Origin of the sequence: Shinella agrisoli (assembly GCF_046557955.1) — a bacterium.
Taxonomy (GTDB): Bacteria; Pseudomonadota; Alphaproteobacteria; order Rhizobiales; family Rhizobiaceae; genus Shinella.
The window spans coordinates 56559-112563 of the sequence record NZ_JBJIEP010000005.1 but is presented as its reverse complement, the minus strand read 5'-3'; the positions used below and the strand labels follow the sequence as shown (position 1 = coordinate 112563).

At 66.7% G+C, this 56005-nt stretch carries 53 protein-coding genes (2 of these 53 only partly in view); 19 read left to right on the top strand and 34 right to left on the bottom strand.

The window, feature by feature from the left end:
- On the top strand, positions 1–268 hold the 3' portion of the coding sequence (locus tag ACIIOY_RS06200) for a DUF2934 domain-containing protein (protein ID WP_411033763.1). The gene continues 89 nt to the left of window position 1, outside the view; only the last 268 of its 357 coding nucleotides appear in the window; its start codon lies beyond the left edge, outside the window; the stop codon is at positions 266–268.
- Positions 269–342: 74 nt separating this feature from the next.
- On the opposite strand, the gene ACIIOY_RS06195 is transcribed toward ACIIOY_RS06200, so the two are convergent.
- Both ACIIOY_RS06195 and ACIIOY_RS06190 read right to left on the bottom strand, forming a co-directional pair.
- On the bottom strand, positions 343–831 hold the full coding sequence (locus ACIIOY_RS06195; protein ID WP_411033762.1) for a CAP domain-containing protein: 489 nt from the start codon (positions 829–831) through the stop codon (positions 343–345).
- A 2-nt stretch (positions 832–833) separates the two neighbouring features.
- Entirely contained in the window at positions 834–1100 is a 267-nt protein-coding gene (locus ACIIOY_RS06190) for a DUF6460 domain-containing protein (protein ID WP_411033761.1), read from the bottom strand.
- Positions 1101–1257: 157 nt separating this feature from the next.
- Here ACIIOY_RS06190 and ACIIOY_RS06185 point away from each other — a divergent pair, with 157 nt between their 5' ends.
- Both ACIIOY_RS06185 and ACIIOY_RS06180 read left to right on the top strand, forming a co-directional pair.
- Positions 1258–2199 (top strand): class I SAM-dependent methyltransferase, encoded by a 942-nt coding sequence (locus ACIIOY_RS06185; protein ID WP_411033760.1) that lies wholly within the window; start codon positions 1258–1260, stop codon positions 2197–2199.
- A 53-nt stretch (positions 2200–2252) separates the two neighbouring features.
- Entirely contained in the window at positions 2253–2888 is a 636-nt protein-coding gene (locus tag ACIIOY_RS06180; protein ID WP_411033759.1) for a YitT family protein, read from the top strand.
- Positions 2889–2893: 5 nt separating this feature from the next.
- Here ACIIOY_RS06180 and ACIIOY_RS06175 read toward each other — a convergent pair whose 3' ends face one another.
- Positions 2894–3358, bottom strand: a complete 465-nt coding sequence (locus tag ACIIOY_RS06175) for a carboxymuconolactone decarboxylase family protein (protein ID WP_411033758.1) — start codon at positions 3356–3358, stop codon at positions 2894–2896.
- Positions 3359–3382: 24 nt separating this feature from the next.
- The gene (locus ACIIOY_RS06170) at positions 3383–3916 is read right to left on the bottom strand and encodes an RrF2 family transcriptional regulator (protein WP_411033757.1); all 534 of its coding nucleotides are present in this window, start codon (positions 3914–3916) and stop codon (positions 3383–3385) included.
- A 94-nt stretch (positions 3917–4010) separates the two neighbouring features.
- Here ACIIOY_RS06170 and ACIIOY_RS06165 point away from each other — a divergent pair, with 94 nt between their 5' ends.
- Together ACIIOY_RS06165 and pdeM are read left to right on the top strand one after the other, a co-directional pair.
- Entirely contained in the window at positions 4011–6533 is a 2523-nt protein-coding gene (locus tag ACIIOY_RS06165; RefSeq protein WP_411033756.1) for a ligase-associated DNA damage response DEXH box helicase, read from the top strand.
- A gap of 16 nt (positions 6534–6549) precedes the next feature.
- Positions 6550–7275 (top strand): ligase-associated DNA damage response endonuclease PdeM, encoded by a 726-nt coding sequence (gene pdeM, locus ACIIOY_RS06160; RefSeq protein WP_411033755.1) that lies wholly within the window; start codon positions 6550–6552, stop codon positions 7273–7275.
- 42 nt (positions 7276–7317) lie between these two features.
- Here the strand turns inward: pdeM and ACIIOY_RS06155 are convergent, their stop codons facing one another.
- Positions 7318–8535, bottom strand: a complete 1218-nt coding sequence (locus ACIIOY_RS06155) for a PQQ-dependent sugar dehydrogenase (protein ID WP_411033754.1) — start codon at positions 8533–8535, stop codon at positions 7318–7320.
- A 125-nt stretch (positions 8536–8660) separates the two neighbouring features.
- A complete protein-coding gene (locus tag ACIIOY_RS06150) occupies positions 8661–9221 on the bottom strand; it encodes a dihydrofolate reductase family protein (RefSeq protein WP_411033753.1) in 561 nt (186 codons plus the stop codon).
- A gap of 113 nt (positions 9222–9334) precedes the next feature.
- Here ACIIOY_RS06150 and ACIIOY_RS06145 point away from each other — a divergent pair, with 113 nt between their 5' ends.
- Together ACIIOY_RS06145 and ACIIOY_RS06140 are read left to right on the top strand one after the other, a co-directional pair.
- Positions 9335–9844, top strand: a complete 510-nt coding sequence (locus ACIIOY_RS06145; protein ID WP_411033752.1) for a winged helix-turn-helix transcriptional regulator — start codon at positions 9335–9337, stop codon at positions 9842–9844.
- Positions 9845–9902: 58 nt separating this feature from the next.
- Positions 9903–10343 (top strand): universal stress protein, encoded by a 441-nt coding sequence (locus ACIIOY_RS06140; RefSeq protein WP_411033751.1) that lies wholly within the window; start codon positions 9903–9905, stop codon positions 10341–10343.
- 3 nt (positions 10344–10346) lie between these two features.
- Here the strand turns inward: ACIIOY_RS06140 and ACIIOY_RS06135 are convergent, their stop codons facing one another.
- From ACIIOY_RS06135 to ACIIOY_RS06125, 3 genes are all read right to left on the bottom strand, one after another.
- Positions 10347–11141 (bottom strand): TIGR02186 family protein, encoded by a 795-nt coding sequence (locus ACIIOY_RS06135; protein ID WP_411033750.1) that lies wholly within the window; start codon positions 11139–11141, stop codon positions 10347–10349.
- Positions 11138–12064, bottom strand: coding sequence for a sulfite exporter TauE/SafE family protein (locus ACIIOY_RS06130; RefSeq protein ID WP_411033749.1), 927 nt, complete (start codon positions 12062–12064; stop codon positions 11138–11140). Before ACIIOY_RS06130 ends, ACIIOY_RS06135 begins: the two co-directional genes overlap by 4 nt.
- Before the next feature lie 488 nt (positions 12065–12552).
- A complete protein-coding gene (locus tag ACIIOY_RS06125) occupies positions 12553–16392 on the bottom strand; it encodes a peptidoglycan-binding protein (protein WP_411033748.1) in 3840 nt (1279 codons plus the stop codon).
- A gap of 584 nt (positions 16393–16976) precedes the next feature.
- Between ACIIOY_RS06125 and ACIIOY_RS06120 the strand changes: the two genes are divergently transcribed.
- The 8 genes from ACIIOY_RS06120 (at position 16977) to ACIIOY_RS06085 (ending at position 24493) form a co-directional block, all read left to right on the top strand.
- The gene (locus ACIIOY_RS06120; protein ID WP_411033747.1) at positions 16977–18773 is read left to right on the top strand and encodes an acyl-CoA dehydrogenase C-terminal domain-containing protein; all 1797 of its coding nucleotides are present in this window, start codon (positions 16977–16979) and stop codon (positions 18771–18773) included.
- Between the two features lie 169 nt (positions 18774–18942).
- The gene (locus tag ACIIOY_RS06115) at positions 18943–20151 is read left to right on the top strand and encodes an acetyl-CoA C-acetyltransferase (RefSeq protein WP_411033746.1); all 1209 of its coding nucleotides are present in this window, start codon (positions 18943–18945) and stop codon (positions 20149–20151) included.
- 187 nt (positions 20152–20338) lie between these two features.
- Complete coding sequence (locus ACIIOY_RS06110; RefSeq protein WP_411033983.1) at positions 20339–22549, top strand: FAD-dependent oxidoreductase; 2211 nt, start codon at positions 20339–20341, stop codon at positions 22547–22549.
- Between the two features lie 381 nt (positions 22550–22930).
- Positions 22931–23140, top strand: a complete 210-nt coding sequence (locus ACIIOY_RS06105; protein WP_411033745.1) for a cold-shock protein — start codon at positions 22931–22933, stop codon at positions 23138–23140.
- A gap of 178 nt (positions 23141–23318) precedes the next feature.
- Positions 23319–23609, top strand: a complete 291-nt coding sequence (locus tag ACIIOY_RS06100) for a cold-shock protein (RefSeq protein ID WP_411033744.1) — start codon at positions 23319–23321, stop codon at positions 23607–23609.
- A 49-nt stretch (positions 23610–23658) separates the two neighbouring features.
- Complete coding sequence (gene rpsU / locus ACIIOY_RS06095; RefSeq protein ID WP_411033743.1) at positions 23659–23895, top strand: 30S ribosomal protein S21; 237 nt, start codon at positions 23659–23661, stop codon at positions 23893–23895.
- A 69-nt stretch (positions 23896–23964) separates the two neighbouring features.
- The gene (locus tag ACIIOY_RS06090) at positions 23965–24192 is read left to right on the top strand and encodes a hypothetical protein (RefSeq protein WP_411033742.1); all 228 of its coding nucleotides are present in this window, start codon (positions 23965–23967) and stop codon (positions 24190–24192) included.
- A 124-nt stretch (positions 24193–24316) separates the two neighbouring features.
- The gene (locus tag ACIIOY_RS06085; RefSeq protein ID WP_411033741.1) at positions 24317–24493 is read left to right on the top strand and encodes a hypothetical protein; all 177 of its coding nucleotides are present in this window, start codon (positions 24317–24319) and stop codon (positions 24491–24493) included.
- A gap of 96 nt (positions 24494–24589) precedes the next feature.
- Here the strand turns inward: ACIIOY_RS06085 and ACIIOY_RS06080 are convergent, their stop codons facing one another.
- From ACIIOY_RS06080 to ACIIOY_RS06065, 4 genes are all read right to left on the bottom strand, one after another.
- Positions 24590–25645, bottom strand: coding sequence for a sensor histidine kinase (locus ACIIOY_RS06080; protein ID WP_411033740.1), 1056 nt, complete (start codon positions 25643–25645; stop codon positions 24590–24592).
- Entirely contained in the window at positions 25646–26092 is a 447-nt protein-coding gene (locus ACIIOY_RS06075; RefSeq protein WP_411033739.1) for a response regulator, read from the bottom strand. It abuts the gene before it with no gap.
- Positions 26089–27585, bottom strand: a complete 1497-nt coding sequence (locus ACIIOY_RS06070; RefSeq protein ID WP_411033738.1) for a sensor histidine kinase — start codon at positions 27583–27585, stop codon at positions 26089–26091. Before ACIIOY_RS06070 ends, ACIIOY_RS06075 begins: the two co-directional genes overlap by 4 nt.
- Before the next feature lie 114 nt (positions 27586–27699).
- Complete coding sequence (locus ACIIOY_RS06065; protein WP_411033737.1) at positions 27700–28581, bottom strand: DMT family transporter; 882 nt, start codon at positions 28579–28581, stop codon at positions 27700–27702.
- A 188-nt stretch (positions 28582–28769) separates the two neighbouring features.
- Between ACIIOY_RS06065 and ACIIOY_RS06060 the strand changes: the two genes are divergently transcribed.
- Positions 28770–29675, top strand: a complete 906-nt coding sequence (locus ACIIOY_RS06060) for a DMT family transporter (RefSeq protein WP_411033736.1) — start codon at positions 28770–28772, stop codon at positions 29673–29675.
- A gap of 93 nt (positions 29676–29768) precedes the next feature.
- Positions 29769–30431 carry a S24 family peptidase gene (locus ACIIOY_RS06055; RefSeq protein WP_411033735.1) on the top strand — a complete coding sequence of 221 codons (663 nt, stop codon included), beginning with the start codon at positions 29769–29771 and terminating at the stop codon, positions 30429–30431.
- A gap of 17 nt (positions 30432–30448) precedes the next feature.
- Here the strand turns inward: ACIIOY_RS06055 and ACIIOY_RS06050 are convergent, their stop codons facing one another.
- Entirely contained in the window at positions 30449–31333 is an 885-nt protein-coding gene (locus ACIIOY_RS06050; protein WP_411033734.1) for a transporter substrate-binding domain-containing protein, read from the bottom strand.
- A 57-nt stretch (positions 31334–31390) separates the two neighbouring features.
- Between ACIIOY_RS06050 and ACIIOY_RS06045 the strand changes: the two genes are divergently transcribed.
- Complete coding sequence (locus tag ACIIOY_RS06045) at positions 31391–33334, top strand: glycosyltransferase family 2 protein (RefSeq protein WP_411033733.1); 1944 nt, start codon at positions 31391–31393, stop codon at positions 33332–33334.
- Positions 33335–33366: 32 nt separating this feature from the next.
- Here ACIIOY_RS06045 and ACIIOY_RS06040 read toward each other — a convergent pair whose 3' ends face one another.
- From ACIIOY_RS06040 to ACIIOY_RS06015, 6 genes are all read right to left on the bottom strand, one after another.
- A complete protein-coding gene (locus ACIIOY_RS06040) occupies positions 33367–35388 on the bottom strand; it encodes a beta-galactosidase (RefSeq protein WP_411033732.1) in 2022 nt (673 codons plus the stop codon).
- Positions 35389–35459: 71 nt separating this feature from the next.
- Positions 35460–38483 carry an aminotransferase class III-fold pyridoxal phosphate-dependent enzyme gene (locus tag ACIIOY_RS06035; RefSeq protein ID WP_411033731.1) on the bottom strand — a complete coding sequence of 1008 codons (3024 nt, stop codon included), beginning with the start codon at positions 38481–38483 and terminating at the stop codon, positions 35460–35462.
- Between the two features lie 10 nt (positions 38484–38493).
- Positions 38494–39171, bottom strand: a complete 678-nt coding sequence (locus ACIIOY_RS06030; RefSeq protein ID WP_411033730.1) for an SDR family oxidoreductase — start codon at positions 39169–39171, stop codon at positions 38494–38496.
- Positions 39152–40807, bottom strand: a complete 1656-nt coding sequence (locus tag ACIIOY_RS06025) for an amino acid ABC transporter permease (RefSeq protein ID WP_411033729.1) — start codon at positions 40805–40807, stop codon at positions 39152–39154. Before ACIIOY_RS06025 ends, ACIIOY_RS06030 begins: the two co-directional genes overlap by 20 nt.
- Positions 40808–40872: 65 nt before the next feature.
- Positions 40873–41619, bottom strand: a complete 747-nt coding sequence (locus tag ACIIOY_RS06020) for a transporter substrate-binding domain-containing protein (RefSeq protein ID WP_411033728.1) — start codon at positions 41617–41619, stop codon at positions 40873–40875.
- Positions 41620–41889: 270 nt separating this feature from the next.
- Positions 41890–42225, bottom strand: coding sequence for an ArsR/SmtB family transcription factor (locus ACIIOY_RS06015; RefSeq protein WP_411033727.1), 336 nt, complete (start codon positions 42223–42225; stop codon positions 41890–41892).
- A 78-nt stretch (positions 42226–42303) separates the two neighbouring features.
- Here ACIIOY_RS06015 and ACIIOY_RS06010 point away from each other — a divergent pair, with 78 nt between their 5' ends.
- Complete coding sequence (locus ACIIOY_RS06010) at positions 42304–42654, top strand: putative quinol monooxygenase (protein WP_411033726.1); 351 nt, start codon at positions 42304–42306, stop codon at positions 42652–42654.
- A gap of 23 nt (positions 42655–42677) precedes the next feature.
- On the opposite strand, the gene ACIIOY_RS06005 is transcribed toward ACIIOY_RS06010, so the two are convergent.
- From ACIIOY_RS06005 to ACIIOY_RS05940, 14 genes are all read right to left on the bottom strand, one after another.
- A complete protein-coding gene (locus tag ACIIOY_RS06005; protein WP_411033725.1) occupies positions 42678–44045 on the bottom strand; it encodes an LLM class flavin-dependent oxidoreductase in 1368 nt (455 codons plus the stop codon).
- A 9-nt stretch (positions 44046–44054) separates the two neighbouring features.
- Positions 44055–45275, bottom strand: a complete 1221-nt coding sequence (locus ACIIOY_RS06000) for an SfnB family sulfur acquisition oxidoreductase (protein ID WP_411033724.1) — start codon at positions 45273–45275, stop codon at positions 44055–44057.
- A 13-nt stretch (positions 45276–45288) separates the two neighbouring features.
- Entirely contained in the window at positions 45289–46518 is a 1230-nt protein-coding gene (locus tag ACIIOY_RS05995) for an SfnB family sulfur acquisition oxidoreductase (RefSeq protein ID WP_411033723.1), read from the bottom strand.
- Positions 46519–46537: 19 nt separating this feature from the next.
- On the bottom strand, positions 46538–47191 hold the full coding sequence (locus ACIIOY_RS05990) for a methionine ABC transporter permease (RefSeq protein ID WP_411033722.1): 654 nt from the start codon (positions 47189–47191) through the stop codon (positions 46538–46540).
- Positions 47172–48305 carry a methionine ABC transporter ATP-binding protein gene (locus tag ACIIOY_RS05985; protein ID WP_411033721.1) on the bottom strand — a complete coding sequence of 378 codons (1134 nt, stop codon included), beginning with the start codon at positions 48303–48305 and terminating at the stop codon, positions 47172–47174. Before ACIIOY_RS05985 ends, ACIIOY_RS05990 begins: the two co-directional genes overlap by 20 nt.
- The gene (locus ACIIOY_RS05980; RefSeq protein WP_411033720.1) at positions 48293–49096 is read right to left on the bottom strand and encodes a MetQ/NlpA family ABC transporter substrate-binding protein; all 804 of its coding nucleotides are present in this window, start codon (positions 49094–49096) and stop codon (positions 48293–48295) included. Before ACIIOY_RS05980 ends, ACIIOY_RS05985 begins: the two co-directional genes overlap by 13 nt.
- A 40-nt stretch (positions 49097–49136) precedes the next feature.
- Positions 49137–49655: a MetQ/NlpA family ABC transporter substrate-binding protein gene (locus ACIIOY_RS05975; RefSeq protein WP_411033982.1), complete on the bottom strand. Its 519-nt coding sequence runs from the start codon at positions 49653–49655 to the stop codon at positions 49137–49139.
- Between the two features lie 20 nt (positions 49656–49675).
- Positions 49676–49975: a MetQ/NlpA family ABC transporter substrate-binding protein gene (locus ACIIOY_RS05970; protein WP_411033719.1), complete on the bottom strand. Its 300-nt coding sequence runs from the start codon at positions 49973–49975 to the stop codon at positions 49676–49678.
- A gap of 209 nt (positions 49976–50184) precedes the next feature.
- A complete protein-coding gene (locus ACIIOY_RS05965) occupies positions 50185–51252 on the bottom strand; it encodes an ABC transporter ATP-binding protein (protein ID WP_411033718.1) in 1068 nt (355 codons plus the stop codon).
- Positions 51253–51263: 11 nt separating this feature from the next.
- The gene (locus ACIIOY_RS05960; protein WP_411033717.1) at positions 51264–52094 is read right to left on the bottom strand and encodes a carbohydrate ABC transporter permease; all 831 of its coding nucleotides are present in this window, start codon (positions 52092–52094) and stop codon (positions 51264–51266) included.
- Between the two features lie 4 nt (positions 52095–52098).
- Positions 52099–53022, bottom strand: a complete 924-nt coding sequence (locus tag ACIIOY_RS05955) for a carbohydrate ABC transporter permease (RefSeq protein ID WP_411033716.1) — start codon at positions 53020–53022, stop codon at positions 52099–52101.
- Between the two features lie 84 nt (positions 53023–53106).
- Complete coding sequence (locus ACIIOY_RS05950; protein WP_411033715.1) at positions 53107–54366, bottom strand: ABC transporter substrate-binding protein; 1260 nt, start codon at positions 54364–54366, stop codon at positions 53107–53109.
- Positions 54367–54406: 40 nt separating this feature from the next.
- The gene (locus ACIIOY_RS05945; protein ID WP_411033714.1) at positions 54407–55579 is read right to left on the bottom strand and encodes a PLP-dependent transferase; all 1173 of its coding nucleotides are present in this window, start codon (positions 55577–55579) and stop codon (positions 54407–54409) included.
- Positions 55576–56005: the 3' portion of a FadR/GntR family transcriptional regulator gene (locus ACIIOY_RS05940; RefSeq protein ID WP_411033713.1), read on the bottom strand. Its footprint extends 293 nt past the window's final position; the window shows 430 of its 723 coding nt (coding positions 294–723); the start codon falls outside the window, past its right edge; the stop codon is at positions 55576–55578. Before ACIIOY_RS05940 ends, ACIIOY_RS05945 begins: the two co-directional genes overlap by 4 nt.

Here is a 56005-nt window from a genome sequence, read left to right as displayed (position 1 = left end):
GCTGCGTGCCAGGGCGGACGTTCGCGAGGAAGAAGGAGAAGCCGCGCGTGCAGGGAGCGGGCTCATCGTGCGCCCTGACCTGCACCCCAGGGAGAAGATGGAGCGGGCCAGCAAGGCCGACATCGCTCTCAACGCGCTTCCGCCCGGCACCGTGCCGGAGAATCCGACAGCGGAAAATCCCGACCGCATCGCCCGGCTGAGGCCGGTCCCCGCGAAGAAGCCGCTCGATGCACGGGACATCGACGCCGAGCTCGACCAGTCCCTCTGACGGTCGGGTTTTCCGGGTCGGGGTCTGGCTCCGGCCCGAAGCATGCGATCGGGGTAAGGCTGGCCGGATACCACTCAGCCCGAAAGCACCATCGCCCAATAGGGCCGGTTGCCCGACGCCGGATTGGAAACGACCGCCACGCCGAGCCCGCGATAGCCCGCCCCCAGCATATTCTCCAGATGTTTCGGCGAGCGATACCAGGCCTCGAACGCTTCTGCCGCGTTGCCCTGTCCCGCGGCGATGTTCTCCGCCGCCGGAAGCGCCACTTCCATGCTCTTCATGCGCTTCAGGAAATTCGCCCCGAAGCCGATATTGTGTTCCATCCTGCCGGCCGCCGCCATGCGGCCCGCCTGATCCATCGCCGCGCGCTGCGCCGCCTTGTCGGCGGAAAGCGGCGGCAGGCCGCGCTCGGCCCTCAGCTTGTTGACGAGGGCGAGCGAGGCGGACGTCTGGTCGCTGCCGGTGCCGGCCGAGGGAGAAAGCACGCCCGTCGCGGAACAGCCGGCGGCCAGCGCGGTAACGGCCGCCGCCGAGGCGGACAGAAAGACTCGTCGGGACTGCATGGTCAGCGGCGATAGCTCAGGAGGCGAATGAGGATGAAGGCCGGCACGACGATGACGGCGCCGAGCAGCAGGTAGTCGCCGAGGCGTCCCAGCGTCTTGAAGCCGGTGTTCCACAGGTCGAGGATGAAATCGCGCACGGCAAAGAGAATGTCGTCCGGATAGAGCCCGAAGATCGACATCAGGAAGCCGACGGCCACCGACAGGATCAGGAGCTTGATGATCACCCGGATCGGCGTGTCGCCGAGGAACCCGTTCACGCCATTCGACATCAGCTGATTCTCCAAAAATTCGCGTTCATTCCAGATAAGCCGTCACCGATCCGCTCGCAAGAACCGCCGCCGGCCGGAGCAGCGGCCCGAGAATTCGCTTGCCTTTTGCCGCGACCCTGCCATGTAGCTCCGCCAGTTTTCCCGTTTCCGAGCGCCCATGACGAGCCCGCATTTTTCCTCCGGCGATCTCATCGCCGACCGCCGCGCCGACTATGCCCGCATGTTCGCGGAATCGGGCGAGTTCGCGGAGGCTGCCGAACTCATGGAACAGGCGCTCGAACAGGTGCCCGGCTGGGCCGCCGGCTGGTTCAGGCTCGCCGAATATGCGGAAAAATCGGGCCGGAAGGAGGCGGCGGCGGCCGCGCTCGAAAAGGTGATCGCCCTCGACCCGAGCGACATCTTCGGCGCCAGCCTGAAACTTGCCGTGCTCGGTGCCGCTGAAGCGCCCGCCGCGCCGCCCACGCCCTATGTCGAACGGCTCTTCGACGACTATGCCGACCGCTTCGACACGGCGCTCGTCGGGAAGCTGGCATACACCGTTCCCCGGACGCTCGCCCGGCTCGTGCGCAGGCATGCGGGCGAGGATGTACATTTCGGCCTCGTCTCGGACATCGGCTGCGGCACCGGCCTCTTCGGCGTCGAGATCCGGTCCCATGCCGACCGCCTCGAAGGCTTCGACCTTTCCGCCGGCATGCTGGCCAAGGCCGGGGAAAAGGCGGTCTACGACCATCTCGCCCAGGCGGACCTCTCCCTTCCGGCGAACGAAAGCGGCCTCTTTGCCGATGCACCCGAGGCGCGCGCCGATCTCGTCAGCGCTGCGGACGTCCTGATGTATCTCGGCGACCTTGCCGAGGTCTTCCCGAGCACGGCGCGCCTGACGAAACCCGGCGGCCTCTTCGCCTTTTCCGTCGAGGACGGCGGCGACGGCGATGCGCCGCTCCTGCGCCCCTCGCTGCGCTACGCCCATCCGCAAGCCTTCATCCGCCGCAGGATGCAGGAAAGCGGCTTTGCCCTCCTTGCCGTGGAAAAGAGCGTCATCCGGCAGGATGCCGGCCAGCCGGTGCATGGCCTGCTGTTCCTCGCCGAGCGGCAGGGATAGCTTGCGCCGGCGGCAGGGCCTATACGACAACCAAGGACCATCGGAGATCAGGCATGGACGGCGACAAGCGGCGTTTCGGCTTCTGGAACCCCACACCCACCCGCCATACGCCGCTGGAAGACGCGCAGGGTCTCTTCACGAGCAGCATGATCGCCGCGCTCGGCCTTGCCCTGATGGGCAGCGCCGGGCTGGTGGCAAGCGGCACCGCCGGCGTCGCCTTCGTGCTGCACTATCTCACGGGCATCAGCTTCGGCCTCTATTACACCGCCGTGAACATCCCGTTCTATGTCCTGGCGCTGAAACGCCTCGGCTGGGGCTTCACGATCAAGACCATCCTCGCCGTCTCGCTCACCTCGCTCATCACCGAGCTCCAGCCGCATTTCGTCCGCATCGAGAGCATCGATCCGCTCTGGACGGCGGTGCTCGCCGGCATCCTGCTCGGCTTCGGCCTGCTCGGCCTCTACCGCCACCGCGCGAGCCTCGGCGGCGTCGGGGTGCTCGCGGTCTACCTGCAGGAGCGGTTCGGCATCCGCGCCGGCCTCGTGCAGCTCGCCTTCGACCTCGTGGTGCTGGTCGCCGCCTTCTCCGTCGCCGCGCCCTTCATCGTGCTGTGCTCGGTGGTCGGGGCGGTGGTGCTGAACCTCTTCCTCACCATCAACCACCGCGCCGACCGCTATATCGCGATGTGACCGCGTCAGGCAGCCCTCGCCGGCGCGTCGAGCGGATGCTGCATGCGGAAGCCGACCGCGATGCGGTTGAGGATGTTGATCGAGCCGATGGCGATGGTGAGTTTGGCGATCTCGCTTTCGTTGAAATACGCCTTCAGCGGCTCGTAGGCGCTGTCCGGCGCGCCGGTATCGGCAAGGCGCGTCACCGCCTCCGTCCACTCCAGCACGGCCCGCTCGCGCGCCGTATAGACCGGGGATTCACGCCAGACGGACAACAGGTTGATCCACTGCTCGGAAAGGCCGTCGCGGCGCGCTTCCTTCGAATGCATGTCGACGCAGTAGGCGCAGCCGTTGATCTGCGAGGCGCGCAGCTCGATGAGATGGACGAGGTGCCGGTCGAGGCCCGACTCCCTGGCGATGTAGGTTTCGAGCCCCATCACCGCCTTGTAGGCGTCGGGGGCCACTTCGCGGCCCTTCAGTCGTTCGTGCATGATCGTTCTCCTTAAAATGGGGCGTCACGCGCCCTGCCTGCGTTCATGGATGGCGAGGAAGGCGCAGCCGCGCGCCGCGATCGATCCGTCGTCGCCCGCCGCCACGTCCTTGAGGATGTCGGCGATGGTCACGCGCTGAAGTTCCGCGCGGTAGGCTTTCTCGGCGCGCAGCATGGCCGCGTTGATCTCGCAGGGGCGCGTCGGCTTCACCGGCAGCGGGTTCGGCCCGCGCTGGCGGATCTCGAGACATCGGAAGGCCGGCTGCGGACCCTCGACGGCGAGCACGATGTCGAGCAGCGTGATCTTCGCCGCCGTCCGCGCCAGCCGGTAGCCGCCCTTCGGCCCCGGCAGCGTGGCGAGGATGCCGGCCCCGGACAGCGCCTGGAGATGCTTCAACAGGTAGCTCGTCTTCACGCCATGGTACTCGGCAAGCTCACCGGCCGAGAGCACGCCCTCCTCGGAAAGCTGCGCCAGCATCGCCACGCTGTGGATCGCCTGTTCGACACCTTCGCTGAGCTTAACCGTTCTTCTCCCTAATCGTGGATATTTTTTATCCATGATTCTCCCGCCGGTCAACGCCTTCCTCCAGAACTTTTCCTTCGCCGCAAAAGCTGCGCACTTTTGCGCGACATGCTTTAGCTTGTCCCGCAGCATGACCGATTCCACCGACGCCGCCCGCACGCTCCTTCCCGCACCCTTCGCCGCCTGGTTCGCCGGGAAGGGCTGGCAGCCGCGCGCGCACCAGATGGAACTGCTGGCGCGCGCGACGGCCGGCGAAAGCCTGCTCCTGATCGCGCCGACCGGCGCCGGCAAGACGCTCGCCGGCTTCCTGCCGGCGCTCACCGACCTCACCCGCCGCGGCAAGATTCCGCCCGGCTCCGCCTTCACCGGCATCCACACGCTCTACATTTCGCCCCTGAAGGCGCTCGCCGTCGACATCGAGCGCAACCTGACGAAGCCCGTCTCGGAGATGGGCCTGCCCATCACCATCGAGACGCGCACCGGCGACACGCCGCAGGCCAAGCGCCAGCGCCAGCGCCTCAACCCGCCGGACATCCTGCTGACGACGCCCGAGCAGGTCGCCCTCCTCATCGCCAACGGCGAGGCGCCGCGCTTCTTCAAGGACCTGAAATACGTGATCTTCGACGAGCTGCATTCGCTCGTCACCTCCAAGCGCGGCCACCTGCTCTCGCTCGGCCTCGCCCGCCTGCGCCGCCTTGCGCCCGGCCTCAGGACCATCGGCCTTTCCGCCACCGTCGCCGAGCCGATGGACCTGCGCCGCTGGCTGGTCGCGCAGTCCGCCGGCGAGGAAAACCATGCCGGCCTCGTCACCGCGCCGGGCGGGGCGAAACCGATCATCACGATCCTGAAGAGCGAGGAGCGCGTGCCCTGGTCGGGCCATTCGGCGAAATACGCCATGCCCGAGGTCTACGAGGCGATCAAGGCGCACCGGACCTCGCTCCTCTTCGTCAACACCCGCAGCCAGGCGGAAATCCTCTTCCAGGAGCTCTGGAACATCAACGAGGACACGCTGCCGATCGCGCTGCACCACGGCTCGCTCGACGTCGGCCAGCGCCGCAGGGTGGAACAGGCCATGGCGGAGAACCGCCTGCGCGCCGTCGTCGCCACCTCGACGCTCGACCTCGGCATCGACTGGGGCGACGTCGACCTCGTCATCCATGTCGGCGCGCCGAAGGGCGCCTCGCGCCTCGCCCAGCGGATCGGCCGCGCCAACCACCGCATGGACGAGCCGAGCCGCGCCATCCTGGTGCCCGCCAACCGCTTCGAGGTCATGGAGTGCCAGGCCGCGCTCGATGCCAACTATCTCGGCGCGCAGGATACGCCGCCCGTCGGCGAGGGCGCGCTCGACGTGCTCGCCCAGCACGTGCTCGGCATAGCCTGCGCCGCGCCCTTCGACGAGAACGACCTCTATGGCGAGATCACCTCCGCCTCGCCCTATACCGGGCTCGGCCGGGAGAAGTTCGCCCGCATCGTCCAGTTCGTCGCGACCGGCGGCTATGCGCTGAAGACCTACGAGCGCTACGCCCGCATCCGCAAGACGGCGGACGGCCTCTGGCGCGTCTCCAATCCGGGCGTCGCCCAGCAATACCGCCTCAACCTCGGCACGATCGTCGAGATGCCGATGCTCAATGTGCGCATGGTCAGGCGCGGCGCGAAGGGCGCGGTCGGGCGCGGCGGCGCCTCGCTCGGCAAGGTGGAGGAATATTTCCTCGAGATGCTCTCGCCCGGCGATACCTTCCTCTTCTCCGGCAAGGTGCTGCGCTTCGAGGGCATCCGCGAGAACGAATGCCTCGTCTCCCAGGCCTTCTCGCTCGATCCGAAGGTGCCTGCCTATGCCGGCGGCAAGTTCCCGCTCTCCACCTATCTCGCCGACCAGGTGCGCGCGATGCTGGACGATCCCGCCCGCTGGCGGGAGCTTCCCGACCAGGTGCGCGACTGGCTCGCCCTCCAGCGCGACGTCTCGGCCCTGCCGAAGCGCGACGAGTTACTGATCGAGACCTTCCCGCGCGGCAGCCGGCACTACATGGTCGCCTATCCCTTCGAGGGGCGGCTCGCGCACCAGACGCTCGGCATGCTCTTGACGCGCCGGCTGGAGCGCGCCGGGCGCCGGCCGCTCGGCTTCGTCGCCACCGACTATTCGCTCGCCGTCTGGGCGCTGGACGACCTCGGCCACGCCTTTACCGTCGAACGGCCGTCGCTTTCCAACCTCTTCGACGAGGACATGCTGGGCGACGACCTCGAAGCCTGGCTCGACGAAAGCTTCATGCTGAAGCGCACCTTCCGCAATTGCGCCGTGATTGCCGGTCTCATCGAGCAGCGCCATCCGGGCAAGGAGAAGACCGGGCGGCAGGTCACCGTCTCCGCCGACCTCATCTACGACGTGCTCAGGAGCCACGAGCCCGACCACATCCTCCTGGAAGCCACGCGCAACGATGCGGCGGCGGGACTTTTGGATATTCAGCGATTGGGCGATATGCTCACGCGAATCAGGGGCCACGTCACCCATCGCCGGCTCGACCGCATCTCGCCGCTCGCCGTGCCGATCATGCTGGAGATCGGCAAGGAAACGGTGGCCGGCGAGGCGCAGGATTCCCTGCTCGCGGAAGCGGCGGAGGACCTGATCGCCGAGGCGATGGGCGAGGCCCCTCTCTAGAGAGTAAAGAAGGCGCATGCAGAGACTGGCATTGGCATCGATGGAGATCGAGGATTTCGGCGCCGTCTCGGCCCGCATCGTCGTTGCCGGCGTCGAGGCCGTGTGCGATCCGCTCGGCGCGCTCTACCTGCCGGAAGAGCGCCTCCTCGTCGTCTCGGACCTGCACCTGGAAAAGGGCGCCGCCTTCGCCCGCCGCGGTATGCTGCTGCCGCCCTATGATACGCTCGCCACGCTGAAGGTGCTGGAGGCCGTCATCACGCGGCATGACCCGGCCATCGTCGTCAGCCTCGGCGACAATTTCCACGACCGCGTCGGCTCCGCACACCTGCCCGACATGTTCCGAGCGAAGATCGCCGAGCTTGCGCGCGGGCGCGACTGGATCTGGATCAACGGCAACCACGATCCGGACGGCACCGTCGAGCTTCCCGGCCAGTCGGCCGACGAACTGCATTATGCCGGCCTCGCCTTCCGCCACGAGCCCTCGCTCCTCTCGCCGGCCGGCGAGATCGCCGGGCACCTGCACCCGGCCGCCACCGTCATCCGCCGCGAGAAGGCGGTGCGACGCCCCTGCTTCGCCACCGACGGGAAGCGCCTCCTGATGCCCGCCTTCGGCCTCATGACCGGCGGCCTCGACCTGCGCCACAGGGCGATGGCCGGCCTCTTCGAGCGCCAAAACCTCGTTGCCCACATGCTCGGCCGCGACCGCATCTATTCGGTGCGGTTTGCCAATCTCAGAGGCTGAGGCATCCCCCCGTCCGCCCGTCCGGATGAGGGGCGCGTCGTTTCAGCCCTTCACCAGCCGCAGGATGGTCGAACCGCCGCTGCGGTGTTCCGTCGCGACGAAGACCGTGCCGTCCGGCGCCACCTTGACGTCACGGATGCGGGCGTCGAGCGGCACGCGCTCCTCGTGGGAAACCCTGTCGCCGTCCATGTGCAGCACGACGAGGCCCTGGCTGACGAGCCCGCCGATCAGGAAAGCGCCCTTCCATTCCGGGATGGCGTCTGCGTCATAGTAGGCCATGCCCGAGGGACCGATCACCGGATCCCAGTAGTAGACCGGCTGCTCGGTGCCTTCGAGCGCGGTGATGCCCTCGCCGATCGGGTCGCCGCTGTATTCGATGCCGTAGCTTACCTTCGGCCAGCCGTAGTTCTTGCCCGCCTCCGGCCGGTTCAGCTCGTCGCCGCCCTTCGGCCCGTGCTCGACGGTCCAGAGCCGGCCCTCGCCGTCCAGCGTGGCCGATTGCAGGTTGCGGTGGCCGTAGCTCCAGATTTCCGGCAGCGCGCCCTCTTCATTCACGAAGGGATTGTCGGCAAGCGCCTTGCCCTCCGCGTCGATGCGGAAGATCTTGCCGAAACCGCTGCCGAGGTCCTGTGCGCCCACGCGCGTCTCGCGGTCCGAGCGCTCGCCGACCGTCACGTAAAGCTCGCCCTGCGGCCCGAAGACGAGGCGCGAGCCGAAATGCTTGTCCCCGTCATAGGTCGGCATCTGCCGGAAGATGACGTTCACGTCCTGAAGCGCGAGCTTGCCCTCCTCCTCGGTCAGGCGTGCGGTGGCGACCGAGGTGCCGTTGCCGCCCTCGCGCGGTTCGGAGAAGGAGAAGTAGATGCGGTTCGAGCTTTCGAAATCCGGGGCCAGCGCCACGTCGAGCAGGCCGCCCTGCCCGGCGGACGCCACCTCCGGCACGCCCTCGATCGGCGGGCTCGCCTCGCCGTTCTCCTGCAGGACGACGTGCATGGCGCCTTCCTTCGTCGTCACGAGGATGCGGCCGTCGGGCAGGAATTCCATTGCCCAGAGCTGTGGCAGGCCTTCCGCCACCACGTCGGCGCTGATCTCGGGCATCGTTTCCGGAAGCGGTGCGCGGGTCTGGTTCTCGAAGGCGGGCGTCTGGTCGGGCGCATTGGCCGCGGCGGTCTCCGCCGTTCCTGCGGTCTGGGCGCAGGCGGGAGCTGCAAGAAACGTGACGGCAAGCATGGTTCCGGCAAGAAGAAAGTTCGTGCGCATGGTGTTCCCTTGGGTTCGATCGCAAGCGGGACGGCAGGTCGCGCGTCCGCAACCCGCCTTAAACACCGAAGGGGTCAGCGCCGTGATTTGTTTCAACACGTCTCTTCAAGAAATGTTTATCGCCCTCAGGCAGCGGCCTGCCGGGGCGCATAGCGCGCGAGGATCGACCCGTTGGAAAGCGGTTTTGCCTCGATGAGGTCGAAGTCGCGCCGCGCGCCCTCCTTGAAGAAGGGCGTTCCCTTGCCGAGCTGTACCGGCACGATCGCCAGCATCACCTCGTCGACGAGCCCGGCTTTCAGGAGGGAATCCGTCAGGTCGGCGCTGCCGAAGACGTAGATGGCCTTGTCGAGTGCCTGCTTGCGCCTCGCGATCTCGCCGAGGATGTCGGCCGTCACCTCGGTGTTGTTCCAGTCGGAATCGGTGACCGTGCGCGAGGCGACGAGCTTCGGCAGGGCGTTCATGAAGGTCTTCACCTCGCCTTCGTCCTCCGTCGTCGTCCAATAGGCCTTCATGCCCTCGTAGGTCACGCGGCCGAAGACGAGGAGGCCGGCGGAGGAGCCGAAGTCCGCGCTCAGCTTTTCCAGCTCCGGCCCCCAGGCCCGGTTGTGGAAGTCGAGGTCCCATTTCTTCTCGCCCTCGAAGAAGCCGTCGAGCGTCACGAGGTTCCAGACGATTACCTTTGCCATCTTCCCGTCCTCCGTTGCGGCCGTGCCGCGCCAAATCTAACTAGTTGCGATTTGCAACTGGTTGATGGATAGCAAAACCGATTGTATTGTGCAATCAGTTTTTGGAGACCCCGATGAAAGACACCCGCCGCTCCGGCTGCCCGATCAACCTGACGCTCGAAATCCTCGGCGACCGCTGGAGCCTGATCGTCCTGCGCGACATGATGTTCGGCAACCGCCGCCACTTCCGCGAGCTCCTGACGAAATCGGAGGAAGGCATCGCCTCGAACATCCTCGCCGACCGGCTGCGCCGCCTCGTCGGCGAGGGGCTGATCACGAAGGAGGACGATCCGAGCCACAAGCAGAAGGCGCTCTACAGCCTCACCGAGATGGGCATCGCGCTGGTGCCGGTCTTCGCCATGATGGGCGCCTGGGGCCGGCGCTTCCTGCCGGTTACGGAGGAATTGTCCATCCGCGCGGAACTGCTGGAGGACGGCGGACCGCAGATGTGGGAGGCCTTCATGGCCGAGCTTCGCGCCATCCATCTCGGCAGCCCGCCGCCCGCCCGTTCGGTTTTCGGCGAATTGCAGGCCGCCTACGAGGCCACCGTCGCCCGCCGCGCCGGATCCCCCGCGGCAGGTTGATTTCCATCAAGGCCGGATCCGCTTCGCATCGTAAACTGACCCCGAAAGGAGAAGGCGGATGTACAAGCATATTCTCGTTCCGACGGACGGCTCGGAACGTTCCTCGGCTGCGGTCGAACAGGCGCTCCAGCTTGCCAGGGCCCTCGGCGCGAAAGTTTCGGTGATGACGGTGGCCGAGCCGCTGCACATCATGCCGATCACGCCCGACAAGGCGATCGGCGTGCGCGCCGAATACGAGGAGCAGGTGCGCCAGGAAGGCCTGCGCATCCTCGGCGCGGCGCAAGAGCGGGCGGCAACGGCCGGCGTCGCGATCGAGACCGTGCAGGTGACGGCGGGGGATGCCTGGCAGGCGATCATAGATGCGGCGCGGGAGCGCGGCTGCGACCTCATCGCCATGGCCTCGCACGGGCGGCGCGGCGTCAGCGCCTTCCTGATGGGCAGCGTCACCACCAAGGTGCTCAGCCACTCGAAGGTGCCGGTCCTGGTCTACCGGTCCTGACGCTCAATCCCGGCGGAAGACGATGCTCGCCAGCCAGCCCGTCAGCACCGCGAGCAGCACCGAAAGGGCGCCGTAAGCGAGCGAATTGTTGTAGGCGGCGTTCGAGATCATCTGCTCGATGCCGGTCTTCATCACCCGCAGCGGCAGCGCCTTCTCGGCGATGAAGACGCCGTCGCGGAAGAGGTGCGCGCGCACGACATGCGTGCCGTTCGGCACGTTCGCCGGCAGCTTGACCGTCGCCTTGAAGAGGCTGGCGCTGATGAACTGCACGCCGCCCGGATCGCGCTGGTAGAAGCCGCCGCTTTCCTTGAGCCGCCGGAAGGCCTCGCGGAACTCGGTGAGGTTGCTGCCGTCGCCGACATAGCCGATCGGCGAGAGGCGGATGTGCTGGATGCCGACGCCGACGCCGTTGAGCACGGGCGGCTCGGCGATCGTCTCGACGTCGCGCGTGCTCGACAGCGAATAGGATTCCGGCACCAGTTCGAAGGTCATCGAGCGGCGGTTGACCCAGATGCCGAAGACGCGCTCCTTGACGCGCACCGTGTTGTTGTCCTTCGGCCCCTCCAGCGCCACCACGATATCGTACTTGCGCTGGGCGAGCAGCGACGGGTCGTAGCCCTCGATGGCGCCGAAGATCGTCAGGTCCGCGCCACGGAAATCCGAGGAGATGGCGATCTCGTCGGTGGAGATGCCGATCTCCAGCTTTTCGGGAAACTCCGCGGGCCTGTCCTCGAGCACCTGCGCTGCGGCGGGATGGGCAAGGCCGAGGACGAGCAGGAGGGCACGGATCGCTCTCATCGATAGACCCCCTCGCTGACGATGGAATAGACGTCGGCGGGCGTGACGACGAGGTCCACCGCAAGGCGGGCGCCGACGGCAAGCACCAGCAGCGCCAGAAGGGCGCGCAGCTGCTCGCCGCGCAGCTTCTGGCCGACCCGGACGCCGTATTGCGCGCCGATCACCCCGGCCACCATCAGGATGAAGGCGAGCACGATATCGACCGAGTAGTTGGTCGTCGCCTGCACGATCGTCGTATAGGCCGTGACGAAGATGATCTGGAACAGGGACGTCCCGACGACGACGTTCGTCGGGATGCGCAGGAGATAGATCATCGCCGGCACCATGATGAAGCCGCCGCCGACGCCCATGACGGAGGTGAGGATGCCGATGCCGAAGCCGAGGACGATCACCGGAATGACGCTGAGGTAGATCTTCGACTTCTTGAAGCGCATCTTCAGCGGCAGACGGTGCACCCAGCTGTGCTGCCCCGGCCGGCGCAGCGAGACGGGCTGGTTGTTCGCCGCCCGGCGCAGCGCCCGGATGCTTTCAAGCAGCATCAAGGTGCCGACCGTGCCGAGCAGCGCCACGTAGAGCAGCGAGATGACGAGGTCGAGCTGGCCGACGCTGCGCAGGATCGAGAACAGCCATATGCCGACGGTGGCGCCCGCAAGACCGCCCAGGAGCAGCACCGTGCCGAGCTTCACGTCCAGCGTGCCGCGCCGGAAGTGCGAGAGCGCGCCGGACATCGAGGAGGCGACGACCTGGTTGGCGCCCGTCGCGACCGCGACGACCGGCGGGATGTTGTAGAAGATGAGGAGCGGCGTGATAAGGAAGCCGCCGCCGACCCCGAACATGCCGGAAAGGAAACCGACGGCCGCGCCCATGCCGAGAATGATGAAGATGTTCACCGAGAGCTCTGCAATGGGCAGATAGACAGTCACAACGATACCCCGATCGGCAATTCCCCGCACAGGCGGGCGCCCCATACATGTTCTCCGCAAAAACCGCTTCACGCTTTTCGCGGAATTGCTCCCGGCAGCCGCTCTCACCCCTTCACCCGCCGCGGCTTCCTCTTCCGGCAGGCTGCGGATGCAAGGAAGCGCCCCGCCGCGGGAAGGGAGCCCCCCTCCATCGGCCGGTCGCACCTTGCCTCACGCAAGGATCGGTCATGTCGGCGCCCTTTCAGGTGCGCCGTCGCCGCCTCGGAATGATGACGTTTGTCAAACGCATATCATCCTGGGACGGCATGTGATTTTGCATAATTCCTCAAATCGGGGCCGATTTAAGGATAAATCATGCGGCAGAACCAAAATGCTGCAGCGCCCGTCGCGCACCGGAGGCGGCGCGCAGCGCCATGGAGGGCGTCATGCCCGCGGGCTGTGGTGAAGTCAACCGGCGGAGCCATTTGCGCCCTCCGGCAGCCTGCCGGTCAGCCCGGCTGCTTGTTGCGTTTCAGAAGCTCGGTCACCAGCGCATCGTCGATCTCGCCGGTCTCCTTCTGGCCGACCGACTTCTGGAAGGCCTTTATGGCGGCGACGGTCTTCTTGCCCATCTCGCCGTCCGGCGTGCCGGCATTGAAGCCGTTGTTGTTGAGGATCGCCTGGATGTTGCGGATGGCCTTCTTCATGTCGACGCTGGCCGTCTTCGTCGGCTTGCCGACCCATTCGTCGGGCAGGTCGGCCGAATTCGCCTTCTCGTCGAGCGGCTGCGGCTTCCACAGCTCGACCTTGGCCTTGGCGCTGGAAAGCTGCTCGGGACGCATGGCGTTCGCCACCTCGTCGCGCTTTTCCGCCGCGTCCCGGTCGCCGTCGCGGGCGGCGATGGCGAACCACTTGTAGGACTCCTCGATGTCCTGCTTCACGCCGTTGCCGCGCGCATAGAGGATGGCGAGGTTGAACTGGCTGTCGCGCACGCCGAGCTCGGAGGCCTTCTGGAACCACGTCGCCGCGGCGTCGAAGTCCGGCGCCGCATCGCCGATGCCGGTCGCCAGCAGCACGGCGAGATTGTGCATGGCGCTCGCATTGCCCTTGTTTGCCGCCACTTCATAGAGCCGGCGGGCGCGGTCGAGGTCGCGCTCGACACCCTGGCCCTTCTCGTAGAGGTTGGCGAGGCGGTATTCGGCGGGCGCGAAGCCGCGGGCGGCCGCAAGCTCGTACCAGCGGGCGGCCTCCTTGAGGTCGGTCGCCACGCCGCGGCCTTCCGTGTAGCGCGCGCCGATCTCGAACAGCGCCAGCGGATCGCCCTCGCCGGCGGCCTTGGACAGCGAGGCCGGCGTGATCGCTTCCGGAACCACGATGGCCGCCGTCTGCACCGGATCGGCCGCCACCGCCTCGGCGGAAGCCTTGGCGTCCTTGCCGGCCAGCGGCTCGGCGTCCGGCGTCGTCACCGGCTCGAAGCCGGCGGTCGCGTTGTCATCGGTCGTGGCCGGGGCCGCGACCACATCCGCATCCTCCGCGGAAGTCCGGGTCGGCGCCGTCTCGACGGCCGCATTCCCGTCTGTGCCGGCAAGGTCGCGCTCACTGCCGCTTTCGGCCGGCGCCGGATCGGTCACCGCCTTTTCGTCGGCGACCGGAGCCGCGGCGCTGCTTGCCGTCACGGCTTCGCCTGCTCCGGCCGTCGCCTCGGAGGGCCTGGCGTCCTCGCCCATCGCCGCGGTCTGCTCGACGAGCACCGGCGCGTCGTCGCCGCGGATCAGCGTGTTGACCAGCGGATAGGACATGATGGCGAGCAGCACGGCGCCGACGGCGAGCAGGATCGGCCGGCGGTGGCGGGAAAGCGCGGAGGCGGGCTTTTCGCCCTTTGCCGGCTTTTCGGATTTCTTCGCCGGAGCGACGCGGGAGATCGTGTCGGCCTCTTCTGCGGCGAGCTTTGCGGCCCGGCGGGCGGCGGCGATGAAGTCCGCCTTCTCGCCGTCGCTGCCCGTCGCGGCACGGTTGCCTGACGCCTGCCCGGCGCGCACGCGCTCAAGGATACGGCGAACGTCCGGCACACCGGAACCCGGTTCCAGGAGCTGGTTGGCCTCTTCCGGCGCGAGCTCGTCGGTCGGGTCGATCGACGGCGTCGGATCGATCTGGCGGCGCTCCGCCCGCGGGGCGGCTTCCTTCCGTCCGGGCACGAAGCGGCGCTTGAGGCCGGCCAGCAGGCCGCCCTTCGGCTGGGCTTCCGTCACCTCGCCGGCAAGCGCCACGGACTGCTCCGCGATGTCCTCCGCCGGCTCGGGGCGCTCGGGAACGGGAATGTGTTCCACCTCGATCTCGGCGAAACGGCTTTCCTCCTGCGGCTCGGCGGCGGCGGGCTTGCGCAGGTCCAGGGCGCCGAAGCCGTCGTCGTCAAAAGGGTAGTCGTTGCCGATGATGCCGGCGGCCGGCTCGGCGCTGCGGCCGAGGTCCATGGCCGGCATCTCGGCGCGCGGCATCGCCGCTTCGCGGCGGCCGAAGGTTTCGCGCGGGGCGTCGAGCTGCTCGAGACGGCCGGCGATCTGCACCAGCGTGTCATGCAGGGCGTCGAAGGTGCGCGCCGTGCGCTCCTCGCTCGAACGGGTCAGCTCCTCCAGCGCGCGCAGGTCGCCGGCAAGGCCGGCGATCGCCTCCATGTCGGCACCCGTGGCGGCCGGGCCGGCATGGCGATAGGCCTCCATGACGGCTTCCGCCGCCTGGCGGGCGGCTTCGACGATGTATTCGTCGTTCGTCGCCATGTAGTCCTCGATCGTCGCAAGGCGGTTCTCGAGCTCGGAGGGAACGGCGGCGGCCGACGCGGAGGGCGCACTGATCAGCGTGGAGAGATGCGCGATCTGCGCCTCGAGACCGCGCAATGCCTCTTGGTCGCCGTCGGGCGCCGTGCGCGTGGCGTCGAGCCGGTCGGCGATCGCCGTCAGTCGGCCTTCGATATGCGAGAAGCGGTCTTCCTGGAACGGGCTGCCGACCGGCGCGTCGAGCCCGTCGATGCGGCGGGCCAGCGCATCGAGCCGTTCGGCGAGCTGGTCATTGACGCTGCCCTGGTCGAGCGCGTCGATCTTGCGGGAGATGTCGGAGAGGTAATAGGCAAGCTCGTCGCTGCCCGCCGCGGCGGGTGCAGCCTGCTGGCTCTGCTCCAGCATGAGCGAAAGCTGCTCGATGCGCTCTTCGAGGCGCAGCGCAGCGCGCTCGTTGGAGAGTTCCTCGATGCGGTTCGCCAGCGCTTCGATGCGCGTGGCAAGGCCGTGGTCGGGGGCCGGTGCCGGGCGGCGGGCGATGAGGTCGAGCTGGCCTGCAAGGTCGGCGATGCGGCTTTCGAGCCGCTGCATCATCGCATGGTCGGCCGAAGACGACTGCTGCACGCGGCCGGCCGCGGCGATCGCACGGCTGATCTCGTCGAGGCGCGCATCCAGCCCCTCGAACTGCGAGGTGACGGCGGAGACGAAGCGGCCGCTGTCCGGCTCACCCTGGCGGCCGAGCGTGTCGACCGCCTGGGCGATCGCCTCGATCTTGCCTTCCAGCGCACGGATCGCGGGCGTCGCGCTCATCGTGTTGATCTGGTTCTTCAGCTCGTCGAGCCGGTAGGCGAGCGCCACAAGCTCGTCGTCGCGGGTCTGGTCGAAGGCGGAGAGCTTCTGCTCGACGCCGTTCCAGCGGTCCTCCATGCGCCGCACCGAATCCTCGCGCGCAAGGCCGTCGAGCACGGAGCGCAGCTCGTCGAATTCGACGCGCAGGCCTTCCGCATGGCCCGACTGGCGGCCGAGCTGGCTGATGCCGGCGGAGAGCCGGTGCAGTTCCTCACGCAGGTCGTCCACGTTACCGCGGCCTTCGGCCATCTGGCGGATGCCGCGGATTTCCGAGCGCAGCGAGTGCATCTCGCGCTCGAGACCGTCGGCAATGTCCTTCTTCAGGTCCTGGCGCAGCGAAACGAGCGCCTTGGCGATGTCCTCGACGGAGCCTTCCGCGCGGACAGGTGCCGCGCCATAGGCGGCATGCGCGTGCTGAGCGGCGGCATGGTGATCGCCGGAGAGCGGGCGGCGCTCCAGGCGCTGGGCGACGCGCTCGCGGCCGCCCTCTATGGCGCGCTGGCGCTGCATGATCTCGGAGACCGGGTCGTCGCGCAGCGGAATGTGCCGCGAGGGCTCGTAACGGACCTGCTCGCCGCGCGGCGCAAACCGCTCCTCGCCGCGCCCGCGCGCCTCCCGCCCGTTCGCCATCAGGCCCTCGATACGGGCCTCCAGACCCTCGATGGTGCGATTCAGCGCGTCGAGCGAAGACCGTTCGCCATGACGTTGCGGGTTTCGCGATCCGTTCATCTTTCGCCTCGCTTTGGCGGCCCTCCGGCCTGCCGGGAGATACCTTGACGGCGCTGCCCTCCGGCTGCGCCCTTCTTCCGTTCCGGCGGGAGCGTCTTTCCGCCGTCAATCACCGCATGCGCTGGGAAAACCGTATCGTCCCCGCTCGTCCCCGGCCGTCCATGCCGGGTGCCGCAGAGGGAAGCCGAAATGATTCCCGATCCCACGCCCTCAAGCGCCACAATTCACGAAACGTGGTAAACAAGGGGTTAACCGGCCCCGAAATTTTTTAACGATTTGCTCATAGACCGGAGCGGAGGGCGGAGACGAGCGGTCGCGGGACGGTCCTCGGCCTTCCAGAAGAGGGCCCAAACGCGGCATGCCCAGATCCGGGTGCCGCGGCAGCCGATATCGTTTGCTTCACCGGCGGGAAGGTGCTCACCTGCATGGAAACCCGCGCCGAAGCTCGCAGCCTTCTCTGCTTTTCCCGAAACGAAAAATTCGCCGCGTCTTGCGTTTTGACGTTTACGCAAACGTCAAAGTTTTATAGTATCCTCGCCCAAGAAGCGGACTCCTGTCCGTGGCATAGGTGAGGAACGCGAGAAATGCCGATCTACAAGGCCCCCGTGAATGACACGCTTTTCATCCTGAACGACGTTCTGGCGCTCGAGCGGTACAACAACCTGCCGGGCTTTGCCGATGCGACGGGAGACATGGTGGAGGCGATTGCCGGCGAGGCCGCGAAGGTCGCCGAGGAAGTGCTCTTCCCCCTCAACCTTTCGGGCGACCAGGAAGGCTGCACCCGCCACGACGACGCGACGGTGACGACGCCGAAGGGCTTCAAGGAGGCCTACGACCTCTACCGCCAGGGCGGCTGGATCGGCCTTGCGGTTCCGGAGGAATTCGGCGGCCAGGGCCTTCCCTATGTGCTGCACACGGCCGTCGGCGAGTACATGTCGTCGGCCAACATGTCGCTGATGATGTATCCGGGCCTCACCCAGGGCGCGATCGCCGCGATCCTCGTGCACGGTTCCGACACGCAGAAGGCCGCCTATCTCCCCAAGATGGTGGAGGGCACCTGGACCGGCACGATGAACCTGACGGAGCCCCATTGCGGCACCGACCTCGGGCTCCTGCGCACCAAGGCGGTGCCGCAGGCCGACGGCTCCTATAAAATCTCCGGCCAGAAGATCTTCATCTCCGCCGGCGAGCACGACATGTCGGAGAACATCGTGCACCTGGTGCTCGCCCGCATCGAGGGCGCGCCGGAAGGCACCAAGGGCATCTCGCTCTTCATCGTGCCGAAATACCTGCTCAAGGACGACGGCACGCCGGGCGAGCGGAACGGCGTCTCCTGCGGCGCGATCGAGCACAAGATGGGCATCCACGGCAACGCGACCTGCGTCATGAACTACGACGAGGCGACCGGCTACCTGATCGGCACGGAGAACAAGGGCCTCAACGCCATGTTCGTCATGATGAACGAGGCCCGTCTCGGCGTCGGCCTGCAGGGCCTCTCCATCGCAGAGATCGCCTACCAGAATGCCGCCGCCTATGCCCGCGAGCGCCTGCAGGGCCGTTCGCTCTCCGGCCCCAAGAACCCGGACGGCAAGGCCGACCCGCTGATCGTCCATCCCGACATCCGCCGCACCCTGATGACCATCAAGGCCTGGACCGAGGGCGGGCGCGCCTTCACGCTCTGGACGGCGCTGAAATCCGACATCGCCCACCGCGCCGCCGACGAGAAGGAGCGCCAGGCCGCCGACGACATCCTCGGCCTGATGACGCCGATCCTCAAGGGCGTGCTCACCGACAAGGGCTTCGACCACGCCGTCATGGCCCAGCAGGTCTTCGGCGGCCACGGCTATATCGAAGAGCACGGCATGAGCCAGTATGTGCGCGACGCGCGCATCGCCATGATCTACGAAGGGGCGAACGGCATCCAAGCGCTCGACCTCGTCGGCCGCAAGCTCGGCATGAACGGCGGGCGCGCCGTCATGGCCCTCTTCAAGGAGATCGGCGATTTCTGCGAGGAGAACCGGAACGACGAGAAGCTCGCCTTCTTCACCAAGCACCTGAAGAAGGGCCTCAACGACCTCCAGGCCGCCACCATGTGGTTCATGCAGAACGCCATGGCCAAGCCCGACAATGCCGGCGCCGGCTCGACCGACTACATGCACCTCTTCGGCCTCGTCGTGATCGGCTATATGTGGGCCAAGATCGCCAAGGCCGCCGAGGAAGGCCTTGCGAATGGCGCAGGCACGCGCGAAGACTTCCTCAAGAACAAGCTGGTGACGGCACGGTTCTTCATGGAGCGGCTGATGCCCGAAACGGCGCTGCGCAAGGCCCGCATCGAGGCCGGCGCCGACACGATGATGGAACTGGCGGCCGAGGCGTTCTGACGCCCTGCCCCTCACCTGAGCCCCTCCACGCAAGCGGGGCGGGGAGTACAGTCGCAGGCCACACGGTCTCTTCCCGTTCACGGGAGGGCGCCGGCAGGCGGATGAGGGGCATCCGCCGCAGGCAACTGCAGGAATTCTAAGGCGCCACCGCGCCACCAGGGAGAAGAGAATGACCGACGTCTTCATCTACGATCATGTGCGCACCCCGCGCGGGCGCGGCAAGAAGGACGGCTCGCTGCACGAAGTGCCGTCCGTGCGCCTCGCAGCCAAGGTTCTCGAAGCCGTGCGCGACCGCAACGGCCTCGACACGGAGAAGGTCGACGACATCGTCATGGGCTGCGTCGATCCCGTCATGGATGCGGGCTCGGTGATCCCCAAGGCCGCCGCCTTCGAGGCCGGCTACTCGACGAAGGCACCGGGCGTGCAGCTTTCCCGCTTCTGCGCCTCCGGCCTCGACGCCGTCAACCTCGCCGCGGCGAAGATCGCCCAAGGGGCGGACGACATCGTGATCGCCGGCGGGGTCGAGTCGATGTCGCGCGTCGGCCTCGGCATGTCTGGCGGCGCCTGGTTCATGGACCCGTCGGTGAATTTCCCCGCCTATTTCATGCCGCAGGGCGTCTCGGCCGACCTCATCGCCACGAAATACGGCTTTTCCCGCGACGACGTCGACGCCTATGCCGTCGAGAGCCAGAAGCGCGCCGCCCATGCCTGGCAGAACGGCTACTTCAAGAACTCCGTCGTGCCGGTGAAGGACATCAACGGCCTCGTCATCCTCGACCGCGACGAGCACATGCGCCCCGGCACGGACATGCAGGCGCTGGCCCAGCTCCAGCCCTCCTTCCAGATGCCCGGCGAGATGGGCGGCTTCGAGGCCGTCGCCATTCAGGCGCACCCGGAAATCGAGGGCATCAATTACGTGCACCATGCCGGCAATTCCTCCGGCATCGTCGACGGCGCCGCCGCCGTGCTGCTCGGCTCGAAGGAAGGCGGCGCGATCCTCGGAAAGAAGGCGCGCGGGCGCATCAAGGCCTTCGCCAACATCGGCTCCGATCCGGCGCTGATGCTCACCGGCCCCGTCGACGTCACGGAAAAGCTGCTCGCCCGCGCCGGCATGCAGCTCTCCGACATCGACCTGTTCGAGCTCAACGAGGCTTTCGCCGCCGTCGTGCTGCGCTACATGCAGGCTTTCGACATCCCGCACGACAAGATCAACGTCAACGGCGGCGCGATCGCCATGGGCCATCCGCTCGGCGCGACCGGCGCGATGATCCTCGGCACCGTGCTGGACGAGCTGGAGCGCCGCGATTTGAACACCGCCCTCGTCACGCTCTGCATCGGCGCGGGCATGGGCACGGCGACGATCGTCGAACGGGTCTGAAGGGGACCGCGCGTGAAAGCCCCTCACCCCGCCTCCGCTGCGCTCGGCGCAGCCTCTCCCCGCAAGCGGGGCGAGGGGGAACGGCAAGGCCGCGGCATGTCCCTTCTCCCCGTTCACGGGGAGAAGGTGCCGGCAGGCGGATGAGGGGCGCCGCCCCGCCAGATAGATTTCAGGGAAGAGGAATCCCATCATGAGCTACAAGAATTTTTCCATCGAGACCGACGCCGACGGCATTGCGCTCGTCACCTGGGACATGCCCGACAAGTCGATGAACGTCTTCACCGTCGAGGTGATGGACGAGCTCGACAAAATCATCGACCAGGTCGTCGCCGACAGCGCCGTCAAGGGCGTCGTCATCACGTCCGGCAAGTCCTCCTTCTCCGGCGGCGCGGACCTTTCCATGATCAAGGCGAGCTTCGACCTTCTCAAGGAGGCCGAGGCGAAGGATCCGGCCACCGCCGTGCAAAAACTGTTCGAAGCGACCGGCCGCATGACCTGGCTGTTCCGCAAGCTCGAGACCTGCGGCAAGCCCTGGGTCTCGGCCATCAACGGCACCTGCATGGGCGGCGCCTTCGAGATGTCGCTCGCCTGCCACGGCCGCGTCGCCTCCAACGCCAAGTCCGTCAAGATTGCGCTTCCCGAGGTCAAGGTCGGCATCTTCCCCGGCGCCGGCGGCACCCAGCGCGTGCCGCGCCTTGCGAACGCCCAGGACGCGCTCCAGATGATGACCACCGGCTCCTCGCTGACGGCCGCGCGCGCCAAGGCGATGAATCTCGTCCACCAGGTGGTCGAGCCGGACCAGTTGATCCCGGCCGCCAAGCAGATGATCAAGGACGGCCTCAAGCCCGTGCAGCCCTGGGACGAGAAGGGCTTCAAGGTCCCCGGCGGCGGCATCTGGACACCCGCCTCCGCCCAGCTCTGGCCCGCCGCCCCGGCGATCCTGCGCCGCGAGACCGCCGGCAACTATCCGGGCGCGCTCGCCATCCTCAAATGCGTCTATGAAGGCCTGCAGGTGCCCTTCGAGACGGGCCTCAGGATCGAGCAGCGCTACTTCACCCATATCCTCCAGACGACCGAAGCCTTCTCGATGATCCGGTCGCTGTTCATCTCCATGCAGGAGCTCGGCAAGGGCGCGCGCCGCCCGGCCGGCGTGCCGAAATCGGAGCTGAAGAAGGTCGCCGTCGTCGGCGCCGGCTTCATGGGTGCTTCCATCGCCTATGTCACCGCCGCCGCCGGCATCCCGGTCGTGCTGATCGACCGCGACCAGGAGGCCGCCGACAAGGGCAAGGGCGTTTCCGAAGGCCTCGTCACCGGCGCGATCGGCAAGGGCCGCATGTCGAAGGAGGACGGCGAGAAGCTGCTCTCCCTCATCACGCCGACGCCGGATTACGCGAGCCTCGCCGACGCCGACCTCGTCATCGAGGCCGTCTTCGAGGACCGCACCGTCAAGAAGGAGGTCACCGAGAAGATCGAGGCCGTGCTGCGCGAGGACGCCATCTTCGCCTCCAACACCTCGACGCTGCCGATCACCGGCCTTGCCAAGAACTCCAAGCGCCCGGACCAGTTCATCGGCATCCACTTCTTCTCCCCGGTCGAGAAGATGATGCTGGTGGAGGTGATCCTCGGCAAGGAGACGGGCGACAGGGCGCTTGCCACCGCGCTCGATTACGTCGCCGCGATCAAGAAGACGCCGATCGTCGTCAACGACACGCGCGGCTTCTACGTCAACCGCTGCGTCTTCCGCTACATGGCCGAGGCCTATGACATGCTGATCGAGGGCGTGCCGGCGGCGATGATCGAGAATGCCGCCAAGATGGCCGGCATGCCGGTCGGGCCCCTATCGCTCAACGACGAGGTGGCCGTCGATCTCTCCTACAAGATCTTCAAGGCCTCCATCGCCGACCTCGGGCCGCAGTCGGTCGATCCGCGCCACATGGAGCTGGTGACCAAGCTGGTGGAGGGCGAAGGCCGCCTCGGCCGCAAGGCCGGCAAGGGCTTCTACGACTACCCGCCGAAGCCCGCCAAGAAGAAGCTGTGGCCGGGCCTGAAGGACCTCTACCCGCAGCAAAAGCCCGAGGACGTCGACGTCAAGGTGCTGAAGGAGCGCCTGCTCGTCACCATCGCGCTGGAAGCGGCCCGCACCATGGAAGAAGGCATCGTCACCGATCCGCGCGAGGCCGATGTCGGCTCCATCCTCGGCTTCGGCTTCGCGCCCTATACCGGCGGCACGCTCTCCTACATCGACGGCATGGGCGTGAAGACTTTCGTCGCCCTCTGCGAGAAGCTCGCCGCCAAATACGGCAGCCACTTCCAGCCGACGCCGCTGCTCAAGGACATGGCCGCCAAGGGCGAGACCTTCTACGGCCGTTTCGGCCCCGAGACCAAGAAGGCGGCCTGAGCCGCCTTCTTCCCCCGCCATGACGCGGGAACTGCCGCCCGGGCACGGATCGCTGAGGCCCTTGTCCCGGGCGGTTGGCTCTTCGTCGATGGCGGCGATCCGCTGCGGTCCATTCCCGCAAAGATAAATCCTCCAAAAAGGAAAATTCGGTTGGGAACGAAATCAGCGGATTTCCGTATTTTCCGGCATTCTCGCCAGCCGCTTCCAGAAAAATCTCTGCCAACCATTGCGTTTTTCAAAATAAACTTTATATAGAGCCTATCGAAAATTGCTTGCGACCTTTGTCTTCGAGCCTTCAGGCTCTGTCAGATTTCCTTTCAAGATCGATCAATAACGGACAAAATATCGTCCGATTACACTAACGATGGAAAGGTTATCGTTATGAATTCAGGTACCGTAAAGTGGTTCAACAGCACCAAGGGTTTCGGCTTCATCCAGCCTGACGACGGCGCGACCGACGTGTTCGTGCATATCTCGGCTGTCGAGCGTGCGGGCCTCGGCTCGCTCGCTGAAGGCCAGAAGATCAGCTACGAGATCGTCCGCGACCGCAAGTCCGGCAAGAGCTCGGCCGACAACCTTCGCGCCGCTTGAAGCAGATTGTCGTTCCTCCCCGCTGACCACGGATGTACTGGCAGCGGAGAGTTCGAATGACGGGAAGAGGTCGGGGTAACGCCCGGCCTTTTTGTTTCGATTGGGTCCATCCAGAAGAGTGCGGAGCGGCGCACGCATCGCGCAAGAAGCGTTGCGGACGCCCATGAAGGAGAAAGCCATGAGCCGGAAAACCTATGGCGTCGGCGACCATGTCGTCCTGAAGGCCGGCCTGTCCCGCACGGCGACGGGCGCGCGGGTGTGCCGGATCGCCGGCATCCTGCCCGCCGATCACGGCGAGGTCCAGTACCGCGTGCGGCTTGAAGGGGAGACCTTCGAGCGGCGCATCGTCCACAGCGACATCGACGCGGATGAAAGCGCTGCCCCCTTGCCACGCGAAACCGCGGTGGCGGCCACATCCGGCAAGGCAGGCCCCTGGCTGAAACCGTCGAGCATCCGCATCGGCAAGTAGCGAAATACCCCCCTGAATGCGGCACCGGCCGCGAACGAAAGGACATACCTTGCAGGTTCTCGTCAGAGACAACAATGTCGACCAGGCGCTTCGCGTCCTCAAGAAGAAGATGCAGCGCGAAGGCCTTTTCCGCGAGATGAAGGCCCGCAGCGCCTACGAGAAGCCGTCGGAAAAGCGGACCCGCGAAAAAGCCGAGGCCGTCCGCCGCCAGCGCAAGCTCGCCCGCAAGAAGATGCAGCGCGAGGGCCTGCTTCCCGCCCCCAAGAAAGCGCTCCGGACCCGCTGAGGCACTTCCGGCTTTGCATCTGCAAAGGCTTGGAATACCGTTGCGCACCGCGCCAGGAAAGGAGAGGTCATGACCGCGACCAAGGAACAATTCTTCAAGCCCGCCAAGCTTTCCGCCCGTGACAAGGCGGCGGCGACGGACGAGACCGCGCGCGGAATCATCGCGCTGGAAGCGACCGCGCGGGAGAAGAAGACCGCGCGCCTGCGCGAGATGCGCTTGCAGCAGCAGGCGGAAGACCCCGCCCCGCCAGCCCAGAAAAAGAGCCGCAAGCGCGCCCCGACCCCGAAGAAGGCATAGGCCCTTCGCCGCAAGGCCGCTTTCAACGCGCCTGTTCCGTCGGGAACAGCGTCGGGAAGGGGGATGTGCGACCTTCTGATCACCGGATGAGAGAGGCTCATCCCCAGCCGATCAGGAGAGACCCATGCGCAAGATCATCGTTTCCGCCGCCATCGCAGCCATCGCCGCCGTTTCCTTCGCCGCCCCCTCGCAGGCCGGCTACTACAGCTACGGCTACAAGCCGCACTGCTTCGTCAAGAAGGTGAAGTCCTACGACTACTACGGCAACGTGATCATCAAGAAGATCAAGGTCTGCAAGTAACGCAGCCGCCAATCTCCCGAAGCCCCGGATGTCCCCGCATCCGGGGTTTTTGCCGTGATGATGGGTTTCGGCCCGTCCCGGGATGCAAAGGCCTCGCTATACCGGCCGCGAGGCTTCCGTCGTGCGCACCAGCAGTTCGGCGCGCGTGCCGACGGCGCGGGCGACATAGTCGAGCCTGGCGCCGAGGCTGCCGGCCATGGCGCCGATGATCTTCGAGCCGAGGCCGGTGCCACGCACGGGGCCTTCGCCGCGCCAGCCGATACCGTCGTCCTCGACGAAGAGCAGGGCATTTTCCGCATCCAGCCGGGTGAAGCCGACGCGCACCTCGCCGCCAGCCTCCCCATAGGCATACTTGAAGGCGTTGGTGACGAGTTCCGTGACGATGACGCCGAGCGAGACGGCCCGGTCGGTCGGCACGTGCAGCGGCTCGAGCGTGCGGTTGAGGCGCACGTTGCGGCCCTGGCCCTGCATCGAGGCATCGAGCTCGGAGAGCAGCGTCGAGAGATAGGCGCCCATGTCGACATGGCGCACGTCCTCGGACGTATAGAGGCGCCGGTGGATGCCGGCGATGGCGGTGATGCGCGCCTGCGTTTCGGAGAGCGCCTCCCTGACCGCCTCGTCGGTCGCGCTCGACATCTGCAGGCGGATGAGCGCGGCGGCGAGCGCCAGCGAATTGCCGACGCGGTGGTTCACCTCGGCGAGCAGCACCTCGGCCCGCTCCTTGGCGGCGCGGATCTCCTGCTCGGCCCTGAGCTTGGCGCGCTTCAGCGCGGCGTTCTCCAGCGCCTGGCCGAGCGCATTGGCAAGCAGCGGCATGAAATCGTCGCCGACCGACTTGATGACATAGTCCGCCGCCCCCGCCTTCAGCGCCTCGACGGCGACCTGGGCGTCGTTCGAGCCCGTCACGTAGACCACCGGGACGGCGCCCGGCGCATCGATGAGCTCCTTCAGGAAGGCGAGCCCCGTGCCGGATTGCAGGAAGTGGTCGAGCACGACGGCATCGATGCCGCCCCCGGCAAGCAGCGCGCGGCCGCGCTCCACGTCTTCCGCATGCAGCACCTCGTAGCCGAGACGGCCGAGCGCGCGCTGGGTGAGCCGCGCGAGGATCGGATCGTCGTCGATGTAGAGGATGCGGACGGGGCCTTCCTTCATTTACGGGGTCTCGGGAATCTGGATCACGGAGAAGAACAGGCCGAGCTGGCGGATCGCATGGGCGAAACTCTCGTATTCGACCGGCTTGGTGATGTAGACGTTGGCGCCGAGATCGTAGCAGCGCTGGATTTCCCGCTCGTCGTCCGTTGTCGTCAGGATGACGACCGGCAGGCGCTTGGTGTGGGAATTGGACTTGATCCTCTGCAGGATGTCGATGCCCGACATGTCCGGCAGGTTGAGGTCGAGCAGGATCAGGAGGAACTTTCCGGCGCTGGCGAGGCCGGACCGGTCCTTGCCGAGCACGAAGTCGAGCGCGTCCGTGCCGTTGGTGAAGGGCACGATCTCGTTGTGTACGCCGGCGCGGCGGATGTTCTTCTCGATGAGGCGCGCATGGCCCTCGTCGTCCTCGACCATGACGATGGTGACTTCCTTACCCAGTCCGTTCATGCCTGCATACTCCTGACTACTTTGCTGAGGTCGGGCGGCAGACGAAGCACGAAGGTCGTCCCCTGCCCGAGTTCCGATCGGACGACGATATCACCGCCGAGATTGCGCATCAGTGAACGCACATGCGCAAGGCCGATGCCTTCGCCGGGTTTGTCCTGCGTGCCCGAACGGCGGAAGAGCTCGAAGATGCGTTCGTGGTCTTCCGCCGCGATGCCGCGGCCGTTGTCGGCAAATTCGACGACGACGCCGTTCCGGCCGGCATTGCGGGCGCTGACGGAGATGCGCAGCGGCCGCTCGGGCGAGCGGTACTTGATCGCATTGTCGAACAGGTTGCCGAAGACCTGCTCCAGCGACAGCCGGTCGGATATGACGGTCGGCAGGGCGTCGTCGATGGCGATCTCACCGTCGGATTCGCTGACCTGGTGGGTGACCGCCGCGGCGCCGGCCTCGGCCAGCGCCTTGAGGTTCACGCGCTCGATCTTCAGCTCCCGCCGCCCGTCGCGCGAGATTTTCAGGATGGCGTTGATGAGCCCGTCCATCTTCTTGGTGGAGGAGCGGATGAAGCCGATCGCCTCCGGCAGGTCCTCGGCCGCCGCGCGGCGGGCTTCGAGGACATCGTCCTCGCTCGGCACCTTGCCGTCGGCGAGCACATAGGCCTGGATGGCGGAGAGCGAGGCTTGCAGCTCGCTGGTGAAGCCCATGATATTGACGAGCGGCGCGCGCAGGTCGTGCGTGACGATATAGGCGAAGCGCTGGACCTCCTGGTTGGCACGGATCAGTTCTTCCGTCCGCTCGTCCACCCGCTGTTCCAGCGTGGTGTTCAGGGTCTCCACCTCGCGGCGCGCAGTAATGATGTCGCGAGTATATTTGGCAACGACGGCGGCCGCGCCGGCAAGCACGCCGACGATGGCGATCGCTCCGATCACCGTCGTCCATTGCAGCGCGCCGGCGGACCAGAGCGTATCGGCGATGCCCTCCTGCAGCTGCCGGTCCGTATCGTCCATGATGGCGCCGAGCTCGGCGCGAAGCTGCTCCATGATCACGCGGCCGCGGTCGGTCTTGACCTGCGCGATGGCATCCGCCTGGCGTCCCTCCTCCACGGCCTCGACGGTCTCGGCAAGCTCGGCGAGCTTCTCCTTGACCAGCCGGTCGACCACCTCGGCCCGGGCGGCATACCGGGGCACGGCCGTCGCCTTCTCGATGAACGCCCTTCGCTGCTCGGCCACGGCCCGCAAGGCATCGTCATAGGGTGCCCGGAAGGCGGCATCGCCGGTGATGACGAAGCCGCGCTGGCCCGTTTCCGCGTCCTTCAGGGTGGACAAGAGGTCGGAGGACGCACGACGCGCCTCGCGCACCTCCACGAAGCCGGAGAAATAGGTCTCTACCTTGCCGGCAAGCCAGAGCGAGGTGCCGACGATGCCGAGCAACGCGATCATGCCTGCGATCAGCAGGATGAGGGTCGAGCGCACGAATGCGGCATTCGATATCGGCATTCCATTCCCCGGTTAGAGCCGTCCACAGGACGGCGACAATATCGTTATGGTATCCGCTTGCAACCGATCAGAACGGCCTAAAAGGGAATTCTTTTGGTTGTTTCGCCACTTAACTCACAGCCGGATGCGCAAGCGCCCCGCGAAGCGTTCGTTGGCGATGATGATCATGCCTGCGGAAAAGATCAGCGCTGCACCGACGAACACGTTCGAACCGGGAATATCGCTCCAGATGAGGTAGCCGAGCGCGAAGGCCCAGACAAGCGAGGTATATTCGAAAGGCGCGAGCACGGAAACCGGCGCACGGCGCATGCCTTCGAACATCGCGAACTGGCCGATGCCGGCGAGCACGCCCGTGCCCGACATCAGGAGAAGGTCGACGACCGACACCGGCTGCCAGACGAAGGGCATGACGAGCGCCGTGAGCAGGAGAAAGAAGCCGCTCGAAATGGTCATCTGCACCTGCGTGCGTTCGTGCAGGGCCGTCTTGCGCAGCAGCACCGTCGCGATCGCCCAGAAAACGGCGGCCTGCAGGGCGAGACAGACGGGCAGCGACAGCGTGAGTCCCTTCGCCGCGATCCCGCAGGCGACGACCACGCCGATGAAGCCGACGGCGACGGCAAGCCAGCGGTAGCCCGGCACCTTCTCGCCGAGGATCGGCACGGAGAGGACCGTCATGACGATGGGAGAGGCATAATAGAGCGTTGTCAGTTCGGCGAGGCCGAGGTCGCGCGCCGCCGTGTAGTAGGAAAGCCAGGCGGCGAGAAGCAGGAGGTTGCGCAGGAAGAGCGGCTTCAGCACCGGCGAATGGCGGGCGGCCCGCATGATCGGACGTCCGCCGAAGGCGAGACAAAGCGCGAAGATCGTCACGCTGCGCACGAACAGGATCTGCCAGACCGGCAGGGCCACGACGAGCCATTTGACCGACGCATCCTGCAAGGAGAACAGGAAATAGGCGAAGGACGTCAGCAGAATGCCGGAAGAGACGGTCTTTTGCACGGAAGGAACCTCGAAACGCGGGCAGGGCCGCGCCTTTCCTTGATAGCGCGCCGCAGGTCCCGGCGAAAGTGGCTGAAAATCACGGGGGCAGGAAACTTTTCCTGCCCGCCGTGCTGCCAACCGCGAAATGTCCGCCCGCGTACAAGTTTGGGCGTGCAAGCAGGCCGGGACGGGTATATGCGCGGGCCATGGACTCCAAACGACTCGGCTACGTCTTCACCCTGCTTGCGATCCTGATCTTCAGCCTGCAGGACGCCATCTCGAAACATCTCGGCAGCGCCTATCCGCCTGTCTTCATCGCCATGCTGCGCTTCTGGGCCTTCGGCGCCTTCGCGATGGTGCTGGGCGCGCGCAGTCCGGGCGGGCTGAGGGCAGCGGCGGCGACGAAGCGGCCGATCCTGCAGGTCCTGCGCGGCACCCTCCTCGCCTTCCAGATCGTCGTCACCATCACCGCCTTCACCACGGTGGGCCTTGCCCACTCCCAGGCGATCCTCGCCTCGGGACCGATCTTCGTGGCGCTGCTGTCCATGCCGCTGCTCGGCGAGCGGGTCGGCTGGCGGCGCTGGACGGCGATCGGCGTCGGCCTCTGCGGCGTGCTGATCATCCTCAATCCCGTTGGCGGCTCGTTCGACGCGAGCGTCCTGCTGCCGCTCGCCGCCGCGCTGATGTTTGCGGTCTACGTCATCGTGACGCGCCTCGTCAGCCGCGACGATGCGGCCTCGACCAGCTTCTTCTACATCGGCGTCGCCGGGGCGGCCGCGATCTCGCTCGTCGGCCCGTTCTTCTGGACCAATCTTTTGCCCGTCGACTGGCTCTGGATGGGCCTGCTCTGCATCACCGGCATGTCGAGCCACTATTTCCTGATCCGCGCCTACGACCTGCTCGATGCGGCGGCCGTGCAGCCGCTCACCTATCTCCAGGTCGTGCTGGCGGCGATCATCGGCATCACCGTCTTCGGCGAGACGCTGAACCTCAACACGGTCGCAGGCTCCGCGATCGTCGTCGGCGCCGGCATCTTCACCATCTGGCGCGAAAGCGTCGTGACCCGCCGGCGGGCGCGGGAAAATAGCGGCAGGAACGATACAGGAATATAATCCTTTTTCCTTTACTCGGGAAACGTCCTTCGGTATGCTTCCGGTCAATCGGACCGGCATCGGCCGGCCGCCGCCTTGGCAGGGTTTCGCAGCATGTTTTCCCACGACCGGATCTGGGCGGCGATCGACGCCCTCGCCGAGCGCCACCGCCTCTCCCCGTCCGGCCTTGCCCGCCGCGCCGGCCTCGACCCGACATCCTTCAACAAGTCGAAGCGGCAGGGGCCGGACGGTCGCCAGCGCTGGCCCTCGACGGAATCGATCGCCAAGGTGCTCGACGCGACGGGCGCGTCCATCGACGAGTTCTTCATGCTGTCCGACCCCGCGCGCGACGCCGCCCTGCCGCAGGGCGCCTTTCCGCCGCAGGCGGGCACCATTCCCCTGCTCGGCTTCGCCCAGGCCGGCGCCGGCGGCTTTTTCGACGACGGCGGCTTTCCGGCCGGCCAGGGCTGGGACGTCGTCGAATTTCCTGCCTCGCCGGACCGCAAGGCCGGCGTCTATGCGCTGGAGGTGCAGGGCGACAGCATGCTGCCGCTCTACCGCGACGGCGACGTGCTGATCGTCGAACCGGGCGCGCAGGTGCGCCGCGGCGACCGGGTCGTCGTCAAGACCCGCGAGGGCGAGGTCATGGCCAAGGTGCTGCACCGCCAGAGCCCCCGTACGATCGAGCTCGTCTCGATCAATCCGGAACATCCCAACCGCAATTTCGACATGGCCGAAATCGACTGGATCGCCCGCATCATCTGGGCAAGCCAGTAAGTAAGAGATTACTTATATCAGCCGCCATAGAGGTTGACCGGGAAATAGCGCAGGTAGATTTCCTGCAGCCGGCCGTTGCGCGAGAGCGCCAGAAGCGCGTGGTCCACCGCTTCGGCCAGTGCCTCGTCCTGCTTGCGCACCATGATCGTCAGCCCCTCGCCGAGGAACCGTTCCGAAACGTAGGGACCGTCGAAAAGGCGGCAGCAGCCGGCCGATTCCGAGCCGCTCGTCCAGAAGGCGAGCTGCATGCCGTCGCCGAAGACCGCATCCACCTTGCCGTCCTTCAGGCTGGCGAGCAGCGCTGCCCGGTCCGGGAAGGCCTGCGCCTGCAGCCGCGGGAAGAAGGCCTTCAGCATCGCCTCGTGCGCGCTGGCCGCCACGACACCCACCCGCCTGCCCTCGAGCGCCGCCGCCGTCTCGCCGGCTGGCGGCGCCTTCCTGGCCACCGCGAAGCGGGCCGGAAGACGCATGAAGGGGCGCGAGAAGGCGAAGCGCTTCCGCAGATCCGCGGTAACGGCAATGCCCGCGGCGACCGCCTCGCCATTGCCGTCGACCAGCGCCTTTTCCAGCTCCGGGAAGGTCACCGCCTGGATCTGGCACTTTTCCGTCAACGCAAGCTCCCGGCAGATCTCGCGCACGAGGTCGACATGGAAGCCGGCGAGTTTGCCGGTCTGATCGATGAAATTGAACGGCGGAAAATCCACTGTCGTCAGGAAACGAAGGCGGACGATGCCGGAAAGGTCCGGCCGGGCGATGCGCTCGCGGGTGTCGAAGAGAATGGGCAGGTCGACCGCTCTACGATCCTGGGCCGGCGCGGCAAGCGGATTCGTTCCCGCCACAAGCAGGCAGAGTGCAAAAGAAAGCCCGCGCAATTTTAAGGATGCAATTCTATTTTGCCGCATTATTATCAACTTGGAGTTTCAATGGGGCGCAGCCGTTGACACGGCGACGAAGACCGAATGCGATTGGCAGAATATCCCGACGACGTCGCTTTCGCCACTGCAATCGGCATCGTGCCGGCGCAGCTGGCCGTGCCTGCGGAAGAATGCCGGATCCCGGCGCGGTTGATGCGGGAAGCGCGGCTCTGCCGCCGGCTTGGCCTTTCCAAGCCTCTCATTTCCGCGATGCTGGTACGCGCCAACCAGCATGGCACGTCATTGGAGACGGAACTGCTCGCAAGCGGCGCGGTCGCGCCGGACATCTACTACGAGGCGCTTGCGGAACTTCTCGGCATTCCCTTCATGCGCACGCTCGACCCGGCGGAAGTCGAGGATCTTCCCGGGGTCGATACCCAGCTCGTCGCACCGACCGCCATCCGGCTCCGCCCGCACGGCCGGGCGCCGCTGACGGCGATCGTGCCGAGCGCGGACCGCCTCGAGGAGATCGGCGAACGCCTGCGCCTTGCTCCGCCGCTGCGCTCGATAATGGTTGCAACCACGCCCGCCGCCATGCGGGAGGCGCTCTGGCGGGCCGGCCATGAGCGGCGGCTGCGCGAGACGGTCGACCAGCTTTTCAACGCCGCGCCCGAAGCGAGCGCCCGCATCACCCTGTGGGGACGGCAGGGCTTCTATCTCGGCACGATCCTGACATCCATCTTCATGCTGCTCATGATGGCACCGTTGCTCATCCTGCGCACCCTGCACATCGCGCTTGGCCTGTTCTTTCTGGCCACGGTGGTCGTCCGCCTCTATGCCCTGGCGGCCAAGTGGCGGGAGAAGCGGCGCCCGCGGCCGGTGCCGCCAATCGGCCGGCGCCCGGTCTATTCCGTCTTCGTCGCGCTCTACCGCGAGGCCGCGGTCGTGCCGCAGCTCGTTGCAACGCTGGACCGTCTCGAATGGCCGGTGGCCTGCCTCGACATCAAGCTGATCTGCGAGGCGGACGACAAGGAGACCCTCGATGCCCTCGCCGCAGCCCCGCTCGGCCCGCAATACGAAGTGATCAAGGTTCCACCCGGCCGGCCGCGCACGAAGCCGAAGGCGCTGACCTACGCGCTGGGCGCCGCGCGCGGCGACTATCTCGTGATCTACGATGCGGAGGATCGCATCGATCCGCTGCAACTGGAAGAAGCGTGGCGGACGTTCGAGGCCGGACCGCCCGATGTCGCCTGCCTCCAGGCGCCGTTGATCATCACCAATGCGCGGGAAAGCTGGATCAGCGCCCTCTTCGCGGTCGAGTATGCCGGCCTCTTTCGCGGCTTGCTGCCGTTCCTGGCCGGCATCCGCATGCCGATGCCGCTCGGCGGCACGTCCAATCATTTCCGCACGCGGGTGCTGCAGGAGACGGGCGGCTGGGACCCCTACAACGTCACCGAAGATGCCGATCTCGGCCTCAGGCTCTACCGGCGCGGCTATCGCTGCGGCGTCATCAGCCGGCCGACCTATGAGGAGGCCCCGACGGAAATCCGCGCCTGGCTCGGCCAACGCACCCGCTGGTTCAAGGGCTGGCTGCAGACCTGGCTCGTGCTGATGCGCCAACCTATCCAACTCGTCAGGAGCATCGGGCTCGGACCGAGCCTCCTTCTCCAGGTGCTGGTGGGCGGCCTCATCCTTTCCTCCCTGGCGCACCCGCTCCTGTTCGCCTATGTCGGCATCGTCACCTGGCGCCTCGCCGTGCAGCAGGCCTCCTTCGGCGCGCTCGATATGAGCCTGTTGGTCCTCGACTTCGTCAACATCGTCGGGAGCTACCTTGCCTTCATCGCGCTCGGGCGCGTCGGCATGACGCTGCGGGAACGGCTTGCGGTAGGGTTGCGCTGGATGCTGACGCCCGCCTATTGGCTGCTTATCTCGCTGGCTGCCTGGCGCGCGGTGCGCGAGCTGCACAGCAACCCGTTCTTCTGGAACAAGACGGCCCATCGCCCGGCGCAGCCGAAGGTGCAGCACCAAACCGTGACGGATGCCGGGTAGACTTCCCGGCGCCCGTCATCCGATCCCATGGGTCAGGCGCCGTCTTCCGTCCAGATCGCCACGTCCGCCGGGGCAAGCTCCCTGCCGCCGACAAGGAAGGTGGCAGCGGCGGCGGCCGGCACGGCGGCATGGCCGGCGCCGTAGTTGAAGGCGAAATGCAGCCGCCCGCGGCGGGCAAGCCTGAGGTCACCGAGGTCGGGCAGGCTTGCGACGCCGGCCCAGCCGAGCGTGTCGCCCATCAGCTTCAAGAGGAACTCGCCGCGCGGCAACGTGCCGGCATACCGTGTCCGGTCGTTGCCGATGATCGCCGGGGAGCCGGGACGATGTTCGCCCTCGAAAGCCGCGAGCACCGTCTCGTTCGTGCGGATCAGTTCGCGCCAGCCGGTCACGGCGTGGCGCGTATTGCCGTAAAGCACCGGCTCGCTGTGGAAGTCGGGCAGGGATTCGACGCGCGTGACGCGGAAATCGAGGAGTTCGGCGAGCGGACCGGGCGGCAGGTCGGCGGGAATGTGCATGTCGCGCGTCTTGCTGCCGCTGCGCGGACCGAACAGCGCCTTGGCGCCGGAGGCCTTCAGCCGCGCGACGAAGTCGGCATCCGGGATGACGAGATCGGGCGCCAGCACCAGCCGGTAGCCCGAAAGATCCGAATGCTGGCCGATGAAATCCACGTCCACGCCGAGGCGGGCGACGGCGGAATACCAGTCCAGCGCGATGGCGGAAGCGACATAGCCCCGGCCCTGCGGCAAGGCGCGGGTGGCGAAGCGGGATTCGTAGTCGAGCAGGATCGCGACGGACGCCTTTTGCCTGACCTCGCCCTCGGGAAGGCACGCCATTTCCTCGACCACCTGCGCGACCTCCAGATAGCCCTGGTCCACGTCGCTGTTCGGCAGCAGGAGGCCCGCGTGGAACTGCTCCTGCGCGAAGGGCGCCTGGCGCCAGCGGAAATAGGAGACCATGTCGACGCCATGGGCGTAGGCGAGCCAGGTCCACAGGCGCACCATGCCGTCGGCGGGCGACTGGTTGTGGGCGGCCCAGTTGACCGGACCGGGCTGCTGCTCCATCACCCAGACACGGCCGCGGCCGACGGCACGGTAGAGATCGTGGTTGAAGGCAGGCTGGTCCGGATCGCCGACGCGGAGATACCGCGCCTTCTCCTCCGCACTGAGGCGTCCGTTGACGAGGCCACCCATGGGATAGACATCCCAGGAAGCGATGTCGATGTCCTCGCCGACCTTGTAGTGGTCGAAGTCGGTGTTCTGGGACATGAAGTTGTGCGTGACCGGGCGGCCGGGCGAATGGCGGCGGATGAGGTCGACCTGCGCCTTGTTGAAGCTCTTCACCTGGTCGGAGGAAAAGCGGAAATAATCGACGAGATGGGTCGGAGTCGGCTCCTCGACAAGGTTGTTCGGCAGGTCCACCTCGTCGAAGCTGTTGTAATGCATGCTCCAGAACGTGGTTCCCCAGGCGCGGTTCATCGCGTCGATCGTGCCGTAGCGGGCCGCGAGCCATTCGCGGAAGGCAAGCCTCGCCTCGTCCGAGTAGCTGTGGATCGTGTCGTGGTCGCCGTATTCGTTGTCGGTTTGCCAGGCGTGCACGAAGGGGTTTTCGCCATAGCGGCGCACCATGGCCTCGGTGATGCGGGCGGCTTCCATACGGTAGCGGCGGCTGGAAAAGCAGTAGTGCCGGCGCGCGCCGAACTTGCGCACGACACCGCGCTGATCGACGGGCAGGATATCCGGATAGCGGTCGACCAGCCATTTCGGCGGCGCCGCGGTCGGCGTGCCGAGGATGACCTTGAGGCCGGCGCAGCCGAGCACCTCGATCGCCTCGTCCAGCCATTCCCAGCGGAAGACACCGGACTGCGGCTCGATATGCGACCAGGCGAACTCGCCGATGCGCACCCAGGCAAGGCCGAGCTCGACCATGCGGCGAGCGTCCTCGTCCCATTTCGCGCGCGGCCACTGCTCCGGATAGTAGCAGACGCCAAGCTCCAGCATGCCTTTCTCCTGCCGGCCGGCGTCGAAGCGGTTCTGTTTGGCGAGCGGCTTATGCACGGTGTTCTGTCCTTGTCATTCCAGCGCGACGTAAACGTTTCTATCGCGCGTCAAATTTTGTCCGGCCGCCCTCAGCGGGCGAGCGCGGCGAGCGTTTCGTCGAGGGCGGCGAGGAAGCGGTCGCAATCCTCCGCGCTGAAGGGCGCCGGGGGCTTCACCTTCAGGACGTTATGGTGGGGGCCCTCGCTGGAAAGCAGGATGCGGTGCCTCTGCTTCATCTCGGCGATGACAAGGTCCAGTTCCTCCGCAGCAGGCTCCAGGGTCTTGCGGTCGCGCACCAGCTCGATGCCGTTGAAGAGGCCGTGGCCGCGCACGTCGCCGATGATCGGATGGCGCTCCGCAAGCACGCGGGCGCCCGCCATCAGCCGGTCTCCGACCACCTTGCAATGATGCATCAGCCGTTCGTCGCGGATGACGTCGAGCACGGCGAGGCCGATCTCGGCGGAGACGGGATTGCCGCCGAAGGTGTTGAAATATTCCATGCCGTTGGCGAAGGCGGCGGCGATGGCCTTCGTGGTGACGACGGCGGCCATGGGATGACCGTTGCCGATGGGCTTGCCCATCGTCACGATGTCCGGCACCACGCCCTGCGTCTCATGCGCCCACATATGGCTGCCGACGCGGCCGAAGCCGACCTGCACCTCGTCCGCAAGGCAAAGGCCGCCCGCCGCCCGCACGTGGGAGTAGGCTTCCTTCAGGTAGTTTTCCGGCAGGGTGAGCTGGCCGCCGGTGCCGAGGATACCTTCGCTGAAGAACAGCGCCGGACGGCGACCTTCCGCCGCCAACGCCTCGACCTCAAGGCGCACGTCCTCGGCATATTTCCTGCCGGCATCGGCGTCGCCGTAGCGGAAGCGGCCGCGGTAGAGGTCCGGCATTTCGGCGACGCGCACATGGGGCGGGCAGCCCTCGCCGCCCTTGCCGGCGAACTTGTAGGGACTGACGTCGATCAGGCTCGAAAGGTGCCCGTGATAGGCATGGTCGACCGTGATGATGTCGCGGTTGCCGGTATAGGCGCGCGCCAGCCGGATCGCGAGGTCGTTCGCCTCGCTGCCCGAGTTGACGAAGAAGCAGACGTTGAGCGGATCGGGAAAGAGCGCGGCAAGCCGGCGGGCATATTCCACCAGCGAATCGTGCAGGTAGCGCGAATTGGTGTTGAGCTTTCCCATCTGCGCCTGCGCGGCCCGGACGACGCGCGGGTGGCAATGGCCGACGTGGCAGACATTGTTGACCATGTCGAGCCAGCGCGTGCCCTCCTCGTCGATGAGATAGGCGCCCTCGCCGCCGACGATCTTCAGAGGCGCGGCCGAATAGGCGATGGAGAGCGAGCGGCCGATGCGGCGATGGCGTTCGCGCACCAGGAAATCCTTGTCGCGCGCCACGATGACAGAGGCGGGCACGGAAAAGCCGAAGACCACGCTCGGGTCCGGGCTCACCGCCCGCCAGACCTGCCACCGGTCGCGCACGCCGACGCCGTGCATGCGCCCCTCGAGGCCGAGATGGTCGGTGACGACCTGGAAATGCAGGTGGGGCGACCAGTTGCCGTTCTCCGACGCCGCACCGAAGGCGGCGAAGGCCTCGCCCTTGGCGACCGGCTGGCCGGCAGAGAGCTTCTGGACGCTCCGGCGGGAGAGATGCCCATAGAGCGTCCAGAAGACATCGCCCTCGCCGGTGCGATGTTCGAGAAGGACCGTCGGGCCGAAGCCGTAGTCGACCGCGTCGTCGTGGATGAAGGCGACCTTGCCGGCAAAGGGCGCGTGCACCGGCTCGCCGGCCGGAGCGAAGAGGTCGATGCCGAGGTGCACGGTACGGCGCGCGCCGGGCATCTCGAAGGCCTCGCCCTTGTAGACGGCGCGATCCTCGCCGTAGAGGCCGATGGCGAAATCCGCGCCGGCTTCCTTTACGCGCGCCCCGATCAGCCGTTCGGCGCCGTCCGCGTCCAGCGATGCCCAGGCGGCCGCGTCGGGACCCGATGCGGTGAGATCGAGGGCCAGCACCTTCGGCCTTGCGACCGCCGGGCGGATGACGGGGGCGAAATCGTGGGCATTGCGCTCCAGCCAGCGCTCGACGCGCGCCGCGTGCGCCACCGGCGCGAAGCCGCAGGCATCGCGGATGCGGGCGACGGCGAGCGCCCGGTTCTCCGCTTGCAGGCGCCGGAGCTCGCGCCAGACGTCCGCCTGGCTCACCAGAAGATAGGCGTTTTCCGGGTTGTCGCGGATCTGCCGGGCTGCCATGCACATGCTGACCGCATAGCGCGTGCAGACGAGGTCGAAGACCAGTGCCGCCTCCGTCTCGCTGACGGGATTGACGGCATGATAGGCGGCGGCGAGGCGGCCGATGGTCTCGACCGGATCGGGCGTGCCGATCAGCGCATAGGCGCCGGCGACCGCGATCTCGACAACGCGGAAGGTCTCCACCATGTCGCCGAAGTCGAGCAGGCCGCTGACGCGCCCGGCGGCATCGAGCAGCACGTTGTAGTCGTTGGCATCGTTGTGGATGATCTGGCGCGGGCAGGCTTCGAGGCGCGGCAAGACCTCGGCGACGAAACGCTGCAGGATGGCCTCCACGACCACGCGCTTTTCGGCATCGTCGATGAAGCGGAGATTGTCGAGGTGCATGCCGGCCCGACCAATGTCCCAGGGATAGAGGCGGCGCGCGCCGGGATGGTCAAAGCCTTCGAGGCTGCGGTCGAGTTCGCCGAGCAGCCTGCCGAGCGTGGCGACGCTCTCTTCTCCGCGCACCGGCGCGCGCGACCAGGTGCCGCCCGGCAGCCAGGTGAGGAGGCGCGCGCTGCGCGGGCCGCGAATATCGGCGGCGACGGTTCGCGCGCCCGTCCGGGCCGGCACGGCGCGGGAGACGGGAAGATGCGGCGCCGTTTTCGCAAGATGATCCAGCACGGCGACCTGCATGGCAAGGTCGTCCGCATCGCCCGGAACTTGCAGCTTGAGCAGGTAGCGCGCCCCGTCCTTCGCCTCGACGCAATAGTTGAGGTCGTGTTCGCCGGGCAGCGGGGTGATCGTGCCGGCAATGCCGTAGCTGTCCCGCAGCAGCGTTGCGATTGCCGCCGCCTCGCCGGGCCGTTCCGTCGTTTCGGTCATCGCCGTTTCCTCACCATGCTACCGTTCGGCCGTCGTAAGCCCGGAAGCTTCCGGTCTCGGCCATTGTCGTTCCGTCGATCAGGGCCTTCAGGCCGGCCGCGCTCTCCCGCACGTCGACCGCAGCTTCCGCCCCGCCCATGTCCGTTCGTACCCAGCCGGGATGCAGCGATATGACGGCGATGCCGTCCGCACGCAAATCCCGAGCGAGTGTTAGCGTCGCCATGTTGAGCGCCGCCTTGGAGCAGCGATAGGCGTAGTCGCCGTCCGCGTCGTCCATCGTGCCCTCCGCCAGCGAGCCGGCGCGGCTGCCGATATTGACGAGGACCTTGCGGCTCCCCGCAAGGAGATTGGACCGGAGTGCACGGGCAACGAGCAGCGGGGCCAGCGCGTTGATGCGCATGACCTCCAAGAAATTCTCCGTTTCGAGCGAGGCGAGGCCGCCGGTGTCGCCGCGGATCGCGGCATTGTTGATGACGATGTCGACCGGTTCGCCCTCCAGCCTTTCGCCGAGCGCGGCGATCGAAGCCGCGTCCGCGACGTCGAGCGGCTCGGCGCCGGCTGCCGCCTGCCGCATGCAGGCGATGACGCGGAAGCCGTCTGCCGCATAGAGGGCGGCGAGCGCCTTGCCGAGCCCGCGCGAGGCGCCGGTCACGAGGACGGTTCCCCTGTCAACGGTGTTTGACGTCATATTTCTTCTCGATCAGGCTGATGAGGCTTGCGGCAGCCAGCGTCAAAAGGATGTAGAGGATCGCCGCCGAGTTATAGGGCGCGAAGGGCAGGAAGCTTGCCGACTGGAACTCTCGCATGCGCTGCGTGATGTCGCGGATCGACAGGATGGAGAGCAGCGAGGTGTCCTTCAGGATCGCGATCAGCTCGTTGCCGAGCGGCGGGATGACGATGCGGAAGGCCTGAGGCAGCATGACGAGCCGCGCGGTCTGCCAGCGATTGAGCCCGAGGCTTGCCGCCGCCTCGATCTGGCCGGCGGGAATGGCGTTGATGCCCGAACGGAAGATCTCGGCGAGATAGGCCGAATAGGCGAGCGCCATGGCGGCGATGCCGCGCACGAGGTTCGGCGGGTCGAAGACGCCGGCCGTCGCATCCTTCAGCGCGCCGGAGAGCGGCAGGCCGACATAGAGCACGATGACGAGCATCGGGATGCCGCGGATCGTATCGACGACGAATTCCGAGCCGATCGACAGCGGATGGCGGCGATGCAGGAACCCGCCGAAGGTCAGGAGGCCGACGAGGATGGCGATGACGGCGAAGGCGATGCCGGCCGCGCGGTCGCGGTCGTTCAGCGCCTCGACCTGCCAGAGGTGCGGCCAGTCCGCGGGAACGGACGCGGCCGACAGTAGCGCACCGCTGACATCCTCCTTCCGGCCGACGGCTTCGATCGCCTGGTCCGGGGTGACGAAGGTGCGCACCGGCGTCTCGTTCTGCGGCCCTCCCTCGTACTGGCCGAAGCGTACGGCGCCGATCAGGCCGGACGGCGTGTTGGTGACGATGCCGATCTTGCCCTCCAGCGTGCCGGCCAGCACGTAGCCGTCGCGCGGCTGCATGAGGAACCAGCAGGAGAGCCCGGCGAAGACGGCGGTCATGCCCGCGAAGAGGAGGAGGCTCTGGCGCGTGTAGCGCAGCTTCAGGAGGCCGGCCCAGACAAGGCCGAGGATGGCCGCGAGGATATAGGCGGCGATGGCGGCGCGGATGGTCGTGGCGAGACCCGAGACGAAGGCGAGATGCGCGAAGAGAAAGACGAAGGCGAGGCCCGCGCCGTTGACCAGGCCAAGCAGCCAGGCGCCTGCCCGGCGGGCGGGGCTTTCGGCCGGAACGGGCGCGCGGCTGCCGGCAAAGGCGAGGGCAAGGCCGGCAAGCAGCAGCACCGCATAGACCGGCCACAGCCAGGCTTCAACCCCGCGCACCATGAGGTCGGCAGCCTCGGTCAACTGGCGAGGCGTGACACCCTTGACGACGAGGTGCGACTTGAACGGATCGACGCCGTTCGCGACCACGGAAGCGATGAAGGGATGGACGAAATCGCCGGCGAGGATGGCCGCCGTCGCGACGAGGCCGACGAAGCCGGCCGCGATCGTCAGGCGCGGCCGTGCCACCTTCGCACGCGACAGGACGAGAACGGCAAAACCGGCGGAAAAGGCAATCGCCAGCAGCAGGAAGCCCGGCACGAGCGCGCCCGAACCCGGCTCTATGCCGAGGATGGCACGCAGCGAACGCTGGTAATCGCCCGAAGAGGCGAACAGATAGACGATGAAGGGCAGCGCGGCGAGGATCACCAGGTTGCTAGGCCTCACGCTTCTGACGAACGACATTCCGGCCTCCGGGGCACATTCGACGAGAGCCGGAGGCGCTCGGGCAGCACTTCCGGCAAGACTTCTTACTTGAGGCCCCAGTACTTGGCGATGAGCTGGTCGAGCGTGCCGTCGTCCCGGATCGCCTTGAGGCCTTCGTTGAAGGCCGCGACATTCTCGTCGCCCTTGCGGAAGACGAGGCCGAGCGGATCGGATTCGAGGTCCTTGATGGAGGCGACGAGCTCGCCGGCAAACTCGCGCTCATAGGCGGCGGCGTTCGCGCCGTTGATCACGACGCCGTCGACGTCCCTGTTCCTGAGCGCGATGATGGCGGCGCTGAAGCTGTCATAGGCGACGACGCTTTCCTTGCCGACGACGCCTTCGGCGACCTGCGCGTCCGTCGTGTTGGCCTGGGCGGAGAGCTTCCTGCCTTCGGCCTTGAACTTTTCGAGCGTGATGCCCTCGTCCTCGGCACGCGTCAGCACGGCCTGGCTGTTGACGATGTATGGATCGGTGAAGTCCATCGCCTTCCTGCGCTCGTCCGTGATCGAGACGCCCGAGGCCACCAGGTCGAAACTGCCCTGGTCGAGCGCGGCGAAGATGCCGTCCCAGCCGGTCGTCACGAATTCGGCCTGGCAGTTGATCTTGGCGCAGACGGCATTGACCACGTCGACGTCGAAGCCGACGATCTGGCCGGTCGCGGGATCGACGCTCTCCATCGGCGGCGAGGTCGTGTCTGACCCGACCTTCAGGAGCTTGCCGCCGAGATCGGCCGCATGGGCAACGCCCGCCGCAAGAACGGCAAGCACAAGTGTTGCAGCGAATTTTTTCATCTCTTCCTCCTCAACCATCGCGCCGCCGCCTGCGGCAAACGCTCGATGAATCCCGCGGACAAGGCATCCTCCTCCATCCTGGAATGGACGGTATCAAGGAATATAAACGTTTTCAAGATGAAATATAAACGTTTTTATTGCATGATATGGACGAGGCCTCGGCACACCTTGGACAGGATGCGCTGCTATGGATCGACCGTGGTGACAAGGTCCGATGCGGGATTCTCGGACGGCAGGCAGGCCTTTGCTTCACAGCGCGGCAAAGGCCATTCATCCGCTTTGCGGCGTAGCCGTTTCCGTGGGCTCCGCCACGATCAGATCGAGCAGCCCGGGCAGGCGCCTGTCGATCTCCTCGCGCCTCAGCGCCGCCGCCCGGCTGTTGCCGCGATCGACCTGGCGGATCAGCCCCGCCTCCCGAAGAACGCGAAAATGATGCGTCAGCGTCGCCTTGCTGACCGGAAGCCCGAACGACACGCAGGTGCGCTCCGTCCCGGCCGGCGCCTTCGCCAATTCCATGACAACCCGGCGCCGCAACGGATCGGCGAGCGCCGACAAAACGGCACCCAGCACGATCTCGTCCTCGCTGGGGTGGCCTTCGCTGTCCATGACAATCCTCAAGGTACGAATTGAACCATACCTTTTATTCTGCTAGGTATGATCATTATCATACCAAAAGGAGATACCATGTCGAGCATGATCCTTGACCTTCCCGCACAAGAGACGAACGAGACAGGCCCATACGCGCTTATGGGCCGGGCGCGTGCCAAGGCCGGGAAAGCAGAAGCGCTGGAGGCCGCCCTGATCGCGCTTGTCGGACCGACGCGCAGGGAAGAGGGCGTGATGCAATACCACGTGCACCGCGACCGGGCCGATCCGGAGCTTTTCGTGTTCTACGAAGTGTGGGCAAGCGTTGGCCATCTCAAGGCGCATCTGCTGCAGCCCTACGTGCAGGATTTCCTCGAAAGGCGGCACACGCTGCTCGCCGGAGAGATGGAAATCCGCTGGCTGCACATGGCAAGCCCTTATCAGGCCTGACGCCGTGCCCCGGCCGGGGACGTTTACCGCTGCTGCCGGCTGCCGAGCCGGAACGCCGAGCCGGGATGGTTCTCGGGAAGGCGGTCGCCGGCGCCGAAGAGCCGGTCGCGCAGGCTGGTGCCGCCATAGGCCGTCTTGTAGCGGCCGCGCTCCTGCAGCACCGGCACGACGAGATCGACGAAATCCTCGTAGCATTCCGGAGTCACGGTGCGCGCCAGGTTGAAGCCGTCGATCCCGCCCTCGTCGATCCAGCTTTCCAATTCGTCGGCGATCGCCTCCGGGGTGCCGACGAGGAGCGGATAGCGCCCGCCGAGGGCAAGCTCGCCGAGCAGCTGCCTTTTGGTCCACTGCTTCTTCTTCGCAAGTTCGGTCGCCGACTGGATGGCATTCGACGTGCCGTATTCGATCGGATCGTCCAGGTCGTAGCGGGAGAAGTCGATGCCCGTGCTTGCAGAAAAATGCGCGAGCCCCGCTTCGGGATTGGCGTAGCCCAGATAATCGCGATGCTTGTCGCGCGCCTCCGCCTCCGTCCGCCCGGGAATGATGGAGATGCCGATGAAGATCTTGATGTCCTGCGGCGCGCGGCCGGCCGCAACGGCTTCCGCCCGCAGCGTGCGCGCGGTCGAGAGGGCGGCCTGCTTGTCCACCGCCGTCACGAAGACGCATTCGGCATGGCGGGCGGCGAAACGGCGGCCGCGGCCCGACGTGCCGGCCTGGTAGAGGACCGGCGTGCGCTGACGGGACGGCTCGGCGAGGTGATAGCCCTCTACGCGGTAGAAGGGACCGTCATGGCGGATCGGCCGCACCTTGGCGGGATCGGCATAGACGCGCGCAGCCTTGTCGCCGCGTACCGCATCGTCTTCCCAGCTTCCCTCCCAGAGCTTGTAGAGCACGTCCAGGTAGTCTTCCACGCGGTCATAGCGCGTGTCATGCGCCGTCAGCGATTCCTGCCCGATGGCTCGCGCCGCGCTGTCGAGATAGCCGGTAACGATGTTCCAGCCGATGCGCCCGCCCGTCAGGTGGTCGAGCGTCGAGATGCGCCGCGCGAAGGTATAGGGCGGCTCGGCATTGGCGTTGACGGTGAGGCCGAAACCGAGATTTTGCGTGACCGCCGCCATGGCCGAAACGAGCATCAGCGGGTCGTTCACCGGAAGCTGGATCGATTCCCTCAGCGTCAGGTCGACCGACCCCTGATAGACGTCATACACGCCGATGATGTCGGCGATGAAGATGCCGTCGAAGAGGCCGCGCTCCAGGGTCCTCGCCAGCGAGGTCCAGTAGCCGAGCGTCTTGTAGTCGCTCGACCGGTCGCGCGGATGGGCCCAGAGGCCGTGATTGATGTGGCCGACGCTGTTCATGTTGAACGCGTTCAGGAGGATCTGCTTCTTCATGACGCTCCGTCAGATGGCGCCGTGCCGCGGCGGGCGCTTGCCGTTGAGATGGAAATTGCCGACCGCCTGGTATTTCCAGCGGACGGGATCGTGGAGCGTATGCGTGCGGACGTTGCGCCAGTAGCGGTCGAGATTGTCCTCGCTCTGCGTGGCGGACGTGCCGGAGAGCTCGAACAGCTTGCCGGCGGCGAGCAGGCCGGCCTTGGTCGTCAGGATGCGCGCCTGCGCGACGGCCACCGAAGCGCGTGCCACGCTGTCCTCGTCCGGCGCACGCTGCGCCTCGTCGACCAGGGCGCCGGCACGCTCGACCAGCGCCTCCGCCGCGCGCAGGCGCAGCCGGACATGGCCGACCTGATGCAGCGTCAGCGGATCGTCGGAGGCCTTCTCCACGCCGGAATCGAGCCAGGGCCGCGCCCTCTCCTGCACGAAACGCAAGGTCTCCTCGAAGGCGCCGAGACCGATGCCGAGGTCGATCGCCGCATGCATGATCTGCGCGTGCGGGCCGATGGTCGTCGGCCGGTCGAAGGAGGCCTTGAAGGGCACCACCCATTCCGGCTCCACGCGGACGCGGGCGAACTTGACGGAGCCGCTACCGGTCACGCGCTGGCCGAAACCGTCCCAGTCGTCGATGACCGTCACGCCAGGGGCATCGCGCGGCACGAAAGCGAGATAGGTGACGTCCTCGCCGTTATCATCCGCCACCACGAGCGTCGGGATCCAGTGCGCGTAGATGGCGCCGGTGCAGTAGAATTTCTCGCCCTCGACATGCCAGCCGGCCGGGTCGCGCACGAGCTTCGTGCGCCGCTTGAAATCCCGCGTGCCGATTTCGGCCAGCGCATTGCCGAGGCGGTCGCCGGCAAGCACCCGGTCGAAGAAGAAGCGTTTCTGTGCTTCCGAGCCGCCGACACGCAGCACTTCGAGCGCATAGAAATGGTTCTGCGGGATCTGCCCGAGCGAGCCGTCCGCGGCGGCGATGGCGGCGATGACGCGGGCGAGCGTGACCGTCGAGATCTCCGCCCCGCCATAGGCCCGCGGGATCGTCGCACCCCACAGGCCGCTTGCGCTATAGCGTTCGAGCTCGTCCCACGGCAGGCGCCGCTCGGCATCGCGCAACGCCGCCTCGCGCGCGAAATCCGCCGCAAGCCGTTGTGCCGTTTCGAGCGCATGCGCGTCGTCCCGGATCAGCACGGGCCGCGGCTTGGCGGGAGCCTGGAAGGCCGTCGAGATCATGGCGTGCCCCTTCTCAGTTCCATTGATGGCGGGCCGGATAGGCGCCGTTGAGGTAATAGTTGCCGAGAAGGTGATACTTCCATCGCACCGGGTCGTGCAGCGTGTGGACGCGCGCATTGCGCCAATGCAGGTCGAGGGCATGGGCGGCGCGGGTGGCGCTCGATCCGGCGAGATCGAAAAGCTTCTCGCTCGCCTCGAGCGCGATCTCGGTGGTCAGGATCTTCGCCTCCGCGACGGCGACGGAGGCCTTCGCGCTCGTCTCCGCCGTCACCGGCCGGGCGCTCAGTTCGTCGAGCACGGCGGCGGCATGATGGAGCAGCGCCTGCGCGGCCTGGTATTCGGTTTCGAGATGGCCGATCTCGTGGATGATCGTCGGATCGTCGGAGGCCCGTTCGAGGCCGGAATCCATCCATGGCCGGGCGCGGTCGCGCACGAAGGCGACGGTGTCGTCGATCGCCGCGCGCGCGATTCCGGAATCGATCGCGGCCTGGATGATCTGCGAGATCGGCCCCCACAGGCCCGGCCTGTCGGCCGCCTGCCAGACCGGCAGAACCTGGATCGGCTCGACCGGCACATCGTCGAATTCCACCGTGCCGCTCGCCGTCGTGCGCTGGCCGAAGGAGGACCAGTCGTCGATCACCCTCACGCCCGGCGCATCGAAGCGGGCCCAGACCTGCACCGCCCGCCCCTCGTCGTCGAGGGCGCGGGTCGGGATCCAGTGGGCGAACAGCGCGCCCGTCGAATAGAAGCGCCGGCCGGTCAGGCGCAGGCCGCCGGCGGTCGCGGTGATGCGCGTCGTGACGTGGCTGATCATGTTGCGCCCGCGCTCGGGTCCGGCATTGCCGATACGCTCGCCGCGCAGGATATCGGCGTAGACGCGCGTCTTCTGCTCCTCCGAGCCGAGATCGCGCAGCAGCGCAAGGACGCCGAAATGGTTCTGCGGGATCTGCCCAGCGGAAGGATCGGCGGCACAGAGGATTTCGAACACCTTCACCAGGGTGACGAAGGAAAGTTCGGGACCGCCATAGGCCTTCGGCACGGTGATGGCGCCGAGGCCGCTTTCGCTGTAGGCCTCGATCTCGTCCCAGGGCAGGATGCGGTCGCGGTCGCGCGCTGCCGCCTGCGGCCGGAGCACGCCGGCAAGCGCGGACGCCGCCGCGATCGCCTCGGCATCGCTCGTGATGCGCCTTGCGGAAACGGCCGGGGCCGGCCGGCGGCTTGCGGCCTTTTCGGTTTCGCTCATCGTCTTTCCATTCTGCCTGTCAACGGTCGCGCAGCCGGCGCACGGTGTAGTCGCCGGCGAACTGGACCAGCGTGACCATGGCGACGAGCACGACGATGACCGCGATCATCACCGTGGTGTCGAAACGCTGGTAGCCGTAGCGGATCGCCATGTCGCCGAGCCCGCCCGCGCCGACGGCGCCGGCCATGGCAGACGCGCCGATCATCGTGACCACTGTGATCGTGAAGCCGCCGACGATGCCGGGAAGCGCCTCAGGCAGCAGCACATGGCGCACGATGTGCCACTTGCGGCAGCCCATCGCCTGCGCCGCCTCGATGAGGCCCTTGTCCACCTCGCGCAGGCTCACCTCGGCGATGCGGGCGAAGAACGGCGTCGCGCTGATCGACAGCGGCACGATCGCTGCCCACACGCCGATCGTCGTGCCGGTCAGGAACCGGGTGAACGGCAGGAGCGCCACGAGGAGAACGATGAAGGGCGTGGCGCGAAAGCCGTTGACGACGGCCGCGACGGCGCGGTTGAGCTTCGGCGCCTCGAAGAAGCCGCCGGGCGACGAGACGACGAGGAAGACGGCGATCGGGATGCCGACGACGAGCGCGATCAGCGCCGAAATGCCGACCATCTGCACCGTGTCGAGGAAGGCCTGCCAGAGGCGGTCATACATCAGTGGCGACATGGCCGAGAATCCTTGCGCTGCCGACATGGCCCCCAAGCGTTGCAAGATCGTCTTCCGAGACGCCCCGCGCCGCGACGAGCAGGGTGCCCTGGGCGTGGCCCTGGATGCGGTCGATGGTGCCGTGCAGCAGCCGGACCGACGTGCCGAGCACCGAGGCGAGACGGGAAAGGTCCGGTCCGCCGCTCTCGCCGCCGGTATAGTGCAGTTCGAGGACGGTCTCGCCGCCGGCGACCGGCTGCGGCACGAGACGCGCGGCGATGTCCTCCGGGATGTCCCGGCTGAGCGGCTGGAGGAGCGCGCGGGTCGCATCGTGCTTCGGCGCGCCGAAGACCTGCCACACGGGCCCTTCCTCGGCGATGCGCCCCTGCTCGAGCACCAGCACGGTCTCGCAGATCTCCCGGATGACGCTCATCTCGTGCGTGATGAGGACGATGGTGAGGCCGAGGCTGCGGTTGATGTCCCTGAGGAGCTTGAGGATCGACAGCGTCGTCTCGGGGTCGAGCGCGGAGGTCGCCTCGTCGCACAGCAGGATCTCCGGCTTGTGCACGAGGGCGCGGGCGATGCCGACCCGCTGCTTCTGCCCGCCCGACAGGCGCGAGGGATAGACGTTGTGCTTGCCTTCGAGGCCGACCAGCGCCAGCACCTCGTCTACGCGCTCGGCGATCTGCCGCTTCGGCACGCCGGCGACGACGAGCGGCAACGCCACGTTCTCGCGCACCGTCTTGGCCGAGAGCAGGTTGAAATGCTGGAAGATCATGCCGATGCGGCGGCGAAGCTCGACCAGCGCATCCTCGTCGAACCGGCCGATATCCTGCCCGTCCACGAGCACGCGGCCGGAGGTCGGCCTCTCCAGCCGGTTGATGGTGCGCAACAGGCTCGACTTGCCGGCGCCGCTGCGGCCGATGATGCCGTAGATGCGACCTGCCGGGATTTCGAGATCGATGTCCTCCAGCGCACGGACGGCGCCGGTGGCGGACTGGTAGGTCTTGGCAAGCGCCTCGAAGCGGACGGAGCCGGCGCCCGCGGCGGATGCCGCCCGGGCCTTCGCCGCCGCTGCCTGGGCAGCCGCGCCGCGGACCGCAGCGACCGCCGTATCCACGGTCAATGCAGCCATGACAGCGTGTAGAGCTTGTCGTTGCCGTGATAGGCGTCGTCGATGACCTTCCGGACCGTTTCCGAATTCTGGTAAAGCTCGACCAGCTTCTTCAATGCCGGGTCGTCCTTGCGGTCCTCCTTGACGGTGAAGACGATCGAGAAGCGGCGGTCGTCGATGCCCGAATAGATGAGGGCCGAGCCGGGATCGAAGAGGCCGGATGCGGCGATGAAGTGGGGGTAGCCGAGCGCCAGGTCCACGTCCGCGGTGACGCGTGCGAGCTGCGGACCCTCGACCTCGGTGAATTCGAGGTTGCGGGGGTTTTCGACGATGTCGTCCAGCGTGCCGGTGAAGCCCACGCCCTCGCGCAGCTTGATCAGGCCGGCCTTTTCGAGAAGCAGCAGGCCGCGCCCCTGGTTGACCGGATCGTTGGCGATCGCCACCTTGCCGCCTTCCGGGATCTCGTCGAAGCTCTTGTGCTTCAGCGAGTAGAGGCCGATGTTCGCCAGGATGCCCGGCCCGATGTCGGTCAGCTTGTAGCCGCGGTCGGCGATGGCATTGTCGAGGAACGGCCGGTGCTGGAAGTAGTTGACGTCGATGTCGCCGGCGTCGAGCGCGACGTTCGGCGTCGTCCAGTCGGTGAACTCCACCGTCTCGATCTCGATGCCCGCTTCCTTCGCTTCGGGCACCAGCGCGGCGATGGAATCCGCATAAGCGCCCGGCACCACGCCGACCTTGACCGTCTCGGCCGCGGCCGCCGTCGCCAAGGAAAGCGCCAGCGCCGTCATGAATCCCAGAATAGGCAGTCTCATCGTTCTTCCCCGTATCGGTGGTGTTGACTGGTTGCGCCGGTCAATTGACCGTCGCGCCTTCCGTCCAGGGAAGGCTGTAGAGCCTGTCGTTGTCGGCGAAGGACTTGTGGATCTGCGCCTTCACCGCATCGGAGGCCTGGTAGATCTCGACGAAGCGCTTGACGAGCGGCGCATCCGCATTGTCCTCGCGCGTCACGAAGCGGATCGCGAAATGGATGTCGTCGATGCCGGAATAGAGCAGCCCCTGGCCCGCGACGTCCGGCAGGCCGGCGTTCACGTAATGCGCCGGATACCCCTGGGCGAGATCGACGTCATCGAGCGCGCGCACCAGCTGCGGCCCCTCGATCTCGACGAACTCCAGCTTGCGCGGGTTTTCGGCGATGTCGTCCAGCGTGCCGCGCGCGCCGACACCTTCGCGCAGCTTGATGAGGCCCGCGCGCTCGATGAGCTGGAGGCCGCGGCCCTGGTTGACCGGATCGTTCGCGACGCCGACGCGCGCGCCTTCCGGCAGGTCGTCGAAGCTCTTGTATTTCGAGGAGTAGAGGCCGAGGTTCGGCAGGAGGCCGACGGCGACGCTCTTCAGCTTGAAGCCGGTCTCAGCACCGCATTGTCGAGGAAGGCCTGGTGCTGGAAATAGTTGACGTCGAGGTCGCCGGCATTGAGCGCGACGTTCGGCGTCGCCCAGTCGGTGAACTCGATGACCTTCACGTCGAGCCCCTGCGCGCGGGCCTCGGCGGCCGCGACCTCGACGGAATCGGCAAGCGAGCCCGGCGTCACGCCGATCGTCAGCGTCTGTGCCATTGCGAGCGTGGCGGTCAGCGAGAGCGCGGCCGCCGCCTTGCCCAGAAGGTCAATCTTTCCTGCCAGCCAGTTCACCATTGCCTGCACCCCGTCAATCAAATCGCGGCCGGCAACAGACGCATCCGCCGCTCACCAGCGGATGAACAATAGTTGATAAAATCAATGGAAAAAGTATTCTTTTTTCAATCTTCAGCATCCGCGCGAAAATTCGTTCTGCGGCGCCGTCATGCGAAACTCGGCCGGGCCTTCGCCTGTCTTCCGGCAACCACGCCGGAAGGCGTCGCGGATCAGTCCAGGCGCCGGCCGCCTTCGTCGAAGAGATGCAGCTTGTCTTCCAGCAGGTCGATGCGGACGCTCGGTCCGGGATTCAGCATGGCCCTGTCGAGCGTGAAGATCTTCAGCGGCACGTCGTGCACGGTGACGTGCATGATGATGCCGAAACCGGTCGGCTCGATGAGGTCGACCCTGGCTTCCAGAGCGCCCCCTTCGCGAAGCACGACGTGCTCGGGGCGGATGCCGAGGGTCGCCGCCGCGCCGGATTCGATGCCGGCCGATCTGCGGGCGGGAAGCGCAGTGCCGTTTGCGAGCCTCAAGCTGGCAGCATCGCCCGAGACGAGATAGCGCCCCTCGAAGAAATTCATGCCCGGCGACCCGATGAAGCCCGCGACGAAGAGGTTGGCGGGCCGGTCGTAAAGATCGAGCGGCGTGCCCACCTGCTGGACGACGCCGCCATGCATGGCGACGATGCGGTCGGCGAGCGTCATCGCCTCGATCTGGTCGTGCGTCACGTAGATGGAGGTGGCGCGCAGGTCGCCGTGCAGCTTCTTGATCTCCGCGCGCATCTGCTCGCGCAGGCGGGCATCGAGGTTGGAGAGCGGTTCGTCGAAGAGAAAGGCCTTCGGCTGGCGCACGATGGCACGGCCCATGGCGACGCGCTGGCGCTGGCCGCCGGAAAGGGCGCGCGGACGGCGCTCCAGCAACGGATCGAGCCCGAGCTTCGACGCTGCGCCGCTGACCGCGCTGGCGATCTTCTCCTTCGTGGAGCGGCGCAGGCGCAGGCTGTAGCTCATGTTGTCAGCGACGCTCATATGCGGATAGAGCGCATAGGACTGGAACACCATGGCGATGTCGCGGTCCTTCGGCGCGAGGTCGTTGACGCGCCGGCCGTCGATGCGGATCTCGCCGGCGGTGACGTCCTCCAGGCCGGCGATCATGCGCAGCAGCGTCGACTTCCCGCAGCCCGACGGACCGACCAGCACGATGAACTCGCCGTCCTTGATGGTGAGGTCGACGCCGTGCAGGACGGGAAAGGTGCCGAAGCTCTTGCGGATGCCGTCGATGTCGATGGAAGCCATGGGAAACCCTTTCAGCCTTTGACCGCGCCGGCCGTCAGGCCCTGCACGAGATAGCGCTGGATGAGGAGGAAGAAGAGGCAGGCCGGAATGAGCGCGAGGATGCCCGCCGCCATCATCTGCCCGAAGTCGACCGAGAACTTCGAGACGAAAGTGAGGAGCCCGACCGGGAAGGTCGCCGCATCGTTGCCGGAGATCAGCATCAGCGCGAAGAGCAGTTCGCTCCAGGCCGCGGTGAAGACGAAGCCGAGCGTGGCGGCGATGCCAGGAAGCGTCAGCGGCAGGATGATCTGCCGGAAGGCGACGAACTGCGTCGCCCCGTCGATCATCGCGGCCTCCTCCAGGTCCTTCGGGATGCCGTCGAAGAAGGACTGCATGAGGAAGGTGGCGAAGGGCACGTTGAAGGCGGTGTAAACGATGACGAGGCCGGTCAGGCTGTTGGTGAGGCCGAGCGGCGAGAGCATCTTGAAGATCGGTGCCACGAGCATGACCAGCGGGAACATCTGCGTGATCAGCATCAGCGCGACGATCCAGTATTTCGCCCGGAAGTGGAAGCGCGACAGCGCATAGCCGGAAAGAGAGGCGAGGATGGTCACCGCCACCGCCGTGGAACCGGCGACGATCAGGCTGTTCTTGAAGAAGGTCGGGAAGGCGCTGTGCGCGATGACGAACTCGTAGTGCTGGAGCGTCGCGCGCGAGGGCCACAGGCGCACGCCCTCGCTGTAGAGCAGGTCGTTCGGCGTCACAGAGACCTTGAGCAGCCAGAAGAGCGGGAAGAGCGCCACGGCGATATAGAAGAGGATGGCCAGCCGGTGCGCGATCGTCAGGAAAGGCTTGCTTCGCATGGCGTCAGTCCTTGTTGAGCAGCGTCTGGCGCAGGAGCACGATGAGCATCGAATAGGCGAGCAGCAGCACGAGCAGCACGAGAGCGATGGCCGAGGCATAGCCGAAGTCGAGCCGCCGGAAGGCCTGGGTGAAGATGTAGCTCGCGACGATCTGCGTGCGGTCGGCCGGCCCGCCGTTGGTCATGACGACGATGAGGTCGGCGAAGTTGGAGATCCAGACGGTGCGCAGCAGGATGGTGATGGCGATGGTCGGCGCCAGGAAGGGAAGCGTGATCGAGACGAAGCGTTGGACGGGCCCCGCCCCGTCGATGCTCGCCGCCTCGTAGAGGTCGCGCGGGATCGCCTGGAGCGCGGCGAGCAGCGTGATCGCGAAGAACGGAATGCCCCACCAGACATTGGCGACGATCGGTCCCCACATGGCAAGCTGCGGATCGGAGAGGATGTTGTTCGGCGCATCGAGGATGCCGAGCGCGTGCATCCAGTGCGGCAGCGGCCCGATGACCGGGTTGAAGAGCCAGGCCCAGTTGAGGCCGGCAAGGAAGCTCGGCACCGCCCAGGGCAGGAAGCAGAGCGCCTGCGCAAGGCCGCGGCCGGCGAAGGGCTTGTCCAGCAGCAGGGCGAGGACGAGGCCGAAGACGAATTGCAGCAAGACCGAGGCGCCCGTCCACCACAGCGTGTTGCGCAGCGCGCGGAAGAAGGCCTGGTCCTGGCCGAGCGCCCGGAAATGATCGAGCCCGACGAAGCCGCCGGAAAACGGGTTCAGCAGCTGGACATCGCGGAACGCATAGGAAATGCCGAGCACCAGCGGCACCAGCATGACGGTGACGATCAGGATCAGCGCCGGCGCGCTGTAGAGATAGGGCTCCGAGGCATCGGCGATCCGCTTTCTCAGCGGACGCACGGCGTGCGGATGGGCAGCAACGGTCATCGTCTCGCTTCCGTTTGAGGGTTGCGCGGCGTTTCAGGAATGGCTCCGGGCGAAGCCTCGTTTCCCCACCCGGAGCGTTCCGGCCTATTTCTTGGCAAGGAACTTCTGCTGCGCCTTCGTCAGGTAGTCGGCCCACTGGTTTGCGAGATCCTCCGGCGTGATGTCGCCGAGAAGGGCTTCCTGCGAGGTCTTGATGACCAGCGAATCCTTGAAGAAGGCGAACTCCTCGAGATGCGTCGGCATCACGGTCGGAACGGCGTCCTTGTCCTCGAGCTCGGCGAACCAGCCCTTGAACTGCTCGCTCGCATAGAACGGGTCCTTCTCCGCCGAGGTGTGCACGGGCAGCGCGCCCGTGCGCTTGTTCCACTCGATATTGCCTTCCGGCCCTTCGAGCGTGGCGATCAGCTTCCAGGCGAGCTCCTTGTTGGCGCTGGAGGCGAACATCGACCAGCCGGCAAAGCCGATCGTCGGGAAGGTCTTGCCGTCCGGCCCCTTCGGCATGGTGGTGATGCCGTAGTCCTCCGGCTTCATGCGCTCGGCAATGGCGATGAGCGCGTCGGGATCCTGGTCGAGGAAGGCGCAGGTGCCCGAGTAGAAGCCGGCGACGATCTCGTTGAAGCCCCAGTTGACGCTGTCCTTCGGCGCATAGCCGTTCTTGTAGAGGTCGATCAGCCAGGTGAGGCCCTTAACCCAGCCCTCGCTGTTGAAGGTCGAGGTGCCGTCTTCGTTGAAGAATTCGTTCGAGCCGGCCATCGAGGCGCCGAACATCACCCAGCCGTTGAGGCCGCCCGGACCGCCGCGCAGGCAATAGCCGTACTTGCCGGGCAGCGCCGAGACCTTCTTCGAGGCCTCCATGAACTCGTCCATGGTCTTCGGCGGCTCGGAAACGCCGACTTCCGCAAGCAGCTTCTTGTTGTAGAACATGGCGCGCAGGTAGAAGCCGTAGGGCAGCATGTAGGCAGTGTCATTGATGTCGCGGCCCAGTTCGAGCGCGCGCGCCGTCAGGCCGGACGTGTGCTCCCACTTTTCGAGATAGGGTTCGAGGCTTTCGAGCATGCCGTTGTTGGCATAGAGCGAGAGCCAGGTGTCGGGCATTTCCATGACGTCCGGCACCTCGCCCGCCGACACCATGGTGGCGAATTTCTGGAAGGCTTCGCCCCACGGCAGCGAGATGATCTCGACCTTGGTGCCGGGGTTTTCCGCCTCGAACCGGCCGACGATGGATTTCAGCGTCTCCGTGCGCTCGGGGCTGGTGATCACCTCGACGAGCTTCAACGTGGTGTCAGCAAGGGCGCTCGTCGCCATCAGCGTGGTGAGCAGGGCTGCGGTCAAAAGTCTCTTCATGGTCGTTCCCTCTTTTCTGGTTTGAACCTGATGCTTGACGTCAGTTTTGGGTCGCGGCCGCTATCGCCGCTTCCAGGTCACTCCACAGGGCCTCTGTTCCCTCCAGGCCGACATGGAGACGCAAGGACCGCGCATCGATGCCGAAGGCATGCGCGGAATTGGGCTCGGCCTTCTGCTGCAGCACCACCTCGCCCGGTACGATCAGGCTCTCATGCCCGCCCCAGGAGACGCCGAGCTTGAAGAGCTTGAGGTGGTCGGCGAAGGCGCGGATGTCGATGCCCTCGCGGAAGGTGAAGGAGAAGAGGCCGGACGTGCCGGTGAGCCCCGGCGGCAGCCGGTTGGCGAGCGCGGGATGGAACACCTTGTCGACGCTGTCGAGCGCCTGAAGACGCTTGGCGATGTCGAGGGCGGAGGCCTCGTGCGCCTTCATGCGGATCGGCAGCGTGCGCAGGCCCCGCACCAGCAGCCACGCATCGAAGGGCGAGAGCTTGCCGCCGAGATAGGGATAGGCCTCCGCGCGGATGCGGCCGATGAGTTCCTTCGAGCCGGCAACGACGCCGGCGACGACGTCGCTATGGCCGCCGAGATATTTCGAGGCCGAATGCAGCACGAGATCGACGCCGAGCGTCAGCGGCCGCTGGAAGACCGGGCTCGCCCAGCTGTTGTCGATGACGCTGACGACGCCGTGGCGCTTGGCGAGCGCCGCGAGCGCGCCGACGTCGTGCGCCTCCATCACCCAGCTCGTCGGGCTTTCGAGATAGAGGAGCTTCGCGCCCGGCAGCGCCTTGGCGACCGCCTCCTCGTCGCGCCCGTCGACATAGGTGACTTCCACCTTCATGCGCTTGAGGTGCGTGCCGAACAGGCGGAAGGCATCCGGGTAGCAATGGCGCACGGCGACGATGCGGTCGCCCGGCTCGACGAAGGAGAGCACCGTGGAGGAGATCGCCGCCATGCCGCTGGCAAAGCCCAGCGCGTCCTCGCCGCCTTCGAGCTTCGCCAGCATCTCCTCGAAGGCGCGCACCGTGGGGTTGAGGCCGCGCGTGTAGATCGGCCGCACGATCTCGCCGCGATAGGCGGCCACCATCTCGTCGTAGCTCTTGAAGGTGAAGAGCGAGGTCTGCACGATCGGCGGCACGACCGCATCGAAGGCGTTCGCCTCGTCATGGGCGACGGTCAGGGAGGCAAGGTCGAACGGATCGGCGCCGTTGATCATCGGGACATGTCCTTGATGTCTTCCTCGACGACGGCGAGGATCTTCAGGGTTTCCGCCCGCGCGGCCTCGGGGTCCTGCGCGGCGATGGCGTCGAACAGCGTGCGGTGGAACGGGAAGGAGCGGCGGGCGAAGTCCGGCCGGTCGAACGGCTTTTCCCAGAAGCGCTCGAAGGCGCCGCGCATCTGTTCGAGAAGCTGCCGGAAGAGCTGATTGTGCGTGGCGTCGTAGATGGCGAGGTGGAAGGCGAGGTCCTCCGGGCCGGACGTGCCCTTGGCAAGGTGCACCCGCTCCATTTCGTTCAGCTTCTCCTCGATCAGCGCGAGATCTGCGCCGGTGCGCCGGCGCGCGGCGACCATGCCGGCCTCGCATTCGATGCCGCGGCGCACTTCCAGCGTCTGGAGCAGCACGTCGCGCAGATGCGCCGCG

Coding starts and splice junctions, on each gene's coding strand:
- ACIIOY_RS05985 (WP_411033721.1), bottom strand. CDS start 48,305: ATGGCTGCATTGACCGTGGATACGGCGGTCGCTGCGGTCCGCGGCGCG.
- ACIIOY_RS06165 (WP_411033756.1), top strand. CDS start 4,011: ATGACCGATTCCACCGACGCCGCCCGCACGCTCCTTCCCGCACCCTTC.
- ACIIOY_RS06150 (WP_411033753.1), bottom strand. CDS start 9,221: ATGGCAAAGGTAATCGTCTGGAACCTCGTGACGCTCGACGGCTTCTTC.
- pdeM (WP_411033755.1), top strand. CDS start 6,550: ATGCAGAGACTGGCATTGGCATCGATGGAGATCGAGGATTTCGGCGCC.
- ACIIOY_RS06060 (WP_411033736.1), top strand. CDS start 28,770: ATGGACTCCAAACGACTCGGCTACGTCTTCACCCTGCTTGCGATCCTG.
- ACIIOY_RS06020 (WP_411033728.1), bottom strand. CDS start 41,619: ATGAAAAAATTCGCTGCAACACTTGTGCTTGCCGTTCTTGCGGCGGGC.
- ACIIOY_RS06145 (WP_411033752.1), top strand. CDS start 9,335: ATGAAAGACACCCGCCGCTCCGGCTGCCCGATCAACCTGACGCTCGAA.
- ACIIOY_RS05990 (WP_411033722.1), bottom strand. CDS start 47,191: ATGTCGCCACTGATGTATGACCGCCTCTGGCAGGCCTTCCTCGACACG.
- ACIIOY_RS06105 (WP_411033745.1), top strand. CDS start 22,931: ATGAATTCAGGTACCGTAAAGTGGTTCAACAGCACCAAGGGTTTCGGC.
- ACIIOY_RS06080 (WP_411033740.1), bottom strand. CDS start 25,645: ATGAAGGAAGGCCCCGTCCGCATCCTCTACATCGACGACGATCCGATC.
- ACIIOY_RS06025 (WP_411033729.1), bottom strand. CDS start 40,807: ATGTCGTTCGTCAGAAGCGTGAGGCCTAGCAACCTGGTGATCCTCGCC.
- ACIIOY_RS05950 (WP_411033715.1), bottom strand. CDS start 54,366: ATGAAGAGACTTTTGACCGCAGCCCTGCTCACCACGCTGATGGCGACG.
- ACIIOY_RS05960 (WP_411033717.1), bottom strand. CDS start 52,094: ATGCGAAGCAAGCCTTTCCTGACGATCGCGCACCGGCTGGCCATCCTC.
- ACIIOY_RS06170 (WP_411033757.1), bottom strand. CDS start 3,916: ATGGATAAAAAATATCCACGATTAGGGAGAAGAACGGTTAAGCTCAGC.
- ACIIOY_RS06035 (WP_411033731.1), bottom strand. CDS start 38,483: ATGACCGAAACGACGGAACGGCCCGGCGAGGCGGCGGCAATCGCAACG.
- ACIIOY_RS06050 (WP_411033734.1), bottom strand. CDS start 31,333: ATGCGGCAAAATAGAATTGCATCCTTAAAATTGCGCGGGCTTTCTTTT.
- ACIIOY_RS06045 (WP_411033733.1), top strand. CDS start 31,391: ATGCGATTGGCAGAATATCCCGACGACGTCGCTTTCGCCACTGCAATC.
- ACIIOY_RS06120 (WP_411033747.1), top strand. CDS start 16,977: ATGCCGATCTACAAGGCCCCCGTGAATGACACGCTTTTCATCCTGAAC.
- ACIIOY_RS06135 (WP_411033750.1), bottom strand. CDS start 11,141: ATGAGAGCGATCCGTGCCCTCCTGCTCGTCCTCGGCCTTGCCCATCCC.
- ACIIOY_RS06010 (WP_411033726.1), top strand. CDS start 42,304: ATGTCGAGCATGATCCTTGACCTTCCCGCACAAGAGACGAACGAGACA.
- ACIIOY_RS05945 (WP_411033714.1), bottom strand. CDS start 55,579: ATGATCAACGGCGCCGATCCGTTCGACCTTGCCTCCCTGACCGTCGCC.
- ACIIOY_RS06155 (WP_411033754.1), bottom strand. CDS start 8,535: ATGCGCACGAACTTTCTTCTTGCCGGAACCATGCTTGCCGTCACGTTT.
- ACIIOY_RS06125 (WP_411033748.1), bottom strand. CDS start 16,392: ATGAACGGATCGCGAAACCCGCAACGTCATGGCGAACGGTCTTCGCTC.
- ACIIOY_RS06190 (WP_411033761.1), bottom strand. CDS start 1,100: ATGTCGAATGGCGTGAACGGGTTCCTCGGCGACACGCCGATCCGGGTG.
- ACIIOY_RS06140 (WP_411033751.1), top strand. CDS start 9,903: ATGTACAAGCATATTCTCGTTCCGACGGACGGCTCGGAACGTTCCTCG.
- ACIIOY_RS06005 (WP_411033725.1), bottom strand. CDS start 44,045: ATGAAGAAGCAGATCCTCCTGAACGCGTTCAACATGAACAGCGTCGGC.
- ACIIOY_RS06100 (WP_411033744.1), top strand. CDS start 23,319: ATGAGCCGGAAAACCTATGGCGTCGGCGACCATGTCGTCCTGAAGGCC.
- ACIIOY_RS06030 (WP_411033730.1), bottom strand. CDS start 39,171: ATGACGTCAAACACCGTTGACAGGGGAACCGTCCTCGTGACCGGCGCC.
- ACIIOY_RS06070 (WP_411033738.1), bottom strand. CDS start 27,585: ATGCCGATATCGAATGCCGCATTCGTGCGCTCGACCCTCATCCTGCTG.
- ACIIOY_RS06195 (WP_411033762.1), bottom strand. CDS start 831: ATGCAGTCCCGACGAGTCTTTCTGTCCGCCTCGGCGGCGGCCGTTACC.
- ACIIOY_RS05980 (WP_411033720.1), bottom strand. CDS start 49,096: ATGAGACTGCCTATTCTGGGATTCATGACGGCGCTGGCGCTTTCCTTG.
- ACIIOY_RS05995 (WP_411033723.1), bottom strand. CDS start 46,518: ATGAGCGAAACCGAAAAGGCCGCAAGCCGCCGGCCGGCCCCGGCCGTT.
- ACIIOY_RS06185 (WP_411033760.1), top strand. CDS start 1,258: ATGACGAGCCCGCATTTTTCCTCCGGCGATCTCATCGCCGACCGCCGC.
- ACIIOY_RS06180 (WP_411033759.1), top strand. CDS start 2,253: ATGGACGGCGACAAGCGGCGTTTCGGCTTCTGGAACCCCACACCCACC.
- ACIIOY_RS06115 (WP_411033746.1), top strand. CDS start 18,943: ATGACCGACGTCTTCATCTACGATCATGTGCGCACCCCGCGCGGGCGC.
- ACIIOY_RS06175 (WP_411033758.1), bottom strand. CDS start 3,358: ATGCACGAACGACTGAAGGGCCGCGAAGTGGCCCCCGACGCCTACAAG.
- ACIIOY_RS06090 (WP_411033742.1), top strand. CDS start 23,965: ATGACCGCGACCAAGGAACAATTCTTCAAGCCCGCCAAGCTTTCCGCC.
- ACIIOY_RS06075 (WP_411033739.1), bottom strand. CDS start 26,092: ATGAACGGACTGGGTAAGGAAGTCACCATCGTCATGGTCGAGGACGAC.
- ACIIOY_RS06015 (WP_411033727.1), bottom strand. CDS start 42,225: ATGGACAGCGAAGGCCACCCCAGCGAGGACGAGATCGTGCTGGGTGCC.
- ACIIOY_RS06055 (WP_411033735.1), top strand. CDS start 29,769: ATGTTTTCCCACGACCGGATCTGGGCGGCGATCGACGCCCTCGCCGAG.
- ACIIOY_RS06000 (WP_411033724.1), bottom strand. CDS start 45,275: ATGATCTCGACGGCCTTCCAGGCTCCCGCCAAGCCGCGGCCCGTGCTG.
- ACIIOY_RS05970 (WP_411033719.1), bottom strand. CDS start 49,975: ATGGTGAACTGGCTGGCAGGAAAGATTGACCTTCTGGGCAAGGCGGCG.
- ACIIOY_RS05955 (WP_411033716.1), bottom strand. CDS start 53,022: ATGACCGTTGCTGCCCATCCGCACGCCGTGCGTCCGCTGAGAAAGCGG.
- ACIIOY_RS06085 (WP_411033741.1), top strand. CDS start 24,317: ATGCGCAAGATCATCGTTTCCGCCGCCATCGCAGCCATCGCCGCCGTT.
- ACIIOY_RS05965 (WP_411033718.1), bottom strand. CDS start 51,252: ATGGCTTCCATCGACATCGACGGCATCCGCAAGAGCTTCGGCACCTTT.